50 protein-coding genes and 3 pseudogenes are annotated in these 56,305 nt (G+C 73.5%); 24 read left to right on the forward strand and 29 right to left on the reverse strand.

Annotated elements, in window-relative coordinates; translation table 11 throughout:
- The first annotated feature begins 140 nt into the window (after positions 1-140).
- The 4 genes from ACIBO1_RS17205 to ACIBO1_RS17220 are packed head-to-tail and all read left to right on the forward strand — an operon-like array spanning position 141 to position 3,430.
- On the forward strand, positions 141-1,022 hold the full coding sequence (locus ACIBO1_RS17205; protein WP_396747790.1) for a carbohydrate ABC transporter permease: 882 nt from the start codon (positions 141-143) through the stop codon (positions 1,020-1,022).
- Positions 1,022-1,906, forward strand: a complete 885-nt coding sequence (locus tag ACIBO1_RS17210; protein WP_396747311.1) for a carbohydrate ABC transporter permease — start codon at positions 1,022-1,024, stop codon at positions 1,904-1,906. The genes ACIBO1_RS17205 and ACIBO1_RS17210 overlap by 1 nt, the downstream gene beginning before the upstream one ends.
- Positions 1,890-2,522, forward strand: a complete 633-nt coding sequence (locus ACIBO1_RS17215) for a hypothetical protein (RefSeq protein WP_396747314.1) — start codon at positions 1,890-1,892, stop codon at positions 2,520-2,522. The genes ACIBO1_RS17210 and ACIBO1_RS17215 overlap by 17 nt, the downstream gene beginning before the upstream one ends.
- Positions 2,519-3,430 (forward strand): PmoA family protein, encoded by a 912-nt coding sequence (locus ACIBO1_RS17220; RefSeq protein ID WP_396747317.1) that lies wholly within the window; start codon positions 2,519-2,521, stop codon positions 3,428-3,430. Before ACIBO1_RS17215 ends, ACIBO1_RS17220 begins: the two co-directional genes overlap by 4 nt.
- A 10-nt stretch (positions 3,431-3,440) precedes the next feature.
- Here the strand turns inward: ACIBO1_RS17220 and ACIBO1_RS17225 are convergent, their stop codons facing one another.
- Positions 3,441-6,065: a CHAT domain-containing protein gene (locus ACIBO1_RS17225; RefSeq protein WP_396747319.1), complete on the reverse strand. Its 2,625-nt coding sequence runs from the start codon at positions 6,063-6,065 to the stop codon at positions 3,441-3,443.
- A gap of 164 nt (positions 6,066-6,229) precedes the next feature.
- On the opposite strand from ACIBO1_RS17225, the gene ACIBO1_RS17230 reads away from it, so the two are divergent.
- From ACIBO1_RS17230 to ACIBO1_RS17240, 3 genes are read left to right on the forward strand one after another with little or no spacing between them, the layout of a single operon-like run.
- Complete coding sequence (locus ACIBO1_RS17230) at positions 6,230-7,552, forward strand: S8 family peptidase (protein ID WP_396747322.1); 1,323 nt, start codon at positions 6,230-6,232, stop codon at positions 7,550-7,552.
- Positions 7,549-8,217, forward strand: a complete 669-nt coding sequence (locus ACIBO1_RS17235; protein ID WP_396747325.1) for an RNA polymerase sigma factor — start codon at positions 7,549-7,551, stop codon at positions 8,215-8,217. The genes ACIBO1_RS17230 and ACIBO1_RS17235 overlap by 4 nt, the downstream gene beginning before the upstream one ends.
- A complete protein-coding gene (locus ACIBO1_RS17240) occupies positions 8,192-8,656 on the forward strand; it encodes a hypothetical protein (RefSeq protein ID WP_396747328.1) in 465 nt (154 codons plus the stop codon). Before ACIBO1_RS17235 ends, ACIBO1_RS17240 begins: the two co-directional genes overlap by 26 nt.
- Before the next feature lie 54 nt (positions 8,657-8,710).
- On the opposite strand, the gene ACIBO1_RS17245 is transcribed toward ACIBO1_RS17240, so the two are convergent.
- Both ACIBO1_RS17245 and ACIBO1_RS17250 read right to left on the reverse strand, forming a co-directional pair.
- Positions 8,711-9,739, reverse strand: coding sequence for a hypothetical protein (locus tag ACIBO1_RS17245; RefSeq protein ID WP_396747331.1), 1,029 nt, complete (start codon positions 9,737-9,739; stop codon positions 8,711-8,713).
- A gap of 150 nt (positions 9,740-9,889) precedes the next feature.
- Entirely contained in the window at positions 9,890-10,897 is a 1,008-nt protein-coding gene (locus ACIBO1_RS17250) for a LacI family DNA-binding transcriptional regulator (protein ID WP_131054782.1), read from the reverse strand.
- Between the two features lie 139 nt (positions 10,898-11,036).
- On the opposite strand from ACIBO1_RS17250, the gene ACIBO1_RS17255 reads away from it, so the two are divergent.
- The 4 genes from ACIBO1_RS17255 to ACIBO1_RS17270 are packed head-to-tail and all read left to right on the forward strand — an operon-like array spanning position 11,037 to position 16,598.
- Positions 11,037-12,344 (forward strand): extracellular solute-binding protein, encoded by a 1,308-nt coding sequence (locus tag ACIBO1_RS17255; RefSeq protein WP_387263225.1) that lies wholly within the window; start codon positions 11,037-11,039, stop codon positions 12,342-12,344.
- On the forward strand, positions 12,341-13,345 hold the full coding sequence (locus ACIBO1_RS17260; protein ID WP_131054784.1) for a carbohydrate ABC transporter permease: 1,005 nt from the start codon (positions 12,341-12,343) through the stop codon (positions 13,343-13,345). Before ACIBO1_RS17255 ends, ACIBO1_RS17260 begins: the two co-directional genes overlap by 4 nt.
- A gap of 1 nt (position 13,346) precedes the next feature.
- A complete protein-coding gene (locus ACIBO1_RS17265; RefSeq protein WP_131054785.1) occupies positions 13,347-14,207 on the forward strand; it encodes a carbohydrate ABC transporter permease in 861 nt (286 codons plus the stop codon).
- A 60-nt stretch (positions 14,208-14,267) separates the two neighbouring features.
- Complete coding sequence (locus ACIBO1_RS17270) at positions 14,268-16,598, forward strand: glycoside hydrolase family 3 N-terminal domain-containing protein (protein WP_396747337.1); 2,331 nt, start codon at positions 14,268-14,270, stop codon at positions 16,596-16,598.
- A gap of 61 nt (positions 16,599-16,659) precedes the next feature.
- On the opposite strand, the gene yidC is transcribed toward ACIBO1_RS17270, so the two are convergent.
- From yidC to ACIBO1_RS17365, 19 genes are all read right to left on the reverse strand, one after another.
- Positions 16,660-17,574 carry a membrane protein insertase YidC gene (gene yidC, locus ACIBO1_RS17275; protein ID WP_396747793.1) on the reverse strand — a complete coding sequence of 305 codons (915 nt, stop codon included), beginning with the start codon at positions 17,572-17,574 and terminating at the stop codon, positions 16,660-16,662.
- 171 nt (positions 17,575-17,745) lie between these two features.
- Entirely contained in the window at positions 17,746-18,027 is a 282-nt protein-coding gene (locus ACIBO1_RS17280; protein WP_396747339.1) for a DUF6412 domain-containing protein, read from the reverse strand.
- Between the two features lie 47 nt (positions 18,028-18,074).
- On the reverse strand, positions 18,075-18,845 hold the full coding sequence (locus ACIBO1_RS17285; protein WP_396747342.1) for a hypothetical protein: 771 nt from the start codon (positions 18,843-18,845) through the stop codon (positions 18,075-18,077).
- A gap of 15 nt (positions 18,846-18,860) precedes the next feature.
- On the reverse strand, positions 18,861-19,328 hold the full coding sequence (locus tag ACIBO1_RS17290; protein ID WP_396747345.1) for a hypothetical protein: 468 nt from the start codon (positions 19,326-19,328) through the stop codon (positions 18,861-18,863).
- Positions 19,329-19,461: 133 nt separating this feature from the next.
- On the reverse strand, positions 19,462-20,379 hold the full coding sequence (locus ACIBO1_RS17295) for a hypothetical protein (RefSeq protein ID WP_396747348.1): 918 nt from the start codon (positions 20,377-20,379) through the stop codon (positions 19,462-19,464).
- The gene (locus ACIBO1_RS17300) at positions 20,376-20,966 is read right to left on the reverse strand and encodes a phage tail protein (protein WP_396747351.1); all 591 of its coding nucleotides are present in this window, start codon (positions 20,964-20,966) and stop codon (positions 20,376-20,378) included. The genes ACIBO1_RS17295 and ACIBO1_RS17300 overlap by 4 nt, the downstream gene beginning before the upstream one ends.
- Positions 20,947-23,535, reverse strand: coding sequence for a putative baseplate assembly protein (locus ACIBO1_RS17305; protein WP_396747354.1), 2,589 nt, complete (start codon positions 23,533-23,535; stop codon positions 20,947-20,949). The genes ACIBO1_RS17300 and ACIBO1_RS17305 overlap by 20 nt, the downstream gene beginning before the upstream one ends.
- Complete coding sequence (locus ACIBO1_RS17310) at positions 23,532-23,996, reverse strand: GPW/gp25 family protein (RefSeq protein ID WP_396747357.1); 465 nt, start codon at positions 23,994-23,996, stop codon at positions 23,532-23,534. The genes ACIBO1_RS17305 and ACIBO1_RS17310 overlap by 4 nt, the downstream gene beginning before the upstream one ends.
- Positions 23,993-24,331 carry a hypothetical protein gene (locus ACIBO1_RS17315; protein ID WP_396747360.1) on the reverse strand — a complete coding sequence of 113 codons (339 nt, stop codon included), beginning with the start codon at positions 24,329-24,331 and terminating at the stop codon, positions 23,993-23,995. The genes ACIBO1_RS17310 and ACIBO1_RS17315 overlap by 4 nt, the downstream gene beginning before the upstream one ends.
- Entirely contained in the window at positions 24,331-25,926 is a 1,596-nt protein-coding gene (locus ACIBO1_RS17320; protein ID WP_396747363.1) for a phage baseplate assembly protein V, read from the reverse strand. Before ACIBO1_RS17320 ends, ACIBO1_RS17315 begins: the two co-directional genes overlap by 1 nt.
- Entirely contained in the window at positions 25,923-26,666 is a 744-nt protein-coding gene (locus ACIBO1_RS17325) for a hypothetical protein (RefSeq protein ID WP_396747366.1), read from the reverse strand. Before ACIBO1_RS17325 ends, ACIBO1_RS17320 begins: the two co-directional genes overlap by 4 nt.
- Entirely contained in the window at positions 26,666-27,262 is a 597-nt protein-coding gene (locus ACIBO1_RS17330; protein WP_396747369.1) for a hypothetical protein, read from the reverse strand. Before ACIBO1_RS17330 ends, ACIBO1_RS17325 begins: the two co-directional genes overlap by 1 nt.
- Before the next feature lie 1,222 nt (positions 27,263-28,484).
- Positions 28,485-28,964, reverse strand: coding sequence for a phage tail protein (locus ACIBO1_RS17335; RefSeq protein ID WP_131054719.1), 480 nt, complete (start codon positions 28,962-28,964; stop codon positions 28,485-28,487).
- A 1-nt stretch (position 28,965) separates the two neighbouring features.
- Complete coding sequence (locus ACIBO1_RS17340; protein WP_396747372.1) at positions 28,966-30,219, reverse strand: phage tail sheath family protein; 1,254 nt, start codon at positions 30,217-30,219, stop codon at positions 28,966-28,968.
- A gap of 22 nt (positions 30,220-30,241) precedes the next feature.
- Positions 30,242-30,925, reverse strand: a complete 684-nt coding sequence (locus ACIBO1_RS17345) for a carboxypeptidase-like regulatory domain-containing protein (protein WP_396747375.1) — start codon at positions 30,923-30,925, stop codon at positions 30,242-30,244.
- The gene (locus ACIBO1_RS17350; RefSeq protein WP_396747378.1) at positions 30,922-31,533 is read right to left on the reverse strand and encodes a glycine zipper family protein; all 612 of its coding nucleotides are present in this window, start codon (positions 31,531-31,533) and stop codon (positions 30,922-30,924) included. The genes ACIBO1_RS17345 and ACIBO1_RS17350 overlap by 4 nt, the downstream gene beginning before the upstream one ends.
- A 12-nt stretch (positions 31,534-31,545) precedes the next feature.
- Positions 31,546-31,881: a hypothetical protein gene (locus tag ACIBO1_RS17355; protein WP_131054723.1), complete on the reverse strand. Its 336-nt coding sequence runs from the start codon at positions 31,879-31,881 to the stop codon at positions 31,546-31,548.
- A gap of 84 nt (positions 31,882-31,965) precedes the next feature.
- A complete protein-coding gene (locus ACIBO1_RS17360) occupies positions 31,966-32,718 on the reverse strand; it encodes an LppM family (lipo)protein (RefSeq protein ID WP_396747382.1) in 753 nt (250 codons plus the stop codon).
- Between the two features lie 215 nt (positions 32,719-32,933).
- Complete coding sequence (locus ACIBO1_RS17365) at positions 32,934-33,920, reverse strand: LacI family DNA-binding transcriptional regulator (protein WP_396747385.1); 987 nt, start codon at positions 33,918-33,920, stop codon at positions 32,934-32,936.
- Between the two features lie 179 nt (positions 33,921-34,099).
- Here ACIBO1_RS17365 and ACIBO1_RS17370 point away from each other — a divergent pair, with 179 nt between their 5' ends.
- Together ACIBO1_RS17370 and ACIBO1_RS17375 are read left to right on the forward strand one after the other, a co-directional pair.
- The gene (locus tag ACIBO1_RS17370) at positions 34,100-35,377 is read left to right on the forward strand and encodes an MFS transporter (RefSeq protein ID WP_396747796.1); all 1,278 of its coding nucleotides are present in this window, start codon (positions 34,100-34,102) and stop codon (positions 35,375-35,377) included.
- Positions 35,378-35,462: 85 nt separating this feature from the next.
- On the forward strand, positions 35,463-35,798 hold the full coding sequence (locus ACIBO1_RS17375; RefSeq protein WP_396747388.1) for a hypothetical protein: 336 nt from the start codon (positions 35,463-35,465) through the stop codon (positions 35,796-35,798).
- A 31-nt stretch (positions 35,799-35,829) separates the two neighbouring features.
- Here ACIBO1_RS17375 and ACIBO1_RS17380 read toward each other — a convergent pair whose 3' ends face one another.
- Positions 35,830-36,588: a class I SAM-dependent methyltransferase gene (locus tag ACIBO1_RS17380; RefSeq protein WP_396747391.1), complete on the reverse strand. Its 759-nt coding sequence runs from the start codon at positions 36,586-36,588 to the stop codon at positions 35,830-35,832.
- Positions 36,589-36,838: 250 nt separating this feature from the next.
- Between ACIBO1_RS17380 and paaI the strand changes: the two are divergent.
- Together paaI and ACIBO1_RS17390 are read left to right on the forward strand one after the other, a co-directional pair.
- A pseudogene (paaI, locus tag ACIBO1_RS17385) lies at positions 36,839-37,210 on the forward strand (hydroxyphenylacetyl-CoA thioesterase PaaI); the annotation flags it as partial.
- A gap of 157 nt (positions 37,211-37,367) precedes the next feature.
- Positions 37,368-37,934, forward strand: a complete 567-nt coding sequence (locus ACIBO1_RS17390; RefSeq protein ID WP_350697390.1) for a dienelactone hydrolase family protein — start codon at positions 37,368-37,370, stop codon at positions 37,932-37,934.
- A gap of 759 nt (positions 37,935-38,693) precedes the next feature.
- Here the strand turns inward: ACIBO1_RS17390 and ACIBO1_RS17395 are convergent.
- A pseudogene (locus ACIBO1_RS17395) lies at positions 38,694-39,932 on the reverse strand (adenylate/guanylate cyclase domain-containing protein); the annotation flags it as partial.
- A 137-nt stretch (positions 39,933-40,069) separates the two neighbouring features.
- Here ACIBO1_RS17395 and ACIBO1_RS17400 point away from each other — a divergent pair.
- The 5 genes from ACIBO1_RS17400 to ACIBO1_RS17420 all read left to right on the forward strand — a co-directional run bounded on the left by ACIBO1_RS17400 (position 40,070) and on the right by ACIBO1_RS17420 (position 48,348).
- A complete protein-coding gene (locus tag ACIBO1_RS17400) occupies positions 40,070-42,955 on the forward strand; it encodes a helix-turn-helix transcriptional regulator (protein ID WP_396747394.1) in 2,886 nt (961 codons plus the stop codon).
- 82 nt (positions 42,956-43,037) lie between these two features.
- Positions 43,038-43,808 carry a DUF5995 family protein gene (locus ACIBO1_RS17405; RefSeq protein WP_396747397.1) on the forward strand — a complete coding sequence of 257 codons (771 nt, stop codon included), beginning with the start codon at positions 43,038-43,040 and terminating at the stop codon, positions 43,806-43,808.
- A gap of 257 nt (positions 43,809-44,065) precedes the next feature.
- The gene (locus ACIBO1_RS17410) at positions 44,066-44,461 is read left to right on the forward strand and encodes a hypothetical protein (RefSeq protein ID WP_350697236.1); all 396 of its coding nucleotides are present in this window, start codon (positions 44,066-44,068) and stop codon (positions 44,459-44,461) included.
- A gap of 5 nt (positions 44,462-44,466) precedes the next feature.
- Entirely contained in the window at positions 44,467-46,560 is a 2,094-nt protein-coding gene (locus tag ACIBO1_RS17415; protein ID WP_396747400.1) for an amino acid transporter, read from the forward strand.
- 171 nt (positions 46,561-46,731) lie between these two features.
- Complete coding sequence (locus ACIBO1_RS17420) at positions 46,732-48,348, forward strand: hypothetical protein (protein ID WP_396747403.1); 1,617 nt, start codon at positions 46,732-46,734, stop codon at positions 48,346-48,348.
- A gap of 274 nt (positions 48,349-48,622) precedes the next feature.
- Here ACIBO1_RS17420 and ACIBO1_RS17425 read toward each other — a convergent pair whose 3' ends face one another.
- The 5 genes from ACIBO1_RS17425 to ACIBO1_RS17445 all read right to left on the reverse strand — a co-directional run bounded on the left by ACIBO1_RS17425 (position 48,623) and on the right by ACIBO1_RS17445 (position 52,937).
- On the reverse strand, positions 48,623-48,829 hold the full coding sequence (locus ACIBO1_RS17425; RefSeq protein ID WP_117228195.1) for a hypothetical protein: 207 nt from the start codon (positions 48,827-48,829) through the stop codon (positions 48,623-48,625).
- Between the two features lie 206 nt (positions 48,830-49,035).
- Complete coding sequence (locus ACIBO1_RS17430; RefSeq protein ID WP_396747406.1) at positions 49,036-50,034, reverse strand: hypothetical protein; 999 nt, start codon at positions 50,032-50,034, stop codon at positions 49,036-49,038.
- 235 nt (positions 50,035-50,269) lie between these two features.
- The gene (locus tag ACIBO1_RS17435) at positions 50,270-51,619 is read right to left on the reverse strand and encodes an FAD-dependent oxidoreductase (RefSeq protein ID WP_396747409.1); all 1,350 of its coding nucleotides are present in this window, start codon (positions 51,617-51,619) and stop codon (positions 50,270-50,272) included.
- A 14-nt stretch (positions 51,620-51,633) separates the two neighbouring features.
- A complete protein-coding gene (locus ACIBO1_RS17440; protein WP_131056046.1) occupies positions 51,634-51,981 on the reverse strand; it encodes a TcmI family type II polyketide cyclase in 348 nt (115 codons plus the stop codon).
- Positions 51,982-52,130: 149 nt separating this feature from the next.
- A complete protein-coding gene (locus tag ACIBO1_RS17445; RefSeq protein ID WP_396747413.1) occupies positions 52,131-52,937 on the reverse strand; it encodes a BTAD domain-containing putative transcriptional regulator in 807 nt (268 codons plus the stop codon).
- A gap of 309 nt (positions 52,938-53,246) precedes the next feature.
- Between ACIBO1_RS17445 and ACIBO1_RS17450 the strand changes: the two genes are divergently transcribed.
- The 4 genes and pseudogenes from ACIBO1_RS17450 to ACIBO1_RS17465 form a co-directional block, all read left to right on the forward strand.
- The gene (locus ACIBO1_RS17450) at positions 53,247-53,573 is read left to right on the forward strand and encodes a TcmI family type II polyketide cyclase (protein WP_131056042.1); all 327 of its coding nucleotides are present in this window, start codon (positions 53,247-53,249) and stop codon (positions 53,571-53,573) included.
- Positions 53,570-55,261, forward strand: coding sequence for an acetyl-CoA carboxylase carboxyltransferase subunit alpha (locus ACIBO1_RS17455; protein ID WP_396747417.1), 1,692 nt, complete (start codon positions 53,570-53,572; stop codon positions 55,259-55,261). Before ACIBO1_RS17450 ends, ACIBO1_RS17455 begins: the two co-directional genes overlap by 4 nt.
- Complete coding sequence (accB, locus tag ACIBO1_RS17460; RefSeq protein ID WP_396747420.1) at positions 55,258-56,064, forward strand: acetyl-CoA carboxylase biotin carboxyl carrier protein; 807 nt, start codon at positions 55,258-55,260, stop codon at positions 56,062-56,064. The genes ACIBO1_RS17455 and accB overlap by 4 nt, the downstream gene beginning before the upstream one ends.
- Positions 56,065-56,075: 11 nt before the next feature.
- Positions 56,076-56,229: pseudogene (locus tag ACIBO1_RS17465) on the forward strand (biotin carboxylase N-terminal domain-containing protein); the annotation flags it as partial.
- Positions 56,230-56,305 lie beyond the last annotated feature (76 nt).

A 56,305-nucleotide genomic window follows, 5' to 3' on the forward strand; every position in this document is an offset into this window, starting at 1 on the left:
CCCCGCCCCCCCGCCGCCCCCCCGTCGGGCCGCTGGGGGGGCCCCGCCCCGGGCCCCCCCCCCCCCCCCCCGGGGGGGGGGGGCCCGCCCGCCCCCCCCCCCCCGGGGGGGGCCCCGCACGGAACCGGCACGCGGAAGGTCTGGCCGGTTACGTCTTCCTGTCGCCCTGGCTCATCGGTCTGATGGCCATCACGGCGATGCCCATGCTGTTGTCGCTCTACCTCAGCTTCACCAACTACGACATCCTCACCCCCTGGTCCGAGGTGGAGTGGGTCGGGCTGGCCAACTACGAACGGATGTTCACCAGCGACCCGTCGTGGTGGCACTCGGTCCGGGTCACGCTCAGCTTCGCCCTGATCGCCGTACCGCTGAAACTGGCCGCGGCGCTCGGGGTGGCGCTGCTGCTCAACCGGGCCTGGCGCGGGGTCGGGCTGTTCCGGGGTCTGTTCTACCTGCCGTCGCTGCTCGGCGGCAGCGTGGCGCTGGCCATCGTCTGGGTGAACATGTTCAACCGGGAGGGTGCGTTCAACTCCTTCCTGGCGCTGTTCGGCATCGAGGGCAAGCCCTGGGTCAACGACCCGGACTGGGCCCTGGAGACCCTGATGGTGCTGGCCATCTGGCAGTTCGGCGCACCGATGGTGATCTTCCTGGCCGGGCTCAAGCAGGTGCCGACCGAGCTGTACGAGGCCGCGTCGGTGGACGGTGCCGGCAAGTTCCGGAAGTTCGTCAACGTGACGCTGCCGATGCTCTCCCCGGTGATCTTCTTCAATCTGGTGCTGGAGACCATCAACGGTTTCCAGGGCTTCACCGCCGCGTTCGTGCTCAGCAACGGCACCGGCGGGCCGGTCGACTCGACCCTGATGTACACGCTGAACCTCTACATCACCGGCTTCACCGACCTGGAGATGGGCTACGCCTCCGCGATGGCCTGGGTGTTCCTGATCGCCATCGCCCTGATCACGGTCGTCTTCTTCAGCACCGGCCGGTTCTGGGTGCACTACTCCGACGGGGAGGACCGCTGATGGTGGCGAGCACCGTGGCGCCCCCCGTGGCGACCCGCCCGCAACGCCCACGCAGCCGCTCCTGGCTGCGACTGATCGTGCTGCTGGCCATCGTCGCGGTGGTGCTCTACCCGCTGATCTGGATGATCGGCACGTCGTTCAAGTCGCAGCAGGAGATCGTCAACAACATCGGGCTGCTGCCGGAGAGGTTCACCCCGGGCAACTACACCAACGGGTGGAGCAACTTCGACGTCAGCTTCGGCCGGTTCTTCTTCAACAGCGCCATGGTCAGCCTGCTGACCGTGGTCGGCAACGCGGTGAGCTGCCTGCTGGCCGCGTACGCCTTCGCCCGGTTGAAGTTCCGGCTGCGTGGGATGTGGTTCGCCGTCATGATCGGCACCCTGCTGCTGCCGGGGCACGTGTTGATCGTGCCGCAGTACATCCTGTTCCGCAGCCTCGGCCTGGTCGGCGGCGACTGGCCGTACCTCCCACTGCTGATCCCGCAGTTCCTGGCCACCGAGGCGTTCTTCGTATTCCTGATGGTGCAGTTCATGCGGAGCATCCCGCGTGAGCTGGACGAGGCCGCCCGGATCGACGGCGCCAACGCGTACGGCATCTTCCGGTACGTCATCCTGCCGCTGAGCCGGCCCGCGCTGGTCACCACCGCGATCTTCTCGTTCATCTGGACCTGGAACGACTTCTTCCGGCAACTGGTCTTCCTGTCCAGCCTGAGCGACTACACGGTGCCGGTGGCGCTGACCCTGTTCATCGACTCCACCAGCCAGAGCGCGGTGGGACCGATGTTCGCCATGTCGGTGCTGTCCCTGCTGCCGGTCTTCGTGTTCTTCGTGGCCTTCCAACGGATGCTCGTCGAGGGGATCAACACCAGTGGACTCAAGGGCTGACGACGGCCACGACCGGCGCCTGCCGCGCCGCGACTGGCGGGATACCGTCCGCGACGCCGCCGACCTGGCGCTGGTCGGCATCCTGACGGTGCTCGCCTCGGTGCCGGTGGTGACCGCCGGTGCCGCGGTCGGCACCGCCAGCGCGGCCGTGCACGACTGGCTGGCCACCGGCAGTTGGCCGACGGCCCGGCAGACGTTCTCCCGGTTCGGCCGGGGACTGCTGCCGGGCCTGCCGGTGGCGCTGCTCGGGCTCGCCGTCGTCGGCCTGCTCGCCGCCGACCTGGTGGCGTTGGCCACCGGTCGGGTGCCTGGCGGGGCGCTGGCGTTGAGCGTCACCACCGTCGTCGCGGCGGGCCTGCTCGGCTACGCCGCCGCGGTCGTGGTCGAGGTGGGCTCGACCGGCGGCACCGGCTGGCGGTCGGCCGCCAGCCGGGCCGCCCGGGCCTGCCTCGACCACCCCGCGCACTGGGCCGCGCTGGCCGGCACCACCGTGGTCGCCGCGCTGCTCGGCGTGCTGGTCACCCCGGTCGCGGTGCCGATCCTCGCCGGGTACGCGCTGGCCGCGGTGCACGCCGTGGCCCGCCGCCGGCCGGTCGCCGAGGCGGAGCTGTCGTGACCGCCGCCGACCCGGTCGCCGGTACGCCCGCCACCGACGGCGATCCGCACCTGATGGTCGCCGGCACACCGGTCGCCCGGTACGTGCTCGCGCCCGACCTCGACGCCACGCACGGGCCCCGGCCCTACCTGCACCCGGTACGCACCCTGGCCGGCGTGCCGGTGACCGACGCGCTCCCGGCCGACCACGTCTGGCACCTCGGCGCCTCGCTGGCCGTGCAGGACGTCGACGGCACCAACCTCTGGGGCGGACGCACCTACGTCCGCGACGTCGGCTACACCTGGCGCGCCGACCACGGCCGGATCGCGCACGCCGGATGGGAGCACCGCTCACCCGACCGGCTCGACCACCGGCTGCACTGGCGCGATCCGTCCGGCGCGGTGCTGCTCACCGAGCGGCGCACCCTGACCGCCTCGGCGCTGCCCGGCCCCCCGGGCTCGACGCCCGCAGCGGGCCGCGACGGTGCCTGGCTGCTGGAGGTGACCAGCACCCTCACCGCTCCCGCCGACCGGCAGGTGACGCTGGGTAGCCCGGCCACCAACGGCCGCCCCGGCGGGGCCGGCTACGGCGGCTTCTTCTGGCGGGCGGTGGCGGACGGGCCACCGGAGGTGTTCACCGCCGAGCGGGACGGTGAGGAGACGGTCAACGGCTGCGACGAGCCGTGGGTGGCGATGCGGGCGAGGGCGCCGGGCGGGCCGGCGTACACCCTGGTGTTCAGTGGTCTCGGGCCGGGCGACCGGTGGTTCGTGCGGACCGCCATGTACCCGGGGGTCTGCGTGGCGTTCGCGTTCGAGGAGACCACGACGATCCCGGCCGGCACCAGCCGGCACGGCCGCTATCGGGTCGTCGTCGCCGACGGGGAGTTGGACCGCGCCACCGCCGCCACGCTGATCGGCGCTGCGCCCTAGGGGCACCCGGTCAGCCGGCGCCCAGGCAGACGAACGCGGCCGCGGTGGCGCGGGCGGTGCTGTCGCCGGTGGCGACGAACGCCTGCTGGGCGTCGGCGAGGGCCGAGGCCGGGCGGGCGCCCGCCCACATCCGTCGGTGCAGGTCCACCATCAGCGCGGTGGTGGGCTCGGCGGGCACCGGCAGGACGGTGGCGATCAGGCACCGGGTGCCCAGGGCCAGCAGCACCGCGGCGAAACCCATGATCTCGTCGCCGGGGCGTACGTCGGTCAGCCCCGACTCGCAGGCGGAGAGCACCACGCAGCCGGGTGGCCGGGCGACCCGCTCCCACTCGTAGGCGAACAGCGGCCCGTCGGCCAGCTCCAGTGTGGAGAACTGGGGGTTGTCGGCGCGGAAGGTGCCGTGGGCCGCGATGTGCACCATCCCGGCGCCGTCCAGCGCGGCGGTCAGCGCACCGGCGGTGGCGTCCGGCCCGACGAGCGGCCGGGCGCCCGGCAACACCTCGGCGAGCCGTTCGACCTCGGCCCGCCCGGCGGCCAGGCGCGGCCCACTGGCGAGCACCGGCGGGCCCGCCCACGTGGTCCGCCGGTCCGCCTGGAGCCAGGCCGTCGCGGAGGGGGCGACCGTGACGGCGCGTCCGACGCAGGTGGGCAACCCAGCCCAGGCCACCGAGTGCAGGACACCGACCGGGACGATCACCAGGGGCCGGTCGCCGAGGCGGGGCCGCAACGGATCGAAGAGTTGACTGTCGAGCGCCGCCGCGGCGTGGGCGGCCCCGACCCGTGCGGCGGTCGGATCCCCGCCGACGATCAGTCGGCGCAGTCCGAACCGGTGCCATCGGGCCAGCCTCGCCGCCTCGGCGAGCGGCCCGAGGTCGTGCAGGCTGGCCCGGCCGTCGCGGACCAGCACCGCCTTGAGCCGGTCGCCGTGGGCCACGAGTTCGACCAGGACGCGGAAGCCGAGCCGGTCGGCCAGTCGGCGTACGCCGGGCGGGGCGGTCACCCCGGCCGCGCCGGGCACCCGCCGGGCCAGGTCCCGGATGCGCTGTTCGAGTCGGGTCTGCCGACCGCGCAGGGCGCGTACCGGACGTCCGGCCAGGACCGCGTCCTCCAGGAGACCGCTGACGAGCCGTAGTTCGGCCAGCGCCGCGACCAGGTCGGGATCGTCGGGCGGCAGGGCGGGCCGCATGCGCAGCGCGTTGGCCCGCCACCGCTCGGCCCAGGCGAGGACCTGTGCCGGCGCGCCGGCCCGGATCGCGATGTCCAGCCCCTCGGCCGCCAGTTCCTGCCCGTACGCCCCGCTGCTGGCCCGCAGTTCGGTGGCGCCGAGCGAGGTCCGGTGCCGGTCGAGCACGCCCAGTCCACGGCGGAGCGCGCGGGCCGCACCCGCTTCGTCACCGCCCAGTCGACGCGACAGCGCCAGGGCGTACCAGCCCTGGGCGCGTCGCGGGGCGGTGCCCCGGGTCCGCGCGCGGGCGGCGACGGTGAACAGGGCCAGGGCACGGTCGGGGCGACCCACCGCGCTGGCCAGTAGTCCGGCGTCGATGCGGGTGACCAGCGCGGGGTCGGCCCACCCCGTGCCGTCGAGCTGGTCGGCGGTCCGCGTCATCGCCGTGAGCAGGGCCGGGGTCCGGGTGCCCCGGCGGGCCTCGGCGCGTAGCTCGACGTGCCGGGCGAACGCGGCCCAGGTGCGGCGGCCCTGCCGCCGGAACCGGGTCCGGGCGGCGGCCGCGGCCTCGGCGGCGGTGGCCAGGTCACCGGCGAGCAGCGCGGCCCGTGCCTGGGCGAGCAGCGCCTCGGCCAGGTCGGAGGCCATGCCACGGCGGCGCAGTTCCTGGATCGCCACGGCGGCGACCTGCACCGCCTCGTCGACCAGGGGCACCGACAGCAGCAACTCGAACCGGTCCAGCAGCAGCGCCGGCCGGGGCACGGCGAGGCGTCGGTACTCCTCGCCGACGGCGGCGAAGCAGCGCAGCGCCGCCGCGATGTCGCCGCGTCGTCCGGCCGCGATCCCGCTGTTCCAGCGAGCGTCGGCCGCCGCGAGGTCCAGGCCGAGCCGGTCGAAGGCGGTCGCCGCCCGGGAGAGGTCGTCGGCGCCGCCGGTGGTGCCCCGGTGGGCGTTGAGCAGGCCCCGGTTGTTGCGGGCGCGTGCCTCCAGCAGGAGGTCGCCCTCGCGTTGGGCGATGTCGATGGCGAGGCCGTAGTCCCGCACCGCCTCGTCGTATCTGCCGCGGTAGTGCAGCACCACCCCCCGTTGCATCCGGCCGCGACCGGCGTCGGCTCCGGTCAGGTCGGGCAGCGCGGCGGTGACGGCCCGCAGCGCCGCCGCGGTGTGCCCCGAGCTGGCCAGGACGTACCCGAGACTCATCCGGGCCAGCGCCCGGGTCCGGGCCGTGCCCGCGCTGCGCACCGCCCGACGGAGGTGGCGCCGGGCGCCGGCCAGGTCGTTGAGTTCGCGCAGCGCCAGACCGATGGCGCGGTCGGCGGTCGAGCGCTCGTCGTCGTCGGTTCCGGCGGCGAGCACCCGTTCGGCGATCATGATCGCGTCACTGGGGCGGCGCTGGACGGCGTCGAGTGCCGCCTGGGCGGTATCGACGCCGCCGGTGGTGCTGTCGGGCACCGGCGGAGAGTTCACCACCCGTTGAGTATCGTCGATGTCCCGCCGAGTGGTCGACAGGTGGCGGTGAGTATGCGCTTGGCATTGACATGCGCCGATCAAAGGGAAGAATTGACCGGAGACCGGGAATCCGCCGCACCACCACCAGTGACGTGCCGCCTCCCGAGTCGTCTGGGGGAGGACCCTTGCTGCCCGACCGTCCCGTCGCACCACCCGTCAGCACCCGGCTGTCCCGACGGCGCCTCCTGGCGGTGTCCGCACTGGCCACGGTGGCGGCGCCACTGGCCTCCACCGCGCGGCCGGCGTCGGCACTCGGCGACGACACCGCCGCCGACGACAGGGCGTACCAGCTCGCCTTCGCCGAGATGCTCGACGCCGACCGCAACGTGCGGCGGTACGCCGCGCCGGGCCGGGAGATGCTGTACCGGCCCCGGCAGTTGCTCACCGCTCCCGCCGACGCCCAGCGGGTCGCCGCCTGGCTCAGGGCCAGCGGCAACCCGGTGACGTTCGGCGTCGGCTTCGCCGGTGTCGCCCGGCTGGTGTTCGCCGGGGAGGCCGACATCCCCACGCTCGTGACGAAGCTGCGCGATCCCCGACAGTGGCCCGGAGCGCCGGTGCCCGTGGTCCAACCGCACCACGTCCTGCTCGGGCTCGGCAACATCATGGGCAACCCGGGCGGGCCGCCCCGGACGCTTGCCGCACTGCCGCCGCCGGACCCGGCCCGGCTCGCCGAGGGCGCGGGGGTGACGGTCGGGATCTGCGACACCGGCATCTGCCGCCAGGCCGGCAGCCGACACCCGCAGTGGCTCGGCGGCGCGTACCTGCCGGAGGTCGACGACGAGGACCCGCTCTACGTGCACACCGACGTGCTCGCCCCGCAGGGCGGTCACGGCACGTTCGTCGCCGGGGTGGTGCGGCAGGCCGCCCCGGGCGTACGCCTCGACCCTGAGACGGCGCTGACGCCCACCGGGGTCGGGGACGAGTCGATGCTGGTGGCCGCCCTGAGCCGACTCTCGGCCGAGGTGTCGGTGGTGAACCTCTCCCTGGGCGGCTTCACCCTCGACGACCGGCCCTCGGTGCCGCTGGCCAACGCGCTGGCGGCAATGCCGCAGGCGACGGCGGTGGTGGCGGCGGCGGGCAACGCCGGTGTCGACCGTCCGGTCTGGCCGGCCGCGCTGGACCGCGTGCTCGCGGTCGGGGCCGTCGAGACGGGTGCCGCAGGTGCGGTGGTGCCGACGGACTACAGCGGTCGGGGGCCATGGGTCGACGCCTGCGCCCTCGGCCGCCGCGACAGCACGTACGTCGAGGGGCGGCTGCCGTTGCCCGGACGACCGACCCGGCTGTTCCACCGGTACGCCACCTGGGCCGGCACGTCGTTCGCCACCGCACACGTCGCCGGCCGACTCGCCGCCCTGATGAGCGCGGGTGGCCTGAGCGCCGACGCGGCCCGGCTGGCCCTGCTCGCGGCACCGCGCTGGCACCCCGACTACGGCGTGCTCGTCGCGTGAGCGGCGCAGCGGAGCCCCCGAGCGGTGCCGTGGCGACCGACCGGAGCGTACGCGTCCTGGTCGCCGCCGCCGCCGACGGGGACGAGTCGGCCTGGGCCGAGCTGGTGCGCCGGTACACCCCGCTGGTGTACTCGGTGATCCGGTCGCACGACCTGAGCGGCGCCGACGCGGCGGATGTCAACCAGACCGTGTGGCTGCGCCTGGTGGAGCACCTGAAGCAGGTCCGCGAACCGGAAGCGCTGGCGGCCTGGCTGGCCGTCACCACCCGGCGGGAGTGCTACCGGATGTCCCGCCTCGTCCGGCGGACCCAACCCGTCGACCCGTCCGACGGTGCGCTCGACGCCTACCACGGGACCTGGGCGGACGCCGCGCCGCCGGACGAGGACCTGCTGCGGGCGGAACGGCGGCAGGCGCTGCGGGAGGGCTTCGCCCAGCTACCGCCCCGGTGCCAGGAACTACTCGCCCTGCTGATCGCCGAGCCGCCACCGAGCTATCGGCAGGTCTCCGACCGGTTGGGCGTACCGGTCGGCAGCATCGGCCCGACCCAGGCCCGCTGCCTGCGGAGGCTGCGGGGCTGCGAGGCGCTGGCGCCGTACCTCGGGCCGTGCCCGGACACCGGACGGCAGGGGGGTGAACGCGATGGAGCCGTGGCCGCCGGTCGATGACGACAGGTTCACGGCCGAACTGGTCGCCGCGCTCTGGGACTCCACGGGAGTGCCCGAGGGCCATCTGGCGGCGGCGCGGGCGGCGTTCGCCGAGCGGACGACGGACACCGGGCTGGCCCTGGCCGAGCTGACCTTCGACTCGGCGCTCGAGGCGGAGCCGGCCGGGCTCACCCGCTCGTCCGGTTCGGCGCGGAGCCTGTGCTTCCGGGGCGACGGGATCGTCCTGGAGATCGAGGTGAGCGACGCCGGCATCGTCGGCCAGTGTTCACCGGCCGGTCGTGGCCGGGTCAGCGCCCGGACCGTGAGCGGGATCTACGACGAGGCGACGGTCGACGCGGTGGGTCTCTTCTCGCTCGGGGTGCCGCCGACCGGCCCGGTGCAGCTTCGCGCCTACAGCGGCGAGTACGCGGTGGCCACCGACTGGGTCTGCCTGCGCTGACGTCACGAGGGTCGTGGGCCCCCTCGACCCACGACCCCCGCGACGCGGTGCGAGTTAGCCCTGCCTGCCGGTGCTGATCAGGTACTGCACACCGCCGAGGTCGGTCGACCGGGCCCCGCTGCTGTCCGGGCCGAACTGGGTCACGGTGAAGGAGATCTCCCGCTGGCTGTCCGCCGCAGCGGAGAAGAGCAGCGAGAACTCCGCCCGCTCACCGGGGTTCAGCGCCAGGTTGCCCAGGCTGGCCTTGGTGGGTTCGACGATCTCGACCTGGGTCCGGCCGACCGCCCGGACGCCGGTGCCGACCGCACCCCCGGCCCGCCAGCGCTCGAAGAGGTCTGGGCCGAGGTCGACGACGACCCGGCCGCCGATCGCCTGGAGCGGCTCGGCCGCCGCGAAGACGACCTCGTTCCGGGACGGTACGGTCAGCGAGTTGCCGATGGCGAAGGGCCGCACGACCGACGGTCCGCCCGCGGTGAGCCGGACCGAGTCGACGTTGCGCCATGCGATGTTGTTGTTGTACCGGGTGTTCGTGCTGATGTCCGGGCCCTCGAAGGTCATCGGGTCGGTCGCGGAGACCCAGCGGGCGAGCAGGCAGAAGTGCCCCGGCCCGGGGACTCCGGTCCACGGGATGGTGACCGTCGTGACGCCCGCGAACGCGACCACGTTGGCCGCGCCGATCTGGGTCCAGTGGGTCGGCCAGACCGCGCCGCCCCCCGGCGTGGTCCGGTAGACGCGGAGCACCCCGCTGCTGCCGCCCGAGCCGTACGGGCCGGGGTTGCGCAGCTTGATGAAGAGGTAGTTGGTGACGCCGACGATCGGGTTCTGGCTGACGGCGCACTCGATCGCGGTGGGGCAGACCTTGATGTCGGGGCTGGCCCAGAGCGGGTTCAGCGCGTGCGGCTCGACTCCGACGTCGGCGGTGGTGTCCTTGATGTAGACGTCGGTCCGGGCGGCTGCGGCGGCGGCCGGGACCGCCTCGACCGGCACCGCGGCGGCGGCGGTGACGGCCAGCAGGCCGGTCAGCATCGCGGCGGTGAGCCCGACCACCGTGGCGCGGCGGACCCGTCTTCCTGCACTGCTCATGACAGGTTCTCCTATCGAAGGAGCGTGCGCCGGTCACGGTGGGTGTCCGTACCGTTTCGGCGCGATGACGTTCTTCAGGAGCCGGTAACCGGGCCGGTGATACCTGTCGTCAGATGGTGCGAGGACGGGCGAATGCCCCGCCGGGCGGCGTCAGGCGGGGAACGGGCGGCAGGAGGCGCGGACCACGAGTTCGGTGGGGAGCCGGATGTGGGAGTCGCGCTCCACACCGGCGATCAGGTCGACGAGCAGCCGCAGCGCCTCGGCGCCCATCCGCTGGATCGGTTGCATGATGGTGGTCAGGGGCGGGTTGGTCAGCGCCGACTCCGGGACGTTGTCGAAGCCGATCACGGAGACGTCGTCCGGTACCGACAGGCCCATGCTCTGCGCCACGTCGATGGTCGAGATGGCGGAGAGGTCGTTGCCGGCGAAGACCGCGGTCGGCCGGTCGGGGAGGGCGAGCAGTTCGGCGGCGGTGCCGGCGGCGCTCTCGATCCGGAACCCACCGACGCGGACGAGCCGTTCGTCCACGGTCACGCCCGCGTCGGCCATGGCCTGCCGGAAGCCCGCCTCGCGCAGGCGGGACGACTCCAGGTCGGCGCGGCCGGAGATGTGCCCGATGCGGCGGTGGCCGAGCGAGAGCAGGTAGTTGGTGGCGAGCACGGCACCGGCGAAGTTGTCGGAGTCGACGGTGGGCAGGCCGGACGGCCCGGTGTGCGGGTCGACGGCCACCACGTGGAAGCCCTGCTTGGTCTCCACCACCGTGGGGGTGACGATCACGGCGCCGTCGATGAGCGTCCCGGAGAGCCGGGCCAGGGAGCGTCGTTCCCAGCCGACGGCGGCACCGGCCACGTCACCGCTGGAGTACGCCAGCAACTGGTAACCGGTGCCGGTGACCTCCGACGAGGCGCCCTTGAGCAACTCGGTGGAGAACGGTTCGAACTCGGCCACCAGAATCCCCAGCACGTTCGTACGGTGGCTGCGCAGGCTCTGCGCGCCGAGGCTGGCCTCGTAGCCGAGTTGGTGGATGACCTGCTGAACCCGCTCCACGGTCGCCTGCGCCACGCCGTACCGGCCATTCACCACCTTGGATACAGTCGCGACCGAGACGCCGGCCGCTCGGGCCACGTCCGACATGTTGACACGCTGCGGGAACGCCACGCCGACGATGATAGAGGGCTCGACGAGCGCTGCCGACGGCGAGTCGAAAACGTTATCGACACCGATTGACACTGAGTTACACGGCTGTAAAACTCGCCGGCAGGCCGAGCACCGCGACTGATACGTCGAGGAGATACCGATGGCTTTGAAGCGCCGCGTAACCACCGCCATAGCGCTGTCCATCACCACCGCACTGCTTGCCGCCGGATGTGGCGGCGGGGGTGAGTCCGAAGCTCCGGAGAGTGAGCTGTTCAAGAACCCGGTGACCCTGACCTGGTGGCACAACGCCTCCCAGGACGGGCCCGGCAAGACCTACTGGGAGAAGGTCGCCGCCGACTTCACCGCGCTCCACCCCACGGTCACGATCGAGATCGAGGGGATCGAGACCAACCAGCTCCAACGCACCCGGCTGCCCGCCGCGCTGCTGAGCAACGACCCGCCGGACATCTTCCAGGCGTGGGGCGGCGGCGAGATCCGCGAGCAGGTCGAGGCCGACTACCTCAAGGACATCACCGAGCAGGCGAAGTCCGAGGTCGACAACATCGGTAGCGCCGCCGAGATCTGGCAGGTGGACGGCAAGCAGTACGGTCTGCCGTACCGGATGGGCATCGAGGGCGTCTGGTACAACAAGGACATGTTCGAGCGGGCCGGCATCGCCGCCCCGCCGACCACGTTCGAGGAGCTCAACGACGCGGTCACCAAGCTCAAGGCGATCAACGTGATCCCGATCGCGCTGGGCGCCGGTGACAAGTGGCCCGCCGCGCACTGGTGGTACAACTTCGCCCTGCGCGCCTGCTCGGTGGACACGCTGAAGAAGGCCAGCGCCGAGACGGTCTTCGACGACCCGTGCTTCGTGAAGGCCGGCCAGGACCTCAAGGCCTTCATCGACACCACGCCGTTCCAGGACAACTTCATCGCCACCCCGGGTCAGAACGACCCGACCAGCGCCAACGGTCTGCTCGCCAACGGCAAGGCCGCCATGGAGCTGATGGGCGACTGGAACAAGGGCTCGCTGGAGACGGTGACCAACGACAAGGAGGCGCTCGACAAGTTCATCGGTTGGTTCCCGGTGCCGGCGATCTCCGGCTCCGCCGGTGACCCGAAGGCGGCGCTCGGCGGCGGCGACGGTTTCGCCTGCGCCAAGAACGCCCCGGGCGAGTGCGTCGAGTTCCTCAAGTACATCGTCAGCCCCGAGGTGCAGAAGGGCTACGCGCAGACCGGCACCGGCCTGCCCGTCGCCAAGGGTGCCGAGGACGGCGTCCAGGACCCGGCCCTGCGCTCCATCCTGGAGGCGACCACCGGCGCGACCTACGTGCAGCTCTGGCTGGACACCGCGTTCGGCAGCACCGTCGGTAACGCGATGAACGACGCGATCGTCGCCATCTTCGCTGGCAACGGGACTCCCGAGCAGGTCGTCGAGGCGATGAAGGCGGCCGCGCGCAAGTGACCGCCACCAACCCCACCACACTGGACCCTGCCGGCGGTGCCTCCGCGCCGCCGGCGGGGCTCCGGCCCGTCCGGCGCCCCTCGAAGGACCGGGCCGCCGAGACCCGACGCAAGTGGTACGAGATCATCGGTCTCACCACCCCGGCGATCGTCGTCTACGTGACGTTCGTCCTCGTACCGATGGGCTTCGCGCTCTACTACAGCCTCTTCCGCTGGCGTGGAGTCGGACCGCCCACCGAGTACATCGGGTTCGACAACTACGTCATGGCGTTCCAGGACCCGATCTTCCTCGACGCGTTGCGCAACAACGCCATCATCGTCTTCGGCTCGCTGCTGTTGCAGGGCCCGGTCGCCCTCGGCGTGGCCCTGCTGCTCAACCGGCACTTCCGGGGCCGCACCCTGTTCCGCCTGCTGGCCTTCGTGCCGTACGTGCTGGCCGAGGTCACGGTCGGCATCATGTGGAAGCTGATCCTGACCCCGAACGGCAGCCTGGACGCGCTGCTCCAGTCGATCGGGCTGGGCGGCCTGGTGCAGGCCTGGCTGGCCGACCTGGACATCGTCATCTGGACGCTGCTGTTCGTGCTCACCTGGAAGTACGTCGGCTTCGCCATCATCCTGCTGCTCGCCGGCCTGTCCAACGTGCCGCAGGAGCTGAACGAGGCCGCCGCCATCGACGGCGCGAGCTGGTGGCAGATCCAACGGCACGTCACCCTGCCGCTGCTCGGCCCCACCATCCGGATCTGGATGTTCCTGTCGATGATCGGCTCGTTGCAGGTCTTCGACGTGATCTGGGTGACCTCGGTGCCCGCCGTCCGCTCGCTCGGGGCCTCCGCCACCATGGCCACCTACATGGTGGACAACGGGTTCTTCGCCCGGCTGTGGGGGTACGGCAACGCGGTGGCGGTGATCCTCTTCGTCATCTCGTTCGTCGCGGCACTGCTGTTCCAGCGGTTCCTGCTGCGCCGTGACATCCAGGGTGCCACGACCGGAAGGGCGAACTGACGTGACCGCCAACGCCACCCTGTCCCCGTCCCGCCGGCGTCGCCCGGTGTCGTGGGGCAATCCCCTCACCTACGGGCTGGCCCTCGCGGTCGCGGCGGTGTCGATCGTCCCGGTGCTGTACGTCATCATCGGAGGCTTCCGCACCACCCCGCAGATCGTTGCGAACCCGGCCGGTCTGCCCGACCCGTGGGTCTTCGACAACTACGCCCGGGTGCTGACCCAGAGCGGCTTCTGGACGCAGGCGTTCAACAGCGCCGTGATCGCGCTGGGCACCACGCTCGGCGTCGTCCTGCTCGGGGTCTGCGCCGCGTTCGTGCTGGCCCGCTACACCTTCCGTGGCCGTGAGGTGCTCTATACCTTCTTCACGCTCGGCCTGCTCTTCCCGGCCGGCGCGGCGATCCTGCCGCTCTACCTCATGCTGCGGGACATGAACCTGATCAACTCCTACTTCGCGGTGATGCTGCCGCAGATCGCCTTCGCACTACCGTTGACGATCGTGATCCTGCGGCCCTTCCTCTCCGCGATCCCGCGCGAGCTGGAGGACGCCGCCGCGATCGACGGCACCGGCCGGCTCGGGTTCCTCTGGCGCATCATGCTCCCGCTGTCGCGTCCCGCCCTCGTCACCGTCGGGATCCTCGCGTTCGTGGCGAGTTGGAACGCCTTCCTCCTGCCGTTGCTGGTCCTCGGTGACGCCAGCCTGCACACCCTGCCGTTGGGCGTGCAGAACTTCTCCAGCCAGTACACCTCGGACACGGCCGGAATCCTCGCCTTCACCTCGCTGGCAATGCTGCCGGCACTTCTCTTCTTCACGTTCGCCGAAAAGCAGATCGTCGGTGGCCTGCAGGGCGCGGTCAAGGGCTGAGCGGCGCGGCCCGACGAGAGCCGACGCGGCGACAGCACAACACAAAGGGGAAAGCACAGCATGACTGAGGTCCACGGCGTGGTCGGCGCACCGGTCCCGGCACAACCGGGTCCGGGCCACGACCGGCACGACCGGTCCGACCGGCCGGACGGCGAGGCACGGGTCCGTGAGCTGCTCGGGCGGATGACCATCGAGGAGAAGGTCGCCCAACTCGTCGGCTTCTGGGAGAAGGAGGACGGCGAGACGGTCGCGCCGTTGCAGGGCGAGTTCGCCGACGTCGGCAAGCTGGAGACCTTCTCCCGGCACGGGCTCGGGCACCTCACCCGGGCGTACGGCACCCGACCGGTCGACGCCGAGGCCCGCGCGTCCTGGTTGTGGAAGTTCCAGTCCGACCTGGTGACCGGCACCCGGCTCGGTATCCCGGCGATCGTCCACGAGGAGTGCCTCACCGGGCTCTCCGCGTGGAAGGCGGCGACCTACCCCACCCCGCTGGCGTGGGGCGCCGCCTGCGATCCGGAACTCGTCACCGAGATGGCCGAGGCGATCGGGGCGTCCATGCGGGCTCTCGGCATCCACCAGGGGCTCTCCCCGGTGCTCGACGTGATCCGTGACCCCCGGTGGGGGCGGGTCGACGAGTGCATCGCCGAGGATCCCTACCTCGTCGGCACGCTCGGCACGTCGTACGTACGGGGACTCCAGGCACAGGGGGTGCTGGCCACGCTCAAGCACTTCGCCGGCTACTCCGCCTCCCGCGCCGGGCGCAACTTCGCCCCGGTGCACGCCGGCCCCCGGGAACTCGCCGACGTGCTGCTCCCGCCGTTCGAGATGGCGATCCTGGACGGCGACGCGCGGTCGGTCATGCACTCGTACGCGGAGATCGACGGCGTACCGGTGGCGGCCGACCCGACCATGCTGACCGGGATCCTGCGGGACCGGTGGGGCTTCGACGGCACGGTGGTCGCCGACTACTTCGGCGTGGCCTTCCTCAACCTGCTGCACCACGTCGCGGCCGACCACGCCGACGCGGCGGTGCAGGCGCTGACCGCCGGCGTCGACATCGAACTGCCGACCGGCGACGCCTACCTGACGGTGGCCGAGTCGGTGCGGTCGGGCCGGCTCGACGAGGCGCTCGTGGACCGGGCGGTGCTGCGGGTCCTGCGCCAGAAGGAGGCGCTCGGGCTGCTCGACGCCACCTTCGACGACGAGCCGCAGCCGGTCGACCTCGACTCGCCGGAGCACCGGTCGATCGCCCGCCGGCTCGCCGAGAAGTCCGTCGTCCTCGTCGCCAACCAGGGCGTACTCCCGCTGCCGGCCGGGCGGCGGGTGGCGGTGGTCGGGCCGAACGCGGACCGGGAGGGTGCGCTGTTCGGCTGCTACTCCTTCCTCAACCACGTGCTGGCCCAGCACCCCGACGTGGAGACCGGCATCGAGGTGCCGACGGTCCTCGCGGCGGCCCGTGCCGAGTTCGGCGCCGACCTGGTGAGCTGGGCGCGGGGCTGCGACGTGGACTCCGAGGACCGGTCCGGCTTCGACGAGGCGGTGGCCACCGCCGCCGCGGCGGACGTGGCGATCCTGGTCGTCGGCGACCACGCGGGACTGTTCGGGCGCGGCACCGTCGGCGAGGGGTGCGACCGGGAGGACCTGGAGCTGCCGGGTGTCCAGCGGGAGCTGGCCGAGGCGGTGCTGGCGACCGGTACGCCGGTGGTGCTGGTGCTGCTCACCGGTCGGCCGTACGTGCTCGGCTGGGCGATGGACCGCTGCGCGGCCGTGGTGCAGGCGTTCTTCCCCGGTGAGGAGGGGGCGGGCGCGATCGTCGGGGTGCTCTCCGGCCGGGTCAACCCGTCGGGGCGGCTGCCGGTCAGCCTGCCCGGATCGGCCGGGGCGCAGCCGTTCTCGTACCTGCACCCCACCCTCGGCGAGGGCAGCGAGGTGACCAACCTGCCGGCGATCCCGGTGGCACCGTTCGGTCACGGCCTGTCCTACACCACCTTCGAGTACGCCGACCTGACCGTACCCGCCACGGTGCCGACCGACGGGGCGCTGCCGGTGACCGTCCGGCTCACCAACACCGGTGCGGTGGCCGGCGACGAGGTGGTCCAGCTCTACGGTCGGGACCTGGTCGGCTCGGTGACCCGGCCGGTGGCCCAGTTGCTCGGCTACCGCCGGGTGCACCTGGAGCCGGGCCAGTCGGTCACGGTCGAGTTGACGGTGCCCACCACCCGCCTGGCCTTCTCCGACCGCAGCCTCACCCGCGTGGTGGAGCCCGGCGACGTCGACGTGTGGGTGGGAAGCAGTGTGCGCCGGGACGCCGAGGCGCGTACCACCCTGGTCGGCGACACCGCCGTGGTGACCAACGCCTCGCCGCGCTGGACCACCGCCGACGTGCGCTGACGTCTGTCACCGGTGATCCCGGTACGCCGCCCGGCAAGGGGGCGTACCGGGATCTCGGCGTCTATCGGCCGCGCGACGCGCCCCGGCGGGCGGTGGTCGGCTTCGCGCCCGGCCGGGGTGCGAGCGATCGGGCCGGGAGTGTGGCGCGGGCAGGGGTGGCCGTGGCGCCCGCCTTCGGCGTGCCGCTGGTCGGCGGCGGGTACCTCCGGAGGACCCAGGTCTGCTGGGCGAGGGAGAACAGGTTCGTGGTCACCCAGTAGATGATCACGCCGATCGGGAAGATCAGACCCGAGACGAGCAGCGAGAACGGGATGCCGTAGAGCATCAGCCGCTGCACCATCCGCTGCTGCGGGTCCTCGGCCCATCCGGTCCGCAGGATCATCTGCCGGCTGCTCAGGTAGGTCGTGGCGATCATCGTGACGATCAGGATCGCGGCGACGACCCGGACGGTCGTGCCGTCCGTGCCGAGCAGCGACAACTCCTGCGCGCCGGACCGGAAGCTGGCGGCGATCGGCGCCCCGAACAACGTTGCCGACGAGGCGCTGTCGAACTGGGTCACCGTCCAGCCGTACAGCGTCTTCATGTGCTCCGGCATGGTCGGCTTGAGATGCCGCAGCACGTGGAACAGGCCCAGGAAGACCGGGATCTGCACCAGCATCGGCAGGAAGGCCGTCAGCGGATTGGCCTTCTCCGTGCGATAGAGATCCAGCAGCTCCTTCTGCATGGTCTCCCGGTCGTTCTTGTGCTTCTCCTGGATCTCCCTGATACGCGGCTGGAGCGCCTGCATGGCGCGTTGCGACTTGATCTGCTTGACGAAGACCGGGAACAGCACACCCCGGACGGTCAGCACCAGGAAGACGATGCCCAACACCCAGGCCCAGTCGGTGCCCAGCGCGGCGGCGTCGCCGAAGAGCATCTCCCAGGCGCCGTGCCAGAACAGCAGGATGGCCGAGATGGTGCCGTAGACGACGGCCATCAGTGGGCTGAACAGGGCGCTCACCGGAGGGCTCCGATGGTGTACCGGCGGCAGAAAGCGGACGAATTAGACATGTGGGTACCCCTCGGAACGCGACACGACTGATGACAGGCGGGACGGGTCAGCAGCGGTCGCCGAGGAGCGGCAGGTGGAACGAGCGACGGTGAGTGCTCAGGCGACCGCGAGGGTCGCGGTCGGCGCCCTGGGGCGGGCCCGGCCGGCGGCGTCCGGATCGCGGTGTCGGGGCACGCCGGTGCGCCCGGCCCGTTCCCGCAGCAGCCGTCGGGTGATCCGCAGGTCGGGGACGGTGACCACCCGATGGACCAGGTTCGCGGCGGCGAGCACGACGGTCAGCAGCACACCTGTCGCCGCGGCCGTGCCGGACAGCATGCTGGAGGCACCGACGTCGGCGAGTACGCCGACGAGGTACCAGATCATGCCGAGCCCGATCACGGCACCACCATATCCGCCCCGCGCACCCAACGACCGGTGTGTCGGGCCTAGCGGTCGGGATCGGGCTCGGCGCGCAGCGCGGCGGTGGCCCGCAGCGCCTTGACGATCGCCGGGATCGCGCCGATCAGCAGCACCAGCGCCCAGACGATCGCGATGATCGCGAAGAGCAGCGCGCCCAGGTCGTCGAGGATGCTCACCAGGATCACCGGCACCAGATTGTGCAGGAACTCCAGCAGCACGGTGCAGAGCAGGCTGGTCAGGATCAGCAGGACCAGGCCCTTGTTCTGGAGGAACTTCGGCTGGGCCAGCACCAGCAGCCCGGCCCAGGCGAGCTTGAGCAGCAGCGCCAGGCCGAGCAGCAAGGCCGCGTCGCCGACCGGGAAGAACCCCCACAACGCCAGGTACGCCAGCGTGCCGAACGGCGGTGCCAGGAACAACGACACCATGATCATCAACTCGACGAAGGCGACGATCAACGCCACGAACGCCACGATGATCAGGATGATCGAGAAGATCAGCGTCGCGACGCCCTGCACCCGGCCGTGGATCCGTTCGGGCAGCACCAGCCCCAGGCAGAACAGCCCGGTGGTCCAGAGCGCCACCGCGTCGACGAGCGCCAGATAGCCGGTGCCCCGGCCGGACGGCTCGCCGACCCCGCTCACGTCACCGACCTCGACCCCGAGATCACCGGCGCTCTCGGCCAGCGCCGCACCGGCGTCACCGCCACCCAGCAGCAGCCCGGCACCCAACTCGACGCCCACCGCCAGCACCAGCGCCAGCATCGCCAGCAGCAGGAACGGCTTGCGCAGCGCACCCATCCCGGCCTCCCCGCCTCAGTCCCGCGCGATCGTGACCGGGCAGCCGCCGGAGCAGCTCACCCGTACCGTGGTGGCCCGGTCCACGGCGATCCGGGTCACCGCGCCGGTGCCGTCGTCGGCCGGGACGAGGTCGTCCTCGACGGTGAAGTCGGCGTCCCCCGGTGCCGGCGCCTCGACGGTGAACGCCTCCGGGCTGCGCAGGATCAGCGTGCGCAGCCCACCCGGGTCGGCCACCCGCAGCTCGCAGTCACCGGTGACGGCCAGCCGACCGGGCGCCTCGGCACAGTCCGCGTCGACGGTGACCGGGTCCACCGCCGACGTCCCGCCGCCAACCCGCCCCAGCAGGTCGACCAGCGAACTGCGCGCCGCCGGGTCCCCCCGCCCCCCGCCCCCCACGCCGCCCCCCACCCCGACCGCCACCACGAACAGGACCACCACCAGCACCCCGAGCGCCGCCACCAGCACCTCCTGCCGTCCCGTCACCACTGCACCTCGCTCTCGTCGCACGTCGTCTCGCCGCGTTGATCAAGAGTTTTGCGTCGGAAAGAGGCGCTGAGCCGACGCAATCCTCTTGATCAACCAGGGTCAGGGGGTGGGGCCAGGGTGGGGGTGGGGGTTAGGGGGTTGGGGGGAGTTCGGTGAAGCGGATCGCGTCCACCCCGGCGAAGTAGCGGTCGGTGCTCTGCGTTCTGCCGATCGCCACCAGGGTGATCTGGTGCGGGCCCGCCGCCAGCGGCACCCGCGCCACGTCGACCCAGTCGGTGACCCGCACCGTGGGGGAGAAGCCGATGAAGGGGTCACCGACCTGCCGGCCGTCGATCAGGAACACCGTGTTGGCGTAGTCGGGAGCGGTGGTCCGCACCGTGGAGAACTGCCAGACGGCCTGGGCCGGCAGCTCCACCGTCACGGTCACCCGGTCGTTGATCGCCCGCCCCAGGAAGAAGAGCTGGTTGTCCTGCGACCAGGTCACCTCGCAGCAGTTCGGCTGCACCGCCACCGTCGGCGCGGCGCCGGTCGGCGACTCGACCCGGGCGCCGGTCACCAGCGTCTCCGCCTCGACGGTCACCACCCGGGCCTGCGGCGGCGGGTCGTCGTCGCGCGCCACCAGGAACACCACCACCGCCGAGACCACCAGCACCAACGCCGCCGCAGCGGCGATCCACGGCCAGGGCGTACGCTTCGGCGGCGCCACGGCCCGCACCTCGTAGGTGACCCGGCCGCTGGACCGGGAACTCTCCTCCGGCGCGGTGTTCGCCGAGTACGCGAACCCGGTCATGTCGTAGCGACGCGGCGGCGTCCCCGCCGGCACGGCCAGCCGGACCAGGAACGACACCGAGCCCTGCCCGGGCACCACCCGCTGCGGTTCGGTGACGGTGAACCAGGAGCGTTGCGTGCCCTCGCCGGGCGCCACGTCGAACACCACCGTGTCCGGCGCGAGTCCCGGGTTGGAGACGGTGAAGGTCAGCTCCCCGGCGTTCCGGACGTCCAGGGTGAACTGCTCGGCTGCGGCGACGACGGTCCATTCGGTGGTCATGACGGCTCCTTCGGAGCGGGATCGGGCGGGGTGGGAACGGGGGAGGGGGACGGCACGCTGGCCCGGCCGACCGCCGGCGCGTCCGCCACGACGGTGACCTCGGCGGTCACGGCGGCCGGTTTCTCCGCCGCCACGATCCGGCTGACCAGGGCGAGCTGGTCGGCGGCGGTCGGCGGCACCCGGACGACCAGGTGGAACGGCCGGTCGGTCGGCTCGTCGAGGACGAACCCGGTGACCCCGGTGGCCAGTTCCAGGGCGGTTCGCAACCCTTCCGGAGTGCCCCGCCAGGTCGCCAGCGCCGCCCCGTGCGCCACCAGGTCACGCAGCCGGCTGGACGGCAACGGCAGCGGGGCGTCCCGCCGGGGCGCGCCGACCACGTGGTCCATCGCCACCCACCCGGCCAGGTACGCCACCATGCCGTCCGGCGCGCGGTACGGCGCGAACAGCGCGTCGACCTCGGCCAGCACCGCCTCGTCCGGCGCGTGCAGCGCCTCCATCACGTCCAGCAACGCCCACAGCACGCTGCCCGGCACGCAGGCGCGCTGGTAGGCGGCGGGCAGCAGCCGCTCAATGGCCGGTCGACGCATCCTGCCGCACCACCTCGATGTCGTGCTCGCCGGAGCAGAGCAGCCAGGTGTCCGGGACGGTGACCACGTCGGCGGTGGCCTGGTTGGCGCTGGCCGACCAGTCGACCGCGTCGCCGCTGCGGTGCACACCGCGTTCCCCACCGGCGAGCACCAGCCGGTCCGTCCCGGTGGTCGCGGCGATCGCGTCCACCGGCACGAACCGGGTGCGGTCGCGCAGCGGCAGCCCGCAGTTGACCGACACCGACGACCACTGCGGCTGCGCCGCGACCGTGTCCAGCCGCAACACCCCGCCGCTCTGGGTTGCGGCCAGCGCCAGGGTGCCGCTGAAGGCCAGGTCCCGGCAGGTGCCGCCGATCCAGCCGGACTGCATCGCCTGCCACTTCACGTCGGACTCGAACAGCCGGGCCCGGAAGCAGCCCTGCCCGGGCCGCTTCGGGTCCGGCTCCCCGGCGCCGCTCCACAGCAGCGTGGCCGGACCGTCGTACTGCACGGCGAGCAGCCGGTTGTCGACATTGGCCAGACCGACGTGGGAGAAGCTGCCGGGGCGGCCCGCGTTGCCGGACAGATAGACCCCGAACCCGGCCTGCGCCGCCACCGCCACCCCGGGCACGCCACGCTCGGAGACGAACGCCCGCACCGCGTAGAAGCCCCGGTCGGCGTCGGCCGGGTCGACCAGGATCTGCAACGGCACCGCGCCGGGCAGCAACGACACCTCGTACAGGCCGGTGTCGGTGGCGACCAGCAACGCGCCCGCCCCGTCCCGGTCGATCCAGGCCAGGTCACTGATCCGGGAGTCCAGGTCGGCCAGCAGCGACCAGGTCTCGCCCAGGTCGGCGCTGAGGTGCACCCGGGAACCACCGCCGGACCGGACCGTGGCCACCGCCACCGACCCGGGCCGAGGCACGATGCCGGGCCGGACCGGGGCGGGCGCGGGCGCCACCCGCTGCACGGTCTCCCCGTCGAACCGGCTCGCCGGCTCCCACCCCGCACCGGCGTTGGTGGAACGGAACAGCACCGGGCCGCTGCCCGCGTACCAGGTGCGTGGTTGGTACTGGTCCGCGGCGATCGTGCGGACCTGCTGGTCGGGGGCCTCGTCCACGACGAACCGCACCGACTCGACATAGCGCACCCCGGGCTCGGCGTGCTCCAGCAGCCGGTACACGTTGGAGGCGCGCAGCGGCTCGCCGAACGCCCAGCCGGTCGGGTTCAGCGGGGTGGGCAGCGGACTCAGCGTCTGGTGCAGCCGGTCGTGGATACGCCGCCGCACCGCCTCCGCGTCCTCCTCCCGGCGCACCACCACCCGGGCCCGGATCGACACCGCCTTGTACCGCGCCCAGCTCGCCCGACAGGTGGTGCCGAGCGAGCGGCGGCGTTCCAGATCCGCCTCCACCCGCAGCCGGGCCTCCTCCACCTCGTGCCCGCGCAGCACCGCCACCGGCAGCCGGCCGCCGGGCCGGGCGTCGTCCGGCACGTACGGCACCAGCACCACCTCGACCTCGCCGGGCCGGGCGAAGCTGTAGACGGCGGCCCGGGTGAAGGCGCGGGCCCGACTCACCCCGCCGGAGCCGGTGGCCAGCACCTCGAAGTCGCGGGCGGTCACCGCGCGCTGCTGGGCGAAGAAGGCGTACGGGCCGCGCAGCAGCACCGACTCCATCGCCTCCATCTCCCGGCCACCCGCCGCCGGTGACGGGTTGACCACCTTCACCCCGGGCAGCGGGTCCCGCAGGCTGGTCAGCGTCCCGGCCGCCACGTTGCCGGCGGTGCCGCCACCGGCGCGGTACCAGAGCCGCACCTGCCGCCCGGCCGGCGGCACCGCCGCGACCGGGGCGTCGTCGCCCGACGAGTCCGGCCCGCGCAGGTCCAGCGCCGGGGCGAAGGTCACCGTGCCCGAGCACCGGTCCACCAGGTACGCCTTGTCCTGCGACCCGAGGCCGGCGAAGCTGTCCACCGCCCGCCAGATCTCGAAGGTGCGTCCCTCGTGCTCGCGGGCCGCCGCGCCCAACTCCACCGAGCCGGTCGGCACCTCGACGCCGAGCAGCAGGTCCAGCGGCTCGGCGGTCCGGGCCAGCGGGGCCCGCCCGGCCCGCAGCACCTGCCCCGGCGCGCCGGTGCCGACGCCGAGCAGCTCGGCCTCGACCGGCTCGCAGTGGTGCATCCGGACGGTCACCTCGCGCTGGCCGGCGGCGAGCAGCGCCGGTTCGCAGGTGACGAAGACGACCGGTCGCGGGTCCGCCCCGCGCGCCGCCGCGACCCGGGTGCCGACGGGGATGCGCAGCGCCTCGTCGTCGGTGCCGGTCCGGGTGAACCGGACGTCCGCCCAGGCCGCCGACGGCGCGTGCCGAACCACCCCGAGCAGGTTGAGGAAGGAGACGTACGCCTTCTCCGGCAACTGGTTCAGCCGATAGATCATCACCTCGGTGAGGTGCGCGAACGCCTCCAGCAGGGCGATGCCCGGGTCGTGCGCGGACAGGTCGGTCCAGCCGGGGCAGGACTGCCGGATCCGCTCCCGGGCCTCGGTCACCAGGTCGAGGAAGGTCCGGTCGTCCAGGTGCGGCACGGGCAGGGTCATCGCCCCTCCTCAGCGTCGGCGCCGGGGTCGGGGGTCGGCCCCGGCGGGTCGTCGTCGACGGGCAGCAGGTCCACGGAGAAGACCAGCTGCCCGGGGGTGAGGCTGGCCCGGATCCGATAGTCCAGCCGGATCACCAGCCGCCACGGGTCGTCCGGGTCCGGCCCGGCGTCCACGTCGAGCACGTCGATGCGGGGCTCCCAGCGGGTGACCGCCGCACGGACGTAGTGGATGGCCAGCCCGGCGGTGGTGTCGTCGTTCGGGGCGAAGACCAACCGGTGCAGCCGGGAGCCGTACCCGGGACGCATCAGCCGCTCGCCCGGCGTGGTGGACAGCAGCAGGAACAGCGCCTGGCGTACCGTCTCGTCGCCGTCGGTCATGGCCAGCCCGCCGGCTGCGGTCAGCCCGAGCCCACCACTGCGACCGACGTCGAAACCCGCGCCGAGGAACCGGATGGCCCTCACCGGTCGGCCCCCAGGAACCGTTGCCGGGGATCGCGCACCCGATATCGGAACTGGCCCGGCGGGCTGCCGTCGGTGAAGCCCTCCAGGTGCGACAGCACCACCCGGTGGCCGTCCACGCGGACGAAGTCGCTGTAGCCGACCCGGACCGGCTCGGTCTTCGTGCACGGCTTGACCGTCGCGCCGTAGTTCGGGCAGGCGACGATCTTGCGGCCCTTCGGGTCGTCGGCCACCAGCACCGGTACGCCCACCACCCGCACCCACCCCTGCGACTCCTCGTTGCGGACCCGGCCGTCGTGGTCACACCTGATCACCGAGTCGCGATGGATCCAGCGCATCAGCCACCTCCTTGGTGATGGGCGCGGGCCAGGCTGCGGGCCCGCTCGGCGGCGGTGCCCGGGTCCTCGGTCGCCTCGGCGTGCAGGAAGTCGACGCTGCGGGCGCGCACCACCATCGCCCGGCCCGGCGCGGAGAGCACCAGGTCGGCGGCGGCGTGCAGGGTGACCAGATCCGGGGTCAGCTCCAGCCAGCTACCGCCGTCGGTGCTCAACCGCAGGCTGCGGGCCACGTCGTCGACCACCACCTGCTGCCCGCCCGAGGTCCGCAGCGACCAGCGCCGGGCCCGCCCGTCGTCCACCCCGGTGTCGTACGGCGTGACGGCGCCGAACAGCGCGCCGAGCACCACACCGGAGGCGGGTTCGCCACCGGGCAGCGCCACCAGCACGGCGTCCTGCGGATCGGGCAGCGCCACCAGTCCCTTGCCCCGGCCCGCGCCCGGGCAGAGCACCGCCAACCAACCCGCGTCCGCCCCGCCGTACGCGGGCAGCTCCACCCGCACCCGGCCCAGCCCGTCCGGGTCGGCCACGTCCGTGACGGTGCCCAGGGTGACCACCGCCGGGGCGGGTGGCCCGGCCGGCGGTGCCGGCGGCGGCACGGTGGAGAACCGACTCAGGTATCCGTCGGCGTCGACGGTGTGCACCACCTCGGTCAGCACGTACGTGCCGGCCATCGACTCGGTGACCCCGGTCAGTCGGATCCGGCGGCCGGGGCGCAACGCGGGATCACCCTCGGCGGTGCCCTCGGCGGTGACCAGCGCCGCCGCCCGTACGTCCAGCCGGGCCTGGGCCAGCGCGGCGATCTCGTCGTCGCTGCGGCCCGGCTGGTCCAGCGCGGTCCGGGTGCCGTCCGCGCCCACGTCGGCCGGATCCGGGTCCACCGGCGTGTCCCGCCCGCACCGGGCCACCCCGGCCTGCGACGTGAACGGTTCGGCGCGCTGCGGGTGCCAGCCCAGCGCGGCGCTCTCGCCCACGGCGGTGTCCGCGTTCACCGACAGCCGCAGGCCGTGCACGTCGAGGCCGAGCGCGAGTGGGATCGGAGTGCCGTACCCGTCGAGCGTCAGCAGACGCAGCACGTCCTCGTCGACACTGAGGTGCAGCCCGGCCCGGCCGGTCACCTCCAGCAGCAGGTCGAGGTCGCTCGGGCGGTGGTGCGGCAGTCGGTCCAGCCGTGGCCCGTCGACCTCGGCGTCGACCCGCAGGCCCAGGTCGGCGCAGAGGTCGGCGGCCAACTCGGCGGCGGTTACGGACTCGAACACCCGCAACCGCTGCCGCTTGCGCAACCGGTGCAGCGCGTCGTACGCCCGGATCCGCAGGGTCGCCGCGCCGTCGGCGGCGTACTCGACCTCGACGGCGGTGACCTCGCCGTCGAACAACGCCGCCGGGTGCCCGTCCAGGCGGACCTCCAGGCGGGCGCCGACCCGCGCCGAGGCGACCGGCGCGGCGCTGCCCGGCCCGGCGGCCAGCGCCACCTCGCACTGGGCGGGCCGGTTCAGTCGGGCGGCCACCCGCACCGAGTGCACCCGTCCGCTCCCACGGCCGGCCAACGGGCCGCCGTCGAGCAGCACGGTCAGCGCCCGGGGCGCGCCGCCGCTCATACCCCGTCACCCGTGGCGGCGACGGTCCCTGGCAGCGGCGGCACGGCCAGCGCGGTGCCGGGCGGCACGGCGAGCGGGTCGGTGATCCGGTTGTGCTCGGCCAGCAGCCGCCAGCGCAGCGGCGAGCCGAGCGCGTCGTGGGCGAGCAGGTCGAAACGTACGCCGGTGGAGTCGGCCGTGGCGGTGCCGTCACCGGCGGCGACCAGGGCCGTGCCCGGCGCGACGGCCGGCGTCTGCGCCTCGGCCAGCTCCTCGGCGAAACCCTCCTCGGCCCGGGTGGCGTCCTCGGCCACCCGCACCAGCTTGAGCCGCAGCCAGGAGCGGCGCGGTGAGCCGGTCGCGGTGAACGCGTCGAACCGTTCCGCCACCGCCACGATCACCCCCGGCACGTTCCAGGTCTTGCCCCAGACCAGCCGCACCAGCGGCGGCCGGACCCAGCCGTGCTCGACCGCCGAGTTCTCCGCCAACATCCAGAGTGGACGGGTCAGCGCGCGCACGTCGGTGGGCCGGACCTGCCCCTCCGCGAAGTCGGTGTCGAAGAGCAGGTCGAGCACCAGTTCGGTACGCCCACCCCCGGTGAAGACCAGCGGATCGTCGGCGAGCCCGGCGCCGGTGAGCTGACTGCCGGCGCTGCCCCGGTGCCGTACTCCGGCCAGCCGACTGACCTGCACCGTCTCCGGGTTGAGCAGACAGTCCACCCGCTCGCCGGTGGCGTCGACGAGGAACGCGACCCGTTCCATCAGCCGCCCGCCTGTTCCCGGTCGAGTCGGCGCAGGTGGGCCGTTGCGGCGTCCTCCGGGTCAGGGACCGCCCAGAGTGCCCGGTCGTCGGGCAGGGCGGGCCACGGGTCGGACGCGTCCCGCCCGCCACCCGTCCGGACGTCGGCGTTCCCGTCCGAGCCCAGCTCCGGCCAGGGCCCGCGCGCCGGTGCCGGCCGCTGACCGGTACCGGCCGGCAGCCCCGCACCGGGCCAGAGCCCGTCCCCGTACGCGCCGTCCGCGCGCCGCCGCCCGACCGCGCCGCCCCTCCCGGACGGACCGTCCCCACCCGCCGCTCCCCACCGCTCCGGGTACCGCGTCCCGTCGGGCCCGTCCCCACCCGACCACGCCGGATGCCGATCCCCGTCGCGTCCGCTGCCGGGTGATCGCGCCGGACGCCGCGTCCCGTCGGGCTCCCGGCCGGCGCCGAGCGCGGCCGAGGTGCCGGCGGTCCCGGCGCTGCCACCGATCGAGGGGTACGCCCGCACCCCGCCCGCCTCCGGCCCCGGCACCTGTGACGGCGAGGTGTCCGGGTCCGAGCTGACCAGGCGCAGCACCGCCCGATTCCGGCCCGGCACCGGTCGCGGTGCTTCCGACGGATCCGTCACCGACCGTGAACGCCCCGTCGTCGACCCGGAGCCGGACGGCGATCCGGCGGACGCCACGGGAGCGTCGGTCTGTCGGTCGGCACCCGAGCCCCGCCGTCGTCGGCCCGACACGTCTGCCACACCGGTGCCGGTCGCGCTGGTCACCGGGTCCGTCCCCTCGCGGGGCGGATCCGCGCGACGCCCACGTCCGCCCGCCCACGGCATCGTCGCGTCGTCCACCGCCGGACCCGCACCCTCCCCATCGGACGCCGCCCCGCTGACGCCCGCACCTGTTTGCGGCGTGTTCGGTCCGCCGACGCCCGCCGCTGCTCCTGGTGCGCGTGCCCCGCTGACGCCGGGGGCTGCTCCTACCGTGCCCGCACCTCTTTCCGAGGGCGGGCCGACCGTGGACGGCCACGGCGCACCCGCCATCCCGGCTCCTGTGCCGGCTCCGCTTCCCGTACGTCGGCCTCCCGGTACGCCGTGGTCGCTCGACGTCGCGCTGGCCCCGCGTACCACCGCCGGGCCGGTCGCCGGTCCCGTCGTCACGCCGGTCGCCGGTCCCGTCATGGGGCCGGACGTAGGGCTGGTCGTGGGGCCGGACGTAGGGCTGGTCGTGGGGTCGGTACCTGTCCCTGCGCTGCCCCTTTGCTCTGCTTCACTCCACGCAACGGCGGTTGTGCGGTATCCCGGGCGTTGCGTCGGTTGAAGCAGAGCAAAGGGGCCGGGGGAGGACCGGTCGCTCCCCGGTGACGCGACGTGAGCCGACGAGACCCCGTCGCCCCAGCCACCGCCGGGCGGCCGTCGCCCGGCCCACGGATCGGTCACGCCCACCGGTCCCTCCGCCGACGGGGTGCCGGCCGCCGGAGCACCAGGTGGCAGGGCACCCGGCGGCAGCTCGGCCGCGAGGTCGCGGAGCAACCCCGGGGCATGGGCGGCGATCAGTCGCAGCCAGTGCTCCGGGGGGCGGTCCGGATGCCGGAACGCGACCGCCTCCCACACGTCCGACGGCGCTACGGCGTCAGTCCCGTGGTCCGCGCCGCCGACCGCGTCGCCACGCAGGCCCCCGATCGCGCCGCCACGTCGGCCCCCGATCGCGCTGGCGGGCATGCCACCACGCAGGTCGTCGTCCGATCCATCGTCGTTGGTGTCGACCAGACCGGCGAACCGGTCCACGGCACGCGCGGCGGACCGGAGCCGACCGGCGACCCAGCTACGCGGGCGTGGGCGCGGCACCGCCGGTCTCCAGTTCCAGGCTCTCGTAGCGCAGCGTCAGCGCCGCGATGGCGATCTCCTGGCCGAGCGTGTTGAGGTGTGCGCCGCGCCATCGGGTGGGCCAGGCGTTGAGCAGGTTCCAGCGCAGCACCTCGGCCGTGCCGACGGAGTCGAGCAGCACCACCGAGACGTTGCGGCGGTCGCTGGTGCCCCGGGCGATCGTGTGCACCCAGTCCCACAGCTCCCGGGACGCGGTCAGGCCGAAGTGCAGCGTGACCGGGCCGTACTCGACCTGTCCGGGGATCATCCGGATCCGGTCGTTGCCCTGCTCCCGGTACGGCTGCGCGGGGATGTTCACGTCCAGGCCGCTCACCTCGGTGAAGTGGCCGTTGGTGACCCCGTTGACCAGCAGCTTGAAGTTGTACGCCCGGTACGGGTCGACCGGGGCGCCCGGCTGCGGAGTGGCCGTGGTCGGCATGTCAGCCTCCAATCGTCTCGGTCTCGGTGCCGCCGGCCCACTGGCTCAGCTTGAACACCACGAACTCGGCCGGCTTGACCACCGCGATGCCGATGTGGGCGACCACCATCCCGGCGTCGCGGACGTCGGCCGGGTTGGTCTCCTCGTCGCACTTGACGAAGAACGCCTCCTCGGGCGTACGCCCCAGCAGCGCGCCGTCGCGCCACACCCGGGTCAGGAAGGCGCCGATGTCCCGGCGGATGGAGCGCCACAGCGTGTAGTCGTTCGGCTCGAACACCATCCACCGGGTGCCGTTGGCGATGGCCTGCTCGATGGCGATGGAGAGCCGCCGGACGTTGAGGTACCGCCACTCGCTGGCCTCGGCGGCGAGCGTCCGCGCGCCCCAGACCCGGATGCCCTCGCCGGGGAAGTACCGGATCACGTTGACGCCCTTGGGGTTGAGCACGTCGTGCTCGGAGCGGGTGACCAGGTGGCCCAGGTCGACGGCGCCGCGTACCGGCTCGTTGGCGGGTGCCTTGTGCACGCCGCGCAGGGCGTCCGTGCGGGCCCAGATGCCGGCCAGGTGCCCGCTCGGCGGGGTGAGCACCAGCTCGCCGCTGAGCGGGTCGCGTACCCGCAGCCAGGGGAAGTACAGCGCGCCGAAGTCGGACTGTCGGGGCCGGTGCGCCTGCGGGCCACCGCTCGACCCGGTCGCACCCCCGCCTGAGCCACCCGAACTGGCGGGGCTGTCGCCGCCCTCGGTGGGCTTCGCCGGCCGGCCGGAGCCGGCCGTGGCCACCCGGGTGAGCGTCGAGATGTCGTCGATGTCGGGAGCGGGATCGCAGATCGCGACCATCGTGCGGGTGCGCTCGGCCAGGCTCAGCAGCGCCTCGTGCGCGACCGCGTCGTGGAAGCCGGGTGCGGCCACGATGGAGATCTCGTCGATCGCCTCCAGCAGGTCCAGTCCGCCGCGCTGGCGTCCGCTGCCGGTGAGCGCGCCGCCCTCGCCGACGTTGACGACCCAGCAGCGGGTGCCCCCGTTGTCGAGGAAACCGAAGACCGCGCGGGCCAACGGGGTGCTCTCGAACTCGTCACCGTCGGCGTAGAGGCGGAGGAACTCGGTCCAGTTGTTCACGGCGAGGGCCTCGCCGAGACGGGCCGTGCGGTCCGGAGCCACGCCGACGAAGGCTGCCGTGCTGGTGCCGACCGGTCCGATCGGCCGGGCACCGGCAGGCACCTCCTCGACATAGATCCCGGGTGAGAAGTAGCTGGGCATCGGTCCTCCCGTACGGGTCGGGTCAGCGGGTCGGTGGCGCGCAGACGATGACGATGTCGGGGTCGGTCGGGTCCACCTCGGCGGTGAGCACCTGACCCCGACCGGTGAGCCGGAGCCGTACCGTTCCGGGCTGCTGCGGGTCGTGCGGAACGCCGACGACCCGGAACCGTCCCGCCGGATCGGTCCGGGTCGCGTACGGCTGACCGACGACCTCCACCCGCATCGCGGCGAGCGGCTGGTCGGCGGGACCGACGACGCGGCCGTCGAAGGTGAGCATCTCCAGTTGCCGCAGCCGCAGCGGACGCAGCACCGGCGGCGCCGGCTCGTGCGGGTGGGTGACCTGCACCGGTACGTCGATCAGCAGGGCCGGCCGGGGCGGGACGCCGAGGGCCACCCACAGCGCCGGGTCACCGGCCTCCAGCACGAGCGTGTGTCCGCTTCCTCCGGTCGCCGCGACGAGCACCCGGTCCAACGTCGCCAGCGCCTCCGGCCCGTTCGCGGCGAGCAGGTAACGGGCGATGAGCCGGTACGGCTCGGGGCCACCGCTGCCCCGGGTCTGCCGGGCCGGGCGCAACTCCAGCGGCCACAGGGTCAGCCCGCCCGCCGCCGGACCGGACCCGGGCGGACCGACCGGGACGGCGTCTCCCGCCGCCCCGGCCAGCCACTCCGCCAGATCGGCGGTGGCCGTCTCGATCGGACCGGTCATCGCGGCGGCGTCCCCTGGATCCGGTACGCGATCGCCTCGTTCCACACGTGCGGGTAGACGCCGATCTCGAAGTACCGGGTGAAGCGGTTGATCGGGGCGCCGGTGTGGTCGTGGTAGAGCAGCCACACCGGCGCGATGGTGAACAGCACGTAGTTGGCCAGGACCAGCGGGATGTAGAGCGGTCCGAGCAGTCGGGCCTGGAAGATGTGCACGTCCTCGTGGCGCTGGATGCCCGGCCCGGAGCCGGCGCAGACCGTGCCCAGCGTGGTGGCGTAGCGCGGCGAGACGCCCTCCACCACGTTGACCCGGCAGCTGTGCTGCGAGGTGGCCCGGTCCAGCGAGTGGCCGAAGACCAGGTGCACCGCGAGGTAGGTCGCGCCCACCACCGTGTTCAGCAGACTCCACGTGTGGTCGACGACGAACAGGAAGATCCCTCGGGCGTCGGCCCCGTAGACCCGGGCCGAGGTGATCGACCATCCGAAGACGATGCCGACGACCAGCCCGACGCCCGCCCCGACGAGCAGCCCGACGGGTCCTCCCACCAGCCCGCCGAGGACCGTGCCCGCCGCGACGTGGACGGCGGCGCTGATGACTCCGAAGACGGCCATGACGGTTCCCCTCTAGGCCCAGGAGCGGATGAAGCGGGGCTCGTTGCCCTGCGCCAGCCGGGTCGGAGTCGCCTGCCGGTTGCCGGGAGGCAGTTGGTTGACGCCGAGGGCGGCGGAGAAGATGACCAGCCCGTTGAAGAAGGCGATGATCCACTTCTCGGCGCCCGCGTCGGTGGCGAAGGCCGCGGTGAGGTACGACAGCAGCAGGGCGATACCCAGCGCGATCCACTTGCGTGCCGTGTCGGCACTCGGGCCGATCAGCCCGCCGATGACGTTCGTGGCCAGCAGCGTCGCGGCGCTCGCGCCGGTCAGACTGCCCAGCGCCGCCCAGGTGAAGAGATCGTTCATCGCCGATCTCCCTTCGGTTTCGCGTGGTGCGAGGTGGGATGTGGTGCCGCCCGCCGGGCGGGCGACGGTGCCGGCTGACCTGCGTCAGCCGGAGCCCGGCACACCGCCGGTCGTGGTGTGCGGTGCCGGACCGATGGTGCCCGGACCACCGGAGGTGCCCGGTCCGCCGGGCGTCGGCGCGTCGCCATCCGCCGGGCCCGTGCCGGGCCGACGCAGCAGCAGTACGACGAGCGCCGCGACGAGCAGCAGGATCACCGCACCGGCACCGACCAGCAGCCACGGGAAACTCCCGCCGCTCTCCTCGTCGTCCGCCGAGGCGGACGGCCGGGGTGGTGCCTCGGCGACGGCCCGCAGTTCCGGTGGCTTCGGCTGGTTGCGGGCGACCCGCCAGGTGACCGTCCGGTCGTTGACCTGACCGCCCGCGCTGACGTCCAGAACGCGTCCGGGGAACGTCACCGAGATCTCGAACGACATCAGCGTCATGAAGTGCGCCTGATTCGCCGGATTCTGTTCGGCCACTTTTCCGCCGTACTTCTTCGGATCGAGCGGAAGAGTGAACACGTACCGGTCGTCGCCCTGTCGGGCGATGCTCAGACTTTCGCTGTCGAATTGATCGAGCGGGACATTCCGGTAGTTGATCTGAGAGCCGTAGTGGGTGGCGTCCTCGTACCGGCTCTCGTTGCCTTGAGGCAGGGCCGGGATGTTCTGCCGGAGCTCGGCGAATCCGGCCTCGACCGTCTTGTTGTTCGCGGTCAGCACGTTGCGCTCGGCGGTCAGCAGGAGTTGCCCGCTGACCGTGTCGTCGGCGTTGACGGTCAGTCCGGTGTTGAGTTGCATGCAGCCGGAAAGAACCGCCAGAAGGACGAGACACGCCGCGCCGCGGAGTATCCAGGTGCGTTCGAGCCCCGTATTCATGGGCTCAGTCTGTGCGTTCGCGAGCCGAGCCATCAGTCAGCGATCAGTCAGATGGCAGTCGCCGATCTTACCGCTCACCAGTCACATTCGACCGAGGTCGCACACCCCGGAAATGGATATCCTGGAAGGTTGTGCCGTCAGGCGCTGTCGCGGCGTACCAGTGCGGACGGGAAGCGGGTGCACATCGGGGCGTGCCGGTGTTCCAGCACCATGGTGGCGGCGGCGCTGGCGATCTGGCGGACCGGGTGGCTGGCGGTGGTCAGGGCCGGTGCCGTCACGGCGGCCAGCGGGATGTCGTCGAAGCCGGTCACCGCGACGTCGCCGGGCACCTGCACGCCGTCGGCGCGGAGCCGACCGATCACGCCCAGCGCGGTCGCGTCGCTGATCCCGACGATCGCGTCCGTGTCCGGCCAGCGGCGCAGCACCTCGCGGGCGGCGGCGCGGCCCCGCTCCACGGAGAAGTCGCCGACCACCTCGCGTGCCGGCAGGCCGGCGTCACGCAACAATCCCCGGTACGCGTCCACGGAGCGGTTGGCGCAGGTCAGCCAGGGGGGACCGGTGACCATCGCGATCCGTCGGCGACCGCCGGCGTAGAGGTGGCGGACGATGGCCTCGGTGGCGCCGCCGTTGTCGATGTCCACCGACGGCACGGTGGCCGAGCCGACTCCGATCGACACGGCCCGCCCGCGCAGTCGGCGCGGCACCAACTCCAACAGCTCCGCGGTCGTGTTGACCAGGATCAGGCCGGTCACTCCCCGGTCGTCGGTCAACCGGACCAGCCGCTCCGGCGCGTGCAGCGGCACCCAGTCGACGGTGACGCCCAGCCCGTGCGGTGCGCAGACCCGCGCGGTGGCGCCGAGGACCTGGTCGACATAGCTGTCGTCGAGGACCGCCGGGTCGGTGCCGGCCACCGCCACCAGCAGCCGTACGCCGGTGCCGTGCACCAGCGCCCGGGCAGCCGGGTTGGGTACGTAGCCGAGCTCGTCCGCGGCGGTGCGTACCCGCTCCCGAGCGGTCGGTGACGCGAACCCGTTGCCCGCGATGACCCGGGACGCCGTGGAGCGGGAGACTCCGGCGGCTCGGGCGACGTCGTCCAGGGTTGCCGGCCGGCGTGCCGTGGTCATGGTGTCTCCCTGTTGCCTGCGGCCCGCCTGGTACGCGGGCTCCCACCCGCATCATGCCTCGCCGAAGGTCCAGGGGTAAGGACCGGAGGTGGATTGTGGTGGTAGCGCTCCCAGGTGTGTGATCGTTGCCTGCGCTCCCACCACCGTCGAGAGGACCGGGAAGTTCCATGGATCCCGCCATCAGCACGCCCGCCACACCGCCGGTCTCCTCGGGTCCGCCTCGGGCGGTGCTGGCCGCCCGCAACGGCGTGGCGGTGGTGTTCGCACTCAACGGGCTGGCCGTCGCGACCTGGTTCTCCCGGGTGCCGGCGGTCCGCGACGCGCTGGAGCTCAGCCCCGGTCGCCTCGGCCTGCTCCTGCTCGCCATGTCCATCGGCGCGATCGTCGCGATGCCCACCGCCGGCCTGCTCACCCAGCGGCTCGGCGCGGCCCGTGCGGTGGTGTTCTCCACCACCGTGGTCGCCCTCGGCCTCAGCGTGGCCGGGGTGTCGGCGGTGGCCGGCTCGCTGCCCGGGGTGGCGGTGGGCCTGTTCGCGCTCGGGTACGGCTCCGGAAGTTGCGACGTGGCGATGAACATCGAGGGCGCGATCGTCGAACGCCGCCTGGGCTGGACGGTGATGCCCCGGTTCCACGCGGCGTGGAGCCTCGGTTCGGTGGCCGGTGCCGGTCTGGGCGCCGGGGCCGCCCGGCTCGGCCTGCCGATCGCCGTCCACCTCGGGGTGCTGGCGGCGGTGGTGCTCGGCGGCACGCTGCTGGGGGCCCGCGCGTTCCTGCCCGCCGCACCCGGTACGGAGGGCGAGGGCTCCGGTGGCGGTCGCAAGTCCCTGCTCGCCGCCTGGCGGGAACCGCGCACCCTGCTCATCGGTCTGGTGGTGCTGGCGGCGGCGTTCGCCGAGGGCAGCGCCAACGATTGGATCGCGGTCGCCTTCATCGACGGGTACGGCTTCAGCGAGGCGGCTGGCGCGGCGGTCTTCGCCGTCTTCGTCACCGGCATGACCGTGGGCCGCACGCTCGGCACGGTGGCCCTGGACCGGTGGGGGCGGGTGCCGGTGCTGACCGTGACCATCCTGCTCGCCATCGTCGGCGCCGGGGTGGCGATCCTGGCCGGTTCCGGTCCGGTCGCGGTGGTCGGTGTGGTGCTGTGGGGGGTCGGCGCCTCGCTCGGTTTCCCGGTCGGCATGAGCGCCGCCGCCGACGACGAGGAGCACGCCCACGTCCGGGTCAGCGTGGTCGCGGTCATCGGTTACACCGCGTTCCTGGCCGGCCCGCCGTTGCTGGGGCTGCTCGGCGACCGGATCGGCACGCTGCACGCGTTGCTGGTGGTGCCGTTGCTGCTGCTGCCGACCCTGCTGCTGGTACGCGTCACCCGTCCGCCCGTCTCCGGCGCCACGGGGGAGCCGGAGCGGGCGGGCGTCCCGGAGCCGGAGCGGGCGGGTCCTCCCCGGCCGGAGGCGTAGCGACCAGGGCCCGTGCACCGGCCGTCCAGGGAACTGCCAGGTCCGGGTGCTGCACTGGGAGGTACGCCGAGGAGAGGAGCCGGGTATGGGCTGGTTCAGCCGGCGGCCCCGGGCCGCAGAGGGCACCCCGACGAAGTTGGACCGCGAGGCGACCCCGGAGGACCTCGCCTCGCTGGAGGAGTTCGCGACCAGTCGGCAGGGGGTGGAGTTCTATCTCGAACCGGAGACCACCGCCACCGACACCACGGTGGTCGCCATCGCGCACGACGGCGAGTGGATCCGACGGCGTACCGGGACGCCCCGGGCCGCCGGGAAGATGGCCCGTAAGCACACCATCCCGCTGTACGAGGCGACCAAGGTCGGTTATCCGGAACGGATGCGGGCCTGGAACCGGGCGCACCCGGAACGTCGGGCCCGCTGACCGGTCCGTCCGGTGGCCGCCACGCGGGCGGTCACCGGACGGCGACGACCGCCGCGTCCGCGCCGCCGCGCCAGAGCGTGCCGACCTCGGTGAATCCGGCCTCGGAGAGCGCGCCGAGATGCCAGGAGACCGGCGGGCTCCACTCCTGGCTGTGCCCGGTCGGATAGATGGCGTGGCGACGCTCGACGAGGGACCGCAGCTCCGGGTCCTGTGCGGCGTGCTCCCACCACTGCGCCCAGGAGGGCACCGCACCCGCCGCGTACCGCGCCGCCCGGCGCGCCTCGGCCTTGGCGAGCAGGCGCTTGGTCAGCTCGGGCAGGGTGTCGTCGGGCATGTGGTCGGCGTTGACCAGCAGGCCGCCGGGGCGCAGCAGCTCGCGGAGCTCGGTGTAGAGCCCGGTCAGTCGGTCGGCGGGCAGCCAGTGCAGCGCGGTGGCGGTGAGCACCGCGTCGTAACCGCGATGCGGCAGGGCGTCCACCCAGTCCGGCCGGGTCAGGTCGGCGGTGACGATGGTGGCCCGGTCGCCGAGCGAGGCGGTGGCGAGGGCGAGTAGCGCCGGATCGAGGTCGACCAGGGTCAGCTCGGCGTCGGGGAAGCGGCGCAGCGCGCGCAGCGAGATGGTGCCGGTGCCGCCGGCCAGGTCCAGCAGCCGCGGCGGGGCGGTCTCGCGGACCGCCTCGACCGCGTCGAGCATGGCGGTGAAGCGGTGTTCCCGGTCCGGCAGGTACGCCTCCTGCTGCCGGTCCCAGCTCTCCTGCCATGCGGCGGCATCGGTGATGTAAGGACTCATGGCGAGCAGGCTAGTTACATCGACGGGCCGTTGTCCAGCCTTGTTGCCAACAATGTGCAACTGCGGGACAATGGCGGAGCGATGATCAGTGCCGGGCCGGATCGGGGACACCGATCCGGCCCGGTCGTCGTCGCGGACCCACCGGGCCGGACGCCCCGGTCGACGGTGGCATGATGGCGGTCCCCGGGGCGCAGGGCCCCGCCGACCCACAGTCGGGAGCCAGGTGGACCTCCGCACCGCCGCGCACGAGATGTTCGAGGCCGACGTGGCGTCGAACCGGCTCGGCATCGAGTTGGTCAGCGCCGCGGACGGCACCGCGACGGCCCGGATGCGGGTCACCGACAGCATGGTCAACGGCCACCGCATCGCCCACGGCGGCTTCGTCTTCCTGCTCGCCGACACCGCCTTCGCACTGGCCTGCAACAGCCACGGCCCGGCCACCGTCGCGGCCGGCGGCGAGATCACCTTCGTCCGTCCGGCCCGCGAGGGGGACGTGCTGGTCGCCCGGGCCACGGAACGGACCCGGTACGGCCGCAGCGGGATCTACGACGTCACGGTGAGCCGCGCGGACGGGCAGGTAATCGCCGAGTTCCGGGGGCACAGCCGGGTCCTCCGGCCGGACGCCGGTGCCCGGGATGGCGTAACGGCTCCGGCGCGGCCGGACGACGGACCGGGCTCGGAGGCACCGGCCGGCGGACCGGACGGCGCCGGCCGAGACTGACCGGGGTGCCCGCGCGTGCCGGGCCGAAGCTGTCGGTGCCGTCCGGCACGATGAGCGAATGGGACATGTCGCACTCTTCCACTCCGTGTACGGGCTGCGGCCTGCGGTGCGGGACGCCGCCGAGCGGCTGCGCGCCGCCGGACACCAGGTGCACGCGCCCGACCTGTACGGAGTACCCGCCGTGGACACGGTCGAGGAGGGCTTCGCCCTGCTGGACCGGATCGGGCAGCAGACCGTGTTGGACCGCGCCCGGGCCGCGCTGCACGGGCTCCCGCCTGACGCCGTGCTCGCCGGGTTCTCGATGGGCGCCGGGGTGGCCGGCGCGATGCTGGCCGAACGCCCCGACAGCGGCGGCCTGCTGCTGTTCCACGGCACCGGCGGCGCGCCCGCCGACGTCCGGCCCGGGCTGGCGGTCGAGCTGCACCTGGCCGACCCGGATCCGTACGACCCGCCGGACGAGGTCGACCAGTGGCGGCGGGAGATGACCGCCGCCGGCGCCCACGTCACCGGGTACGGCTACCCGGGTGCGGGTCACCTGTTCACCGATCCGGCCGAGGCCGACCACGATCCGGCCGCCACCGCGCTCGCCTGGGAGCGCGCGCTGTCCTTCCTGGCCGCTCGCTGACCACGACCGCGCCGACCCTGCGGCCGCCGCCGACCTCGCGGCAGGTGTCGACTGCGCCGGCCGCGCCGCCGATGCGGACTGCGCCGGCCGCGCCGCCGATGCGGACCGCGCCGACCTCGCGGCCGGTTGCGACCGGGTCGGTCCCGACCGAACCGATCCTGGATGCGTCGATGCCGCCCGCGCGACTGCGGACCGTGCCGTTGCCGGCTCGGGAGGCGGCGCGTCGGTGGCCGGGACACCGGCCCGGCGGGTGAAGGTGGCCCGGGTCGCCCGGGGAAGCCGGGCGACGGCGACCTCCCGCAGCGCCGGGTCGACGAACGCGTGCCCGCCGGCGGGCAACCGGACGAGCAGGCCCGCCCCGGTCAGCGCGCGCAGGGCCGCCTCCACCTGCGCCGCCGCCCAGCCGAGTGCCCGCGCCAGGTCCGCGACGGGACAGCCGGGCGGAAGGGCGGCGACCGCCATCAGAGCCGCTCGCCGGGGGCCGTCCAGCCGGTCCAGCCGGGCTTCGGCGGCCCGCCGGATGCTCTCCGGCACGGCAAGCCGCGCCGGGTCCGCCCCGGCGAGCGACCGCACGTACGCCACCGCCCGTCCGGGATTGCCGCCGACCAGCGGGATCAGCCGCCCTACCAGGCCGCCCGGCTGACCGGCCCGGCGCAGCAGGCGACGCAGCAGCCGACCGACGGTCACCGTGTCGAGCGGACGCAACCGGACCCGGGCCGTCGGCCGGGCGGAGTCGACGCTCGCCCCGGTGCCGACCAGCACCAGCGGCAGGCCGTCCGCGGTGGCCAGGTCGACCAGGGCGTCCAGGTGCCGGCGCAGTGTTGGGGCGGCCCGGTCCAGGTCGTCCACGGCCACCACCACCGGCTGTCGGCGGGCCAGCCCGAGCAGGACGTCCCGCCAGCGCATCGCCGCTCGGGCACCGGCGGCCCCGCCGCCGGTCACCAGATCGTCCACTGTGTCCAATGCCGCGGCCAGGTGCTCGCCCGACACCGATCCGCCCAGGGCGGCGGCCAGCCGGTCGCGGAGCACGTCGGTGCCGGTGGCGGCGGTGCGGCTGCCGGCCAGCGTCCGCACCAGCTCCACGACGGGTGCCAGCGGCCCGTCCGGGTACGGCGGGCAGGCGGTCAGGCACCACCGCACCGGTACCCCGTCCAGCGTCGGCGTGCTGCGGGCCAGCTCGCGCAGCAACCGGCTCCGTCCGCTGCCCGACGGACCGGTCAGCACCAGCCGCCGGACGCCGTGTCCGCGTACCGCCTCGGCGAGCTGTTCCCGGACGGCGGCCAGCTCCCGGTGCCGGCCGACCAGCGGCGTGTCGTGGCGCGGCGGCCGGGGCGGCAGCGTGCCCACGGCGTGCCAGACGCCGACCGGCAGCGTCTTGCCGCTGACCGTCACCGCCGGCACCGGGCGCAGCGCGATCAGGCCGGCGACGGCCCGGTGCGTGGTCTCGCAGACCGCCACACCGCCGTGTGGCGCGTGTTCCTGGAGGCGGGCGGCGAGTGTGATCACCGCGCCGCTGGCCATGCCGTGCCCGCCGTCGCGCCCGGCGGCCAGGTCCACCACGGCCTCGCCGGTGGCGACCCCGACGCGGACCCGCAGCCCGGGCGCGGTCGCCAGCGGCCGGCGGTCCAGGGCCCGCTGGACCTCCAACCCGGCCCGCACCGCCCGGTACGCCTCGAAGCCGTCCCCGGCCCGCGCGCCGAACAACGCCATCACCGCGTCGCCGACGTACTTCTCCACCACGCCGTCCCAGCGCCGCAGCACCCGGGCGACCGTGCGGAAGTAGACCCGTTGCAGTGTGCGGACGTCCTCCGGGTCGAGCCGGTCGACCAGACGTGTCGACCCGACGATGTCGACGAAGAGGACAGTCAACGTCCGTCGTTCCTCAGCTACCGGCCAGCGCCCCCGCTGAGCCGGCTGACCTGCGACAACCGACATGGGCATCGAGATCGCACCCGCCTCTCCCCCCGTGCGTGCCAACGATGTCCCGGAGACTGTCATCCCCGGTCCGACGGCGGATCTGCCGAACGACGTATGTCGGCCGAGCGCAACCTTCGGTCGCAATGTCGACGCGAGTGGGGGAGGGGCGGCGCGGCGGCGGTAGAACGGGGGCGGCGGCTGTGACTAGGCTGCGAGCCATGGCCAGCGACGTGGACACCACACCGCTCGTCGGTCGGGCCGACCTGGTGGCGACGGTACGCGCCGCGTTGCTCGACGACGTGGCGCCGGGAAACACGGCCGGGGTCTTCCTCACCGGCGAGAGCGGCGTGGGCAAGACCCGGCTGCTGCACGAGGTGGGCGGGCAGTTGAGCGCGGGCGGGGCGCTGGTGCTCACCGGTTCCTGTCTGGACATCGGCGACGCCTCACCGCTGCACCCGTTGCGGCAGGCGTTGCGGCGCCTCGACGCGGACCTCCCGCCGGCCGCCACCGCGTCGGTGCGCGCGTTGCTCGGGGTGTTCGCCGAGGACGCGACCGGGCCGGACGGTGCCGGGGCGCTGCTGGAACGGGTGTCCCGGGGACTGGGCGTGATCGCCGGTGGTCGCCCGCTGGTGCTCGTCCTTGACGACCTCCAGTGGGTCGACCGGACCACCCGCCAGTTGCTGCTCTATCTGCTCGCCGGTCTGGGCGACCTGCAACTGTCGGTGCTGGCGGCGGTCCGGTCGGAGTCGTTGCAGGGCGCGCACCCGCTGCGCCGGGTGCTGACCGAGTTGCGTCGGCTGCGGTCGGTGCGGGTGCTGGACCTGGCGCCGCTGGACCGTGCCGCCACCGAGGAACTCGCCGCGGCGATCGTCCGGGCCCCGCTCGCGCCCGAGGCGGCCGACCGGCTGTGGCAACGCAGCGGGGGCAACCCGTTCGTGGTGGAGGAGCTGTCGCGGGACCTGCGCGACGGCCGCGACGACCTGTCCGACACGCTGCGCGAGGTGTTCCTGGCCCGGGTGGACGCGCTGCCGCAACCGGCGCACCAGGCCGTGCACGCGGTCGCCGCCGGGGTGGAGCCGGTCGAGCACCGGCTGCTCACCGAGGTGGTCGGGCTGCCGGAGCAGGACCTGCTCGTCGCGGTCCGGGCCGCCGTCGCGCACCGGCTGCTGGTCGGCTCCGAGGACGGCTACCGGCTGCGGCACCGGCTCGTCGCCGAGGTGCTGGAGGACGAGCTGCTGCCCGCCGAACGCGCCCTGCTGCACCGGCGTTACGCCGAGGCGCTGACTGCCGCGCCGGGCGAGCTGCACCAGGCCCGGCTGGCGTACCACTGGCGGTTGGCCGGTGAGCCGGAACGGGCGTTGCCGGCGGCGGTGGCCGCCGCCGAGGAGGCCGAGCGGCTGTACGGCTACGCCGAGGCGCACCGGCACTGGTCGGTGGCGGTGGAGCTGAGCCAGGGGCGGGCCGGGGTCGACCGGGCGGCGCTGCTGGGGCAGGCCGCCGAGGCCGCGCACAAGAGCGGTGAGTACGCCCGGGCGCTCGCCCTGCTGGAGGAGTTGGCCGCCACCGACACCGGCCCACCCGCCTGCGAGCTGCACATCCGGCGGGCGCGATATCTGGCCGCCGCCGGACGGTCGGCGTTGGCCGAGGTGGAGTACCAACAGGCGCTGGACGCCGCGGACTGCACGCCCCGACAGCGGGCCGCCGCCGCCGCACACCTGGCGGACCTGCTGGTGTACCTCGGCCGGTACGCCGACGCGGGCCAGCGCGCGCGGGAGGCGCTGGCCCTGGCGGAGCAGGTCGACGGAGCCACCACCGAAGTGGTGCTGGCCAGCGCGGCGTTGGGCTTCTCCGAGGCGTACCTGGAGGATCCGGACGCCGGCCTGGCGGTGCTGCGGCGGGCGCTGGACACCGCCGAGCGGGCCGGTCGCCCGGAGGACGTGGCGCGGGCCTACCTGCACCTGGCCGAGCTGCTCACCGGGCCGCTGAACATCCTCGAGGAGGGGGTGGTGGTGGCCCGCCGGGGCGCCGAGCGGGTGGCCGAGTTGGGGTTGGGTCGTGCATACGAGACGCGGCTGCTGGCCGTCGCCACCAACGGGCTGTTCCGGGTGGGGCAGTGGGCCGAGGCGGAGAAGGTCATCGCGGCGGCGCTGCGGCACCGCCCGTCCGGGGCGGACGCGGTCGAGCTGCTGCTGGCCCGGTGCAAGCTGTCGGTCGGGTACGGCGACGTCGAGGCCGCCGCCCGGGACCTGGACGCGGCGGCCACCATGCTGGCCGGCGGCGGTGCCCGGCACGTCATCCCGCTGCTCACCCTGCGCGCCGGGCTGGCGATGTGGCAGGGGCGGCACGACGTGGCCCGGCACGCGGTGCAGCGCGGCCTGACCGAGACCCGCTCCGACGACCTGGTGATCCTCGCCGTGCTGGTCTGGCACGGGCTGCGCGCCGAGGCCGAGGCGCACGCCAGCCGCACCGTCGCGGTCGACCAGAGCGCGGTACGCCGGCTGCGGGAGATCGCCGACCGGGTGGCCGGGCGGAGCGTGCCCGCGGCCCGTCCGGTGCGCGACGTGGTCGACGGCTACCTGGCGCTCTGCGCGGCCGAGGTGAGCCGACTCGACGACAGCGACCCGGATCTGTGGGGGCGGGCGGCAGCCGAGTGGGATCGCCGCAACCATCCGTATCCGGCGGCCTACGCGCGACTGCGCCAGGCCGAGGCGCTGCTGGCCCGCCGCCGCCGTACGGCGACCGCCGGCCGACTGCTCCGGCAGGCGTACCAGGCGGCGCAGGGCCTCGGCGCGGTGCCGTTCACCGAGGAGATCCGTACCCTCGCCGGCCGGGCCCGGGTGGAGCTGGAGGAACGCCCCGCCGGCCGGGTCGAGCCGCCGCCCGGCGCCGGTGACGAGCTGGCCGCGTTGACCGCGCGGGAGCGCGAGGTGCTCGCCGCGGTGGCCGAGGGGCTGACCAACAAGGAGATCGGCCAGCGGCTGTTCATCAGCGAACGGACCATCGGCGTACACGTCTCGCACATCTTCGACAAGCTCCACGTACGTACCCGGGTGCAGGCGAGCGCCATCTTCCTGCGTAGTCGGGTGTCGGTGTCGGATACGTAGTTCTACTGATGTCGGCGGTGTCCCCGCCTGAAAGGCTGTGCCCGGCGTCGGATCGCGACGCCGGGAGCAGCGAGGGGGCAGCGTGAGTGAACCGGTCTGGGGGCCAGTGCACCGGGACATCGTGGACCTGCTCGCCGATCACCCGGCCGACGTGCCCGCCGTCGTCGACCACCTGACCAAGCTCCAGGACATGCTGGTCCGGCTGCCACCGCTGCTGGACAGCTGCCCGCTGGCCGACTTCAACAAGCTCTACCTCACCATCACCACGAGCGTGTTGGACGGCCTCTACGCCGACCGGTTCGTCGACCCGGTCTTCCTGTCCCGGCTTGACGTCGAGTTCGCCGCCCGCTACTTCGACGCGCTGCGGATGTGGAGCGACTCCAGCCCCGGTACGCCCAAGGCGTGGGCCTGCCTGTTCGAGCGGATGCGCGGCCCGGACGCCCGGCCGTTGCCGTCGGCGGCGGCCGGCGTCAACGCGCACATCAACTTCGACCTGCCGTTCGCCCTGGTCACGACGTTCGACTACCTGGAGTCGGAGCCGGTCGAGGGCAGCGACCAGCACCGCGACTACCTGGAGATCAACCGGATCTTCGCCGACAAGATCCCCGGCCTGCGCCGGGGCTACCTGGAGCAGTGGCAGCTGCTCATCGACATGGTCAACGGCGACATCGACGACTGGTACCAGGGTGAGCTGATCGAGTACACCCGGGATGTCGCCTGGCGCAACGCACAACGGATCTGGCGATGCCGGCACGACCCGCATCGACACGAGCGCGAGCGCGCGCGGCTGGACCAGACGGCCTCCGCGCTCGGTCGGTTGCTGCTGTCGCCCCTCGGGGCATTCCTGCAGTAGCCGGGACGGGGGGTCCCCGCGTCTCGCCCGACGGCGAGGCACGGGGGCATCCGACCCGCCCGGGCGACGTCGCCCGGTATGTGAGCACGGGGGGAACAGGAGGCCGGCCGGCCAGGGGGGTGTCGGCCGGCCTTCGCGGGGTACGCGGCGCCCATGACCGCTGCCTTCCGGCGTCCCGCCGCACGGCCCCGCCCGCGCCCCGCCGCACCGCCTCGTCCGAGTCGGCCGGGGGACCGGGTCGGCCGGCGGGTCCGGGGATGACCACACACCGCTTCCCGTTCCGGTTCGACCCGCCGCTGCGCCCGCTCCTGGCCCTGCTCGGGGTACGGCCCTCCACCGCCTGGGTACGGGTCGACGGCGACACGTTGACGGTGCGGTTCGGGCCCTGGCGGCTGCGCACCGAACGGGCGAACGTCCTGGACACCGAGACCACCGGCCCGTACCGCTGGTGGCGGGTGGTCGGTCCGCGCCTGTCCGCCGCCGACCTCGGCGTCACCTTCGGCAGTTCCACCGCCACCGGGCTCTGCGTCCGCTTCGCGCGACCGGTGCCGGCGCTGCTGCCGGGCGGCCGTCCGCGCCATCCCGGGCTGACGGTGACCGTCGACGACCCCGCCGCCCTGGCCCGCGCGCTGGCCGCACCGCCCGGCGGCTGACCGCGATGGGGGACGGGACCAGAGCGCGACGGGGCCGGGACCGGCGCCGCCCGGCGTCCGGGACACCGGAACCGTCGCTGCGTGCCGCGCGGGACCCCACCCGCCCCGGCGAACGGGCCGGTCGACGGGTCACCGTGCCCGACCGGGTCGCGGTGCCGGCCGGACCGGCCCGGCCGGAGAGCCGGCTGCGCCAGTGGCTGTTCGTGCACCAGGTGCAGCCGGTCGGACCGGAGACGGCCGAGGGGCAGACCCGGTCGCATGCCTGGTGGCGGGTGATGTGCCTGACCGGCGTCGACTACTTCTCCACCCTGTCGTACCTGCCCGGCATCGCCGCGCTGGCCGCCGGGGCGCTCTCCCCGCTGGCGACGCTGCTGATCGTGGCGCTGACCCTGTTCGGCATGCTGCCGATGTACCGCCGGGTGGCCGGGGACAGCCCGCACGGCCAGGGGTCGGTGGCGATGCTCGAACGGCTGCTGCCGTTCTGGCGGGGCAAGGTCTTCGTCCTGGTGCTGCTCGGTTTCGTGGCCACCTCGTGGATCGTGACGATCACGCTCTCCTCGGCCGACGCCACGGTGCACATGTTGCAGAACCCGTACCTGCCGGACGCGTTCGGCGGGCCCGCCGTGGCGGTCGGGGTCACCGTGGTGCTGCTGCTGATCCTGGGTGGGGTGTTCCTGCTCGGTTTCCGGGAGGCGGTGGCGGTGGCGGTGCCACTGGTCGCCGTGTTCCTGGCGTTGAACGCGGTGATCGTGGTGGTGTCGCTGACCGACCTCGCCGCCGATCCCGCCCCGCTGGCGGACTGGACGGCGGCGCTGACCACGGGCGGCGGCGGACCGGGCGGCGTGGCGCTGACCGCGGCGCTGGCGTTCCCGCTGCTGGTGCTGGGACTCTCCGGCTTCGAGACCGGGGTGAGCATGATGCCGCTGGTCGCCGGGGAGGGCCGGGACGCCGAGGCCCGGCTGGCCGCGCGCATCCGCAACACCCGGCGACTGCTCACCGTCGCCGCGCTGATCATGTCGGTCTACCTGCTCTCCACCACCTTCGTCACCACGCTGCTCATCCCGCCCGAGCAGTTCGCGCCGGGCGGTGCGGCCAACGGGCGGGCGCTGGCCTACCTCGCCCACGAACACGTCGGCGAGGCGTTCGGCACCGTCTACGACCTGAGCAGCGTGCTGATCCTCTGGTTCGCCGGCGCCTCGGCGATGGCCGGGCTGATCAACATCGTGCCGCGCTACCTGCCCTCGTACGGCATGGCGCCGGAGTGGGCGCGTGCGGTACGGCCCGTGGTGATCGTCTACACCCTGGTCTGCATCGTGCTGACCGTCCTCTTCCGCGCCGACGTGGACGCGCAGGCCGGCGCGTACGCGACCGGGATCCTGGCGATGATGGTCTCCGCGTCGGTGGCGGTGGCCATCGCCGCGGTCGCCCGGCGGCAGCGCGCCGCCTCTGTCGGCTTCACCGTGCTCACCCTGGTGCTGGTGTACGCCCTGGTGGAGAACGTGATCGAGAAGCCGGACGGGATCGCCATCTCCGGCCTGTTCATCCTCGGCATCATCGCCGTCTCGCTGGTCTCCCGGGTCAGCCGGACCACCGAGCTGCGGGCCGAGCGGGTCGAGTTCGACGAGGTGGCGCGGCGCTTCGTCGCCGATTCGGTGGCGCACGACGGCCGGTTGCACGTGATCGCCCACAAGCGGCGCAGCGGCGCGGTCAAGGAGTACACCATCAAGGAGCGCGCCCAGCGTGGGCTGAACCCGGTGCCGGGCGCGACCGACGTGCTGTTCCTGGAGATCGACGTGGTGGACCCGTCCGGGTTCCGCCACGTGCTGCGGGTGTGCGGCGTCGAGGTGGGCGGGTACCGGGTGCTGCGGGCCAGCAGCCCGGCCGCGCCGAACGCCATCGCCGCGATCCTGCTGGCGCTGCGTGACGCCACCGGGGTACGCCCGCACGCGCACTTCGAGTGGTCCGAGGGCAACCCGATCGCGCACCTGCTGCGGTATCTGATCCTGGGGCGGGGCGACACGCCGCCGGTGGTCCGGGAGATCCTGCGCAAGTCCGAGCCGGACCCGGCCCGGCGGCCGGGCATCCACGTCGGCGGATGATCCGGGTCCTCTCTGAGACAACATGAACGCGAGCGGCGTACTTATTCACGTATGCCGGATATGAACCTTTGATCGCCGTACGGTGACCTCTGGTGGCGGAGGCGACGTCCGCCACCCCGCGCCCGGTTCGGCGCGGCCGTGTCTTCGCATGCACGAGAGGCAGGAACCTTGATGTCCACCTACCGAGGCAGCCCCGGGTCGGGTCGACCCGCACGGCGGTCCCGCTGGCTGCTGGCCGGCGGCCTGATGGCGGGAACCCTGGTGGTCGGGGCGGCGGGCGTGACCGCCGTCGCCTCCGCCAACGAGAACAACACACCGGCGCCGAGCCCGGGACGGCCCGCCGCGATGTACTCCGACGTCCCCGGCGTCCCGGACGCCGGCCCCGATCCCGACTCCGCGCGGCAGCGCCCGGACCGGCAGCGCCCCGAGTGGCGGCACGACGGTGGCGAACCGGACGGCGCGCGGGACGGCCGTCGCGACGGCGCCGCCTCCGATCGTGGCGACGACGCGTCCGCCGACCGACCGGCCCGCAACGGTCGTCCGTCGCGAGCCGAGACGATCAAGGTGCCGTGCGACTCCGCCCGACTCATCGCGGCGCTGGTCCGCGCCAACGCCGAGGGCGGCGCGACGCTGCGCCTGGCCGAGGAGTGCACCTACACCCTGACCCACGCCTTCGCGCAGGTCGACGAGTACGACGGTGGTATCCGCGACGCGCGGGAGGCCGCGGACGCCGCCGAGACCCCGGGCGACGCGGAGGCGCCGCCGCGCGACCCGGCCGACGACAAGGCCGGACTGCCGGTCATCTATCACGGCATCACCATCGAGGGCTCCGGCGCCTCCATCGTGCGCGCCGCCGACGCCGAGGAGTTCCGGTTCTTCACGGTCCGGGACGGCGGTGAGCTGACCCTGCGTGACGTGACCCTGCGCAACGGTCGGTCGAAGGTGGAGGGCGGCAGCCTCTTCGTGGTGCACGGCGCGACCGCCGTGGTCGAGGGAGTCACCGTGGTGAACAGCACCTCGCTGTCCGCCGAGGGCGGCGGTGGAGGCATCTTCAACGACGGCAACCTCCAGATCAGCGACAGCCGGCTGATCGGCAACCGTGCCGCCGGTGCCCAGGGCAAGGGTGGGGGCCTGCTCAACGGCGGTGTGATGACCATGCACCGCACCGAGTTCCGGCACAACAGCGCGGTCAGCTACGGCGGTGGCCTGGCCAACTTCCGGGCCGCCGGTGACGTGTACTCCTCCACCTTCGTGCAGAACAACGCCGGGCAGGGCGGTGGCCTGGCCAGCTTCTCCGCGCGTACCAAGGTCTTCGACAGCGCGGTGATCGGCAACAGCGCCCAGACCGGCGGTGGCCTGGCCAACTCGGACGCGGTGCTGGTGTTGCGGCAGATGACGATCCGGGACAACCTGGCCGCGGTGGCCGGTGGCGGTATCTCCACCGTCCAGGGCCTGCTGCCGCTGGACGACAGCGTGATCCAGGACAACACCACCCGAGGCAACGGGGGCGGCATCTACGCCGAGAAGTCCAACCTGCTGGTGCGCGGCAGCGACGTGCAGGCCAACGCGGCGGTCGGGCCGCAGTCCCTGGGTGCCGGGCTGTTCGTCACCGCCGGGACCGCCTCGCTCTATCGCAGCCAGGTGACCGGCAACCGGGCGACCGTGCAGGCCGGTGGCGCGCATGTCGAGCGGGCCCAGATCAAGATCGACGACGATACCGTCGTCATCGAGAACAACCCCACCAACTGTGAGGGAAGCCGGGTGCCCGTGGCGCACTGCTTCCGCTGACCCACGTACGTACGCCCGGCCCTCCGCCGCCTGGTCCGTCGTGACCGGGCGCGGGGGGCCGGTCCCGTCCGCCCCGGCACCCCCGTCCTGGGCCGGTGACCGTCGCTATCTCCGCAAGATCACGCTCGATCCGGGATCGAGTGGCCTCGTAGCGCGACGCCAGCCACTCGATCCCGGATCGAGCGTGATCTTCTACGTGCAGGTGTGCGCCGACGGGTGATGCTGGGGTGCTGGGGGCGCCGGGTGGGGGTCACCCGGCGCCACCCGGGAAGAGTCACTGCGAGGGCTGCGGCAGTTCGCATTCGACCTGGGGGTTGGCGCCGACGTAGTTGAGCGGCCCGGCGACGATGGTCACCAGTATGGTGCCCAACTCGGCACAGTTGGTCTCCTCGTTGTCGTAGTAGCCGCGCTGACCGGCGGCGACCGCGCCGATGATGAGCCAGATCACGACCAGGACTCCGAATATCGACGTGCCACGCATGGCTTCCTCCACGGTCCGGTGGGTTGCACGGTGCCGGGCCTTGTACCCAGACGGACCGAACGGCCAAACGGAGGGCGGCGCGTCCCCGTCGACGGGCCGTGTCCCCGGACACCATCACCGGCAACACGGTGACCGCAACGGAACGGGCCGCCGACCCGGGACGGTCCGAAGACCCGTCCGCGTCGGCGGCCCGTGTGGGCGTGCCGTCAGTCGGTGCCGCCGGCCGCCAGCACCTTCGCCTGCTGTGGCCAGGTGACCAGGCTCGCGGTGGCGCGCAGCCCGGCACCCTTGATGACCTCCCGCAGCGCGGCCTCGTCCAGCTCGGCCAACTGCCGGTACGTGAGGATGCCCGCGCCCTGCAGCGCGGCGGCGATCTTCGGCCCGACCCCCTGGATACGTCGGAAGTCGTCCGCCGCTCCGGCAGCGGGCGCGGCCACCGAGGACGCGGCGGTCACCGGCTCGGCGGGTGCCACCGGCTCGGCAGCGACCGGCTCGGCGGCGACCGGCTCGGCAGCGACCGGCTCGGTGGTGACCGGCGACGCGGTGGGCTCAGGGATGACCGGCGACGTGGCGGACTCGGTGACGGCCGGCTCGGCGACGGGGTCCGGGGTGACCGGCTCAGGGGTGACCGGCTCGGTGGTGACCGGCTCGGTGGTGACCGATGCGGCGGACACCGCCGGGGCGGGCTCGGGCTCGGCTGCCGCCGTCGCGTCGACGGTCGTCGGCGCGGTGACGACGTCCTCGGCCGGGGCGGTGTCGGTGCTCACCGGCGCGTCGACCACCGGCTGGGTGGCGGCCGGCTCGACGTCCACCGCAGGCGCGGTCTCGACGATGGTCGACGCCGGCTCGGGCTCGACAGCGGTGGAGGTCTCAGTCTCGGCGACGGGCGCGGTCTCGACGCTGGTCGGAGCCGGCGCGGTCTCGGCGGCTGAGGTCTCGGTCTCCACCGCGGTCGGAGCCGGCTCGGTCTCCACCGCGGTCGGGGCCGGTTCCGCAATGCTAGCGGCGGGGGCCGGTGCGGTCTCGACGGCGGCAGGGGTCGGCTCGGTCTCGGTGGCGGCCGGGGTCGGCTCGCTGGTGGTGGTGCTCGCGGTGGCCGACGCGGGAGGTTCGCCCCGTCGCCCGCGCAGCAGCACCCAGCCCACCGCCAGACCTGCCAGCAGCGCCACGAGCAGTATCAGCCAGCTCCCGAAGGAGTCGCCCACGGTAAACCTCCCTGAAGTCCTACGTCCGAATCGTCGCGAAAAAAGCTCGCCGCAGCTTCGCACACGTGGGGCCGGGGCAACAGGCAGGCCATGTAACAGTCCGTACTCGCGGGACGGGGTTCACCGCAGGTGTCCGAGGCGGAACGGACGGTGTGGACACGGTGGGTACACCACGACCCCCGGCACGACGACCCCCGGCACGGGGTCGTCGTGCCGGGGGTCGGGTGGGGACGGATCAGTCTTCCTCGCCGCGATAGGTATAGAAGTCGTCGACGAACTTGCGGCGCAGCGGGGGCACCCGGCTGGTGACCCGGAAGTACCCGCGTGCGCCAAGCAGCGCGAGTCGGCCGAACACCGGCTTGTACATCCGGTCGTCACCGTTGGTGCCGCTACGGTTCAACGAGTCTGCCACCCGGGCGAAGCCGTACGGCAGCATGGCCGCCTCGTAGTCGGCCACCGCCTGCACCAGCGTCTTCTCGCCGGCTACGGCGTGCACCAGGTGCCGCCGCAGCAGGTTGGCGTCGCGCAACGCGGTGTTGGCGCCGACACCCCGACCCGGCGTCATGGTGTGGATCGCGTCACCGAGCAGCGTGACGGTGCTGCTCTTCCAGGGCGGCACAGACTCCGATGTGGACACCCGGATCGGCAGGGCGCTGTCCGGGTCGGCGCGGCTGAGCAGTTCGCGCAGGGTCGGGTGCCAGTTGGCGGTCAACTCCAGCGCTACCTGGACCAGCTCCCCGCCCCGACGGCGCAGCACGTCCGCCGGGAAGCGCCGCGCGGTGCTCCACACCACCAGGTTGATGTTGTCGCGGGTCGGGTCGTGTCGCAGCCCCGGCCAGTCGGCCAGCAGGGCCGCGTCGGCGGGCGGGAGGTCCGGCTTGAGTCGTCCGTCGTCGTCCCACTTGAACTCCATCACGTGCAGGACGCCCATCACCCCACCGGTCCCGAAGATCAGCGAGATGCCGCGCCGGACGGTCTCCGGCAGAAGTCCCCGGGTGTGTGCGGTGAGCGGGATCCGGGTGGCGATGTTGACGGTGCCGGCGTCCCGGACGGTGGCGTGCGGCAGGTACTGCCGGCGGACCGCGGAGTGCGTGCCGTCCGCCGCCACCAGCAGGTCGCCGACGGCGCTGGTGCCGTCGGCGAAGTACGCGGTGACCGTACCGTCGTCGTGCTGCTCGTAGTGCGTGAAGGTGCGGTCGAAGTGCACCACGTCCTCCATGCCGGTCAACAGCACCTGACGCAGCGTCATCCGGGCCACCGACCGTTCGGTGTCCACCGGGTCGGTGTCCGGTCGCAAGGGGAACGACGCGGTGTGCCGCATCCGCTGGGTGAGCACGTTGAAGTAGCGGGGCGAGCGGGCACAGGTGGCCAGGTAGATCTGGAACAGCTCAGGCGGCAGGCAGTCGCGCAGCGCCCGGCTGCCGGTGGGCCCGATGCCCACCCGGTAGCCGAGCAGTCCGTCGGCCCGGGTCCGGTGCCGCTCGTACACGGCGACGCTGATCCCGGCCCGGCGCAGCCCGTGCGCCAGGCAGAGACCGCCGGTGCCCGCGCCGATGACCAGCACGTGCGGCGCTCGGGTGGACATCAGCCGACCGCCGGTCAGCCGGCCACGCGGGGCGCCGGGACGTCCGCGGCGTCCCAGCGGTAGAAGCAGCTGGCGATCGCGTCGCGGGGGGAGCGCCAGGTCGGCAGGTACGGCGAGGTGTGCGCGGAGAGTCGCTCGTTGACCTCGCGGTACAGCGGGTGGTTGCGGGCCGCCGCGAGGGCGTCGGTGCCGACGTCGTCGGTCTCCATCAGGTGTACGCACAGGTCGTGCAGGCAGTACAGGGACCGGTGGCGTACCCCGGTCAGGCTGGGCAGTTCGGTCGCGTCGGACTCGGCGAATATCTGCGCCACCCGTCCCTCCGCTCCCGGGATGATCCTGTTCACGATCACTAGACGGCTCATCGGACCCCTTTCACCGGTGTTCCCGCCCGGGCATCTGGCCGGGCCACGGACGGCTGTCCGGTGTCACCCTGTCCGGCGGACTGTCACCTGCCCGTCAACGCGACCGGTCGGGCCGGTGACGCCACCGGCGGGTCAGCGGATCCGGCGGGTCAGCGGGTCCGGAACCGCGCCCGGCCGCCCGGGTGGCGGGTCTCGGCCGGTACCCGGGTGGCCCGGCGGATCGGTTCCAGCGTCTCGTCGAGCAGCGCGCTCATCGCCGGGGACGGTTCCAGGCGCAGTTCCCGCAGCAGCAGGTCGCGGTAGACATAGAAGGCGTGTACCGCCTCGAAGGCGTTGCCCTCGGCGAGGTGGATGCGGACCACCAGCCGGTGCGGCGTCTCGCGCAGCGGTTCGGCGGCCATCGCCTCCAGCGCCGCCTCGAGGGCCTCGCCGTGCCGTCCGGCGGTCAGATGCTGGGCGGCGACCTGTTCCAGCATGTGCAGCCGGAGCTGGCGCAGCCGTTCCCGGTCGGTCAGCACCCAGTCCTCGTACCAGCCGGGCAGCAGGTCGTGCCGCCCGGCGGCGAGCGCCTCGGCGGCGTCCTCGGGCGCCTGGCCGTCGCGTACCCGGGCGGCGGTCTCGACCAGCCGGTCGACGTCCACGGTGACCAGCGGGTCGAGGCGGATGGTGTCGGCGGTGGTGGTCAACGGGCAGTACGGATCCTGCCGCAGCCGCCACAGCGCGGTGCGCAGTGAGGAGAGGGCGCGGTCCTCGCCGGCCTCGGGCCAGAGCAGCCCGGCCAGGTGGGCGCGGGTCGCGTCGGGCCGGAGCCCGATCAGCGCGATGATCCGTTGCAGCCCTCGGGGCACCACCACCGGTGCGGTGTCGTGGGTGAGCCGGAAACCGCCCAGCAGGTGCAGTCGTACCTCGGTGGTGTGGTGTTCGCCGGTGGTCGGCGCGGGTGGTTCGGCGGCCACGGCGGTACCCCCTGCGGGACGGGTCGGTTCCGTCGTGAAGATTATCAATCACAGTTACTCTGAGTCAACGACGGTATCGGCTTAGTAACTTAACTTGCTTCATGAGTGGGGCTCTGAACTGCGTACTTGCGATGATCATGGTGTTCGGTAGCACACAGGTGGGGCACAGCATGCGTCAACGGAACGTCACCAACCGTCCTTGTGGACCGAGATTCCGGTGACGCCGGGGTGACGCGCGGCGGCGCATCGTGGCCGCAGTCGTCCGGGCACCCGGTGGTGTCACCACCGGCCCATGGGGGGAGGTCCAGCATGGACCGCACGCTGATCGTCGCGAAGGTGGACCCGACCGCCGAGGCCACCGTCGCCGAGATCTTCGCCGAGTCCGACACCACCGAGCTGCCCCGGTTGGTCGGTGTGCGGCACCGGTCGCTCTACCGGCTCGGTGACCTGTACGTGCACCTGCTGGAAACCGAGTCACCCGGCGACGAGGCGGTCGCCGCCGTCCGGGACCATCCCGAGTTCCAGCGGGTCAGCGCCCGACTGAGTCCGTACGTCTCGCCGTACCTGCCGACCTGGCGGTCCCCCCGCGACGCGATGGCCCGCTGCTTCTACCACTTCGACGGGCCCCGGTCGTGACCGCCACCGCGCCGGCCGACGGGACGCTCTGGTCGCGCTGTGGCGGCTGCGCCACCCTGCTGTATCGCAAACGGCTGCGGCGCAACCTCGACGTCTGCCCCGAGTGCGGCCGGCACGCCCGACTCGCGGCACCCGAGCGGGTTCGTCAACTGGTCGACCCGTCCTCCTTCCAGCCGCTGCCGGACCGCGCGGTCGAGGTGGACCCGATCGGCTTCGTCGACGTGCTGCCGTACCCGCACCGGCTCACCGCCGCCCGCGCCGACACCGGCCTCGCCGAGGCGGTGCTCTGCGGCACCGCCACCGTCGGCCGGTACCGGTGCGCGCTCGCCGTGATGGACTTCCGGTTCCTCGGCGGCAGCCTGGGCAGCGCGGTCGGTGAACTGATCACCCGCACCGCCGAGGAGTCGCTGGCGTCCGGCGTCCCGCTGGTCCTGGTCACCGCCTCCGGAGGTGCCCGGATGCAGGAGGGCGCCCTGTCCCTGATGCAGATGGCCACCGTCAGCCAGGCGATCGCCGCGCTGCGGGAGGCCGGGCTGCTCACCGTCAGCGTGCTCACCGACCCGACGTACGGGGGAGTGGCCGCCTCGTTCGCCACCTGCACCGACCTGGTGATCGCCGAGAGCGGCGCCCGGATGGGCTTCGCCGGCCCCCGGGTGATCCGCCAGGTCACCGGACGGAACCTGCCGGAGGGCTTCCAGACCGCCGAGTTCCTGCTGCGGCACGGCCAGGTCGACATGGTGGTGCCCCGGCACGCGCTGCGCGCCCGGCTGACGACGCTGCTCGCCGCCGCCGCGGCCGGCGGGCGTCGACCCGGCGTCACGCCCATGTCGGCGCGTCCCGTCGGCCCGGTCGTGGACCCGGAGCCGACGACCCGGGACGCCTGGGCGACGGTACGACTGGCCCGGCACCCCGCCCGCCCGACCACGCTGGACTACCTGGAGACCGCCTTCGACGGGTTCACCGAACTGCACGGCGACCGGCTGCGCGGCGACTGCCCGGCCGTGGTCGGTGGACTGGCCCGGCTCGACGGCCGGCACCTGATGGTGATCGGGCACCAGAAGGGACACACCAGTGCCGAACTGGTGGCCCGCAACTTCGGCATGGCCAGCCCGGCCGGGCACCGCAAGGCGCTGCGGCTGATGCGACTCGCCGCCCGGCTCGGCCTGCCGGTGGTGACCCTGGTGGACACCCCGGGCGCGGACCCCGGCATCGCCGCCGAGGAGCACGGCCAGGCCGCCGCCATCGCGGAGAACATCCTGACGATGAGCGTGCTGCCCACCCCGGTCGTCACCGTGGTCACCGGCGAGGGCGGCAGCGGCGGCGCGCTCGCCCTCGCGGTCGCCGACCGGGTGCTGATGCTCCAGCACGCGGTCTACTCGGTGATCAGCCCGGAAGGCTGCGCCGCGATCCTCTGGCCGGGGCGGACCGCCGCGCCGGAGGCGGCCCGGGCACTGAAGCTGACCGCCCCGGACCTGGTCCGGCTCGGCATCGTCGACGAGGTGGTGCCCGAACCGCCCGGCTCGGCCGCCGACGACCCGGAGGCGGTGGCCCACGCGGTCCGTGAGGCGGTGCTGACGAACCTGCTGCCGCTGCTGGAACTGCCGGTCGCCACGCTGGTGCAGCGCCGCCGACGCCGGTTCCGCCGGTTCGGCGCGGCCCGGACCGGCCTGCGGGCGGGTGCCCGGTGAGCGCCCCGGGCGGCACCGTGCCCGCCGTCGCCGGTACCCCGACGGTCCGGCCGCCGGTGCCGGGCGGCCCGGAGGGCGGCCTGCCGGGGCTCGCTGTCGCGGCACCGGTCGACCGGCCAGCGGCAGCCGTGAGGCAGCCGGCGCCCGCCCCGACGCCGAGGGACGAGCACGTTCCGGAGCCCACCTGCCCGCCGCCCGCACCGGCCGCGTCCGGCGCGACGGAGTCACACCGATCGGACCCGCACCGATCGGACCCGCACCGGCCGGACCTCGCCGGATCGGAGTCCGGAGCGCGTGACGAGGCGGACACCGAGGCCGCGCTGACCGGGTTGCGGCGGCACGTCGGCCGACTCGTCGCCGAGCTGCCCGGTCCGTTGCGCCGCCTCAGGTTGTGCGCCGGCGGGGCCGAGCTGGAGGTGGAATGGCAGCACGAGGCCGGATCCGGCCCGCTCACCTCCGTACCCGGCACGTCGGCCGTACACCCTGCGCCGCCCGTACACCCCGCGCCGCCCGTACCCACGGTCCCGGTCGGAGCCGGTGCGCCGCCGGTGCCGCCGGTCCCTCGCAGCGCGGTGCGCTCGCCCATGGTCGGCACCTTCTATCGGGCGCCGGAGCCCGGTGCCGCGCCCTTCGTGACCGTCGGCGACCTGGTACGACCCGGGCAGGTGGTGGGCATCGTCGAGGCGATGAAGCTGATGAACGAGATCACCGCCGACCGGGCCGGACGGGTGACCGAGGTGCTGGTCGCCGACGGCCAGCCGGTGGAGTACGACCAGCCGCTGGTCGCCCTGGACCCGGCCTGAGGTGGTGGACCGTGTTCGAGAAGGTGCTCATCGCCAACCGGGGCGAGGTCGCGCTGCGCATCCTGCGGGCCTGCCGTGAGCTGGGCATCCGTACCGCCGTGGTCTACTCCACCGCGGACGCCGACTCGGCGGCGGTGGGGGGGGGGGGGGGGGGGGGGGCGGGGGGGGGCCGGGGGGCGCCCCCCCCCCCGGGGGGGCCCCCCCCCGCGGGGGGGGGGGGGCCGCCGCGGGGGGGGGCGGC

It is taken from the genome of Micromonospora sp. NPDC049903 (assembly GCF_044460945.1).
Classification (GTDB): Bacteria; Actinomycetota; Actinomycetes; order Mycobacteriales; family Micromonosporaceae; genus Micromonospora.

Excerpts from the sequence above, each read along its gene's own strand:
- ACIBO1_RS17360 (WP_396747382.1), bottom strand. The coding sequence starts at position 32,718 with ATGCAACTCAACACCGGACTGACCGTCAACGCCGACGACACGGTCAGC.
- ACIBO1_RS17315 (WP_396747360.1), bottom strand. The coding sequence starts at position 24,331 with ATGCGCTGGATCCATCGCGACTCGGTGATCAGGTGTGACCACGACGGC.
- ACIBO1_RS17440 (WP_131056046.1), bottom strand. The coding sequence starts at position 51,981 with ATGAGCCGTCTAGTGATCGTGAACAGGATCATCCCGGGAGCGGAGGGA.
- ACIBO1_RS17345 (WP_396747375.1), bottom strand. The coding sequence starts at position 30,925 with ATGACCGGTCCGATCGAGACGGCCACCGCCGATCTGGCGGAGTGGCTG.
- ACIBO1_RS17380 (WP_396747391.1), bottom strand. The coding sequence starts at position 36,588 with ATGAGTCCTTACATCACCGATGCCGCCGCATGGCAGGAGAGCTGGGAC.
- ACIBO1_RS17450 (WP_131056042.1), top strand. The coding sequence starts at position 53,247 with ATGGACCGCACGCTGATCGTCGCGAAGGTGGACCCGACCGCCGAGGCC.
- ACIBO1_RS17270 (WP_396747337.1), top strand. The coding sequence starts at position 14,268 with ATGACTGAGGTCCACGGCGTGGTCGGCGCACCGGTCCCGGCACAACCG.
- ACIBO1_RS17355 (WP_131054723.1), bottom strand. The coding sequence starts at position 31,881 with ATGAACGATCTCTTCACCTGGGCGGCGCTGGGCAGTCTGACCGGCGCG.
- ACIBO1_RS17245 (WP_396747331.1), bottom strand. The coding sequence starts at position 9,739 with ATGAGCAGTGCAGGAAGACGGGTCCGCCGCGCCACGGTGGTCGGGCTC.
- ACIBO1_RS17335 (WP_131054719.1), bottom strand. The coding sequence starts at position 28,964 with ATGCCGACCACGGCCACTCCGCAGCCGGGCGCCCCGGTCGACCCGTAC.
- ACIBO1_RS17420 (WP_396747403.1), top strand. The coding sequence starts at position 46,732 with ATGTCCACCTACCGAGGCAGCCCCGGGTCGGGTCGACCCGCACGGCGG.
- ACIBO1_RS17255 (WP_387263225.1), top strand. The coding sequence starts at position 11,037 with ATGGCTTTGAAGCGCCGCGTAACCACCGCCATAGCGCTGTCCATCACC.
- ACIBO1_RS17425 (WP_117228195.1), bottom strand. The coding sequence starts at position 48,829 with ATGCGTGGCACGTCGATATTCGGAGTCCTGGTCGTGATCTGGCTCATC.
- ACIBO1_RS17240 (WP_396747328.1), top strand. The coding sequence starts at position 8,192 with ATGGAGCCGTGGCCGCCGGTCGATGACGACAGGTTCACGGCCGAACTG.
- ACIBO1_RS17305 (WP_396747354.1), bottom strand. The coding sequence starts at position 23,535 with ATGACCCTGCCCGTGCCGCACCTGGACGACCGGACCTTCCTCGACCTG.
- ACIBO1_RS17415 (WP_396747400.1), top strand. The coding sequence starts at position 44,467 with ATGGGGGACGGGACCAGAGCGCGACGGGGCCGGGACCGGCGCCGCCCG.
- ACIBO1_RS17435 (WP_396747409.1), bottom strand. The coding sequence starts at position 51,619 with ATGTCCACCCGAGCGCCGCACGTGCTGGTCATCGGCGCGGGCACCGGC.
- ACIBO1_RS17320 (WP_396747363.1), bottom strand. The coding sequence starts at position 25,926 with ATGAGCGGCGGCGCGCCCCGGGCGCTGACCGTGCTGCTCGACGGCGGC.
- ACIBO1_RS17340 (WP_396747372.1), bottom strand. The coding sequence starts at position 30,219 with ATGCCCAGCTACTTCTCACCCGGGATCTATGTCGAGGAGGTGCCTGCC.
- ACIBO1_RS17365 (WP_396747385.1), bottom strand. The coding sequence starts at position 33,920 with ATGACCACGGCACGCCGGCCGGCAACCCTGGACGACGTCGCCCGAGCC.
- ACIBO1_RS17300 (WP_396747351.1), bottom strand. The coding sequence starts at position 20,966 with ATGCGTCGACCGGCCATTGAGCGGCTGCTGCCCGCCGCCTACCAGCGC.
- ACIBO1_RS17285 (WP_396747342.1), bottom strand. The coding sequence starts at position 18,845 with ATGGGTGCGCTGCGCAAGCCGTTCCTGCTGCTGGCGATGCTGGCGCTG.
- ACIBO1_RS17410 (WP_350697236.1), top strand. The coding sequence starts at position 44,066 with ATGACCACACACCGCTTCCCGTTCCGGTTCGACCCGCCGCTGCGCCCG.
- ACIBO1_RS17375 (WP_396747388.1), top strand. The coding sequence starts at position 35,463 with ATGGGCTGGTTCAGCCGGCGGCCCCGGGCCGCAGAGGGCACCCCGACG.
- yidC (WP_396747793.1), bottom strand. The coding sequence starts at position 17,574 with ATGGCCGTCGTCTACGGCACCATCTCGGCCATCCTGCTGTTCTGGCAC.
- ACIBO1_RS17350 (WP_396747378.1), bottom strand. The coding sequence starts at position 31,533 with ATGGCCGTCTTCGGAGTCATCAGCGCCGCCGTCCACGTCGCGGCGGGC.
- ACIBO1_RS17210 (WP_396747311.1), top strand. The coding sequence starts at position 1,022 with ATGGTGGCGAGCACCGTGGCGCCCCCCGTGGCGACCCGCCCGCAACGC.
- ACIBO1_RS17325 (WP_396747366.1), bottom strand. The coding sequence starts at position 26,666 with ATGGAACGGGTCGCGTTCCTCGTCGACGCCACCGGCGAGCGGGTGGAC.
- ACIBO1_RS17390 (WP_350697390.1), top strand. The coding sequence starts at position 37,368 with ATGGGACATGTCGCACTCTTCCACTCCGTGTACGGGCTGCGGCCTGCG.
- ACIBO1_RS17400 (WP_396747394.1), top strand. The coding sequence starts at position 40,070 with ATGGCCAGCGACGTGGACACCACACCGCTCGTCGGTCGGGCCGACCTG.
- ACIBO1_RS17295 (WP_396747348.1), bottom strand. The coding sequence starts at position 20,379 with ATGACCACCGAATGGACCGTCGTCGCCGCAGCCGAGCAGTTCACCCTG.